The sequence below is a fragment of the Geomobilimonas luticola genome, assembly GCF_018476905.1.
GTDB classification, from domain to species: Bacteria; Desulfobacterota; Desulfuromonadia; order Geobacterales; family Geobacteraceae; genus Geomobilimonas; species Geomobilimonas luticola.
Genome location: NZ_JAHCVK010000007.1, coordinates 1 through 57,053 on the forward strand (window position 1 = coordinate 1; position 57,053 = coordinate 57,053).

A 57,053-nucleotide genomic window follows, 5' to 3' on the forward strand; every position below is an offset into this window, starting at 1 on the left:
CAGATCCGCGTCCATACCCATGTCCAGGTCGAGCATCTCGACGGGATAGCCGGTCTTCTCGCTCACCACCGCCAGCAAGGTCTCGGCAACATTGTTGGCGGCAGGCTGTGCAGGAACGGCCACGGCTGAAGGTGCGGCACCGGCGCCCAGGTGCCGGGCGATCTCACCGAGGGTGCGGAGGGTCCCGAGGTGTTCGGGTCCGATGGCTGGCGAGCCGGGGAGGCGCTCCTGGAGAGTGGAAAGAATCTCGACCCGCTTGATGGAATCGATCCCCAGATCCGCGTCCATACCCATGTCCAGGTCGAGCATCTCGACGGGATAGCCGGTCTTCTCGCTCACCACCGCCAGCAGGGTCTCGGCAACGCGGTCCGAACTGTCTGCCGTGCCACTATGGGACACATGGGGCGTATAAGACCTATGAGTCGTAGTCGTATTGTTAGTTCCTTGGACAGTTTCTACGGTAGCTGCCGGTTCGAGCGGCGTCTCCACGTGAGGCGGGGTTGCCGTGGCGGTCAGCTGGACGGAGGCGAATGGTGCAGGCGGAGCAACGGCCCCACCTCCCATGAGGATCTGGCGCTGACTTTCCAGAAGTGCCTGGAAGGTTCTGCTCGCTGTTTCCTGCCCTTCCAGGAACCGGCGGTGCAGCATGGCAGTCTCCTCCTGCATCTTCTGCAGCAATGCCATGCTTTCCCGCGTTACCCGGAGCGATTCGGCGAGCATGCCCGAGGTAGCGGCCGGAGTGGAAGACGGAACTGCACCGATAGAGGTGTTCGTGTTTGCCGTGGGTGCAGCGGCAGGCTGGGGTGCGGGTGAAACGGTTGCGACGGCCGGCTTGGGTGCCACCGGTGGCCGGACAGGTTTGGGCTGCACGTAGTTGGCTCCGCAGAGCGGGATGGTCATGGCGGGCTTCTTTGTCGTGGATGATACCGGGGGGTGGTACGATTCATCCCACGCGGCAAGACGGACGTTGTGACCGAGGACGGCCAACTGGGCAAGGGTGCGCGCCAGGTCGGCTATGCCGGCGCGTCTGCCGGAGGAGGCATCGACGGCGACAGTGGCATGGTCGCGCTCGCCGAGGATAGCGTCGATCAGACCGGAAAGGCGGGCGCCGGGACCGACTTCGACGAAGGTGCGGATGCCGGCGGCGTACATCGCCTCGATTTCCGCGACGAACTCAACCGGTTTGGCCAGTTGGCCTGCGAGGAGCTCTTTCGCGGCAGCCGGATCAGTGGGGTAGGTGGCAGCCGTAGTGTTGGCGTAGACCGGCAGCGTCCCCGGAGAGAGCTCGATGTCGGCCAGCGCGGCCAGAAATGGTGCGGCGGCATCGGCAACCAGGGCGCTGTGGAAGGCAGCCGCAACCGGCAGTCGTTTGCACGTGAGTTTGCGGCTGGCAAAAATGGTCGCGGCCCGGTCGATTTCGGCGCTGTTGCCGGACAGGACGGCCTGGGCAGGGGCATTCCGGTTGGCAATGACGAGATCGATCTTTTCCTCGGCCAGTATCTGCTCCACCGTTGCCAGGGGTGCAGGAACGGCCAGCATTCCTCCCTTGTCGCCCGCACCGGAGCCCATGAGGCGGCCGCGGAGGCGGGAAAGGCAGTGCAGGGCAGCTTCGTCAAAATGACCGCCGGCGCTGAGGGCGGTCAGCTCGCCGTAACTGTGCCCGGCAACCGCATCCGGGTTGACACCGAATGATTCCAGTATCCGCAGGGCACCGAGGCTCACCGCGCCGATGGCGGGCTGGGCCGCCTCGGTGGCGCGCAGGAGTTCCTCCTGCCGTTCCCGTGTCGCGGAATCGAATGCCGGAACGGGGTAGATCCTGTCCGACAGGCGCATGTTGTCGGGAAACACCAGCCCGTCATCCGCGGCGGTCAGGCTGTCGATCATCTGGGGGAAACGGCAGGCGAGGTCGCGGAGCATCCCGGTATACTGGGAACCCTGGCCGGGGAACACCATCCCCAGTTTCCCCGGACTGGTCCGGGAAAAACAGGCACCATCGGGCGTATTCCAGCGGTCGGCGGCATTTTTGCGGAGCATGGCTTGGGCGTTTGCCAGGAGCCCGGCAAGGTTCGTCCTGTCACGCTCGACGACCAGTGCCAGGCGACAGGGGGCATTGCCGTCGAAGACGGCGCGTGCAGCGGCACCCCTGCCACGGAGTTCCTTCCAGGATATGTCGGCCGGAATCGTACCGAGAGCGGCTTCCAGGGTAGACACATCGGCCCCGGAAAAAGGGATGATCTGGGTGTCGCCGTCCCAGTCGACGGTCTCTTTTTTTGGGCGGTACTCTTCCAGAACCGTATGGAAGTTGGAGCCGCCGAAGCCGAAGGCGCTTACCGCCGCCCGGCGGGGACCTCCGGCCCGGGGAATCCAGGGGCGCTTTTCTGTGGGGATGTAGAAGGGGGTTGGTCCCGCGGTCACTTCGTCCAGCGGTTTCTCGACCTTGATGGTCGGAGGGATGACCTTGTGGTGCAGAGCAAGCGCCGCCTTGATGAGTCCCGCCGCACCGGCAGCCGCCTTGGTGTGGCCGATCTGGGATTTGACCGAGCCGAGCGCACACCAGGGGGTGTCCGCTTCGCCGTAGACCTGGCGCAGTGCGGAGACTTCAACGGCATCTCCCACCTTGGTGCCGGTTCCGTGTGCCTCGATCAGTTCGATGCTCTCCGGTGCGACGCCGGCCTGCCGGTATGCGTTCAGGAGCGCTTTCTTCTGGCCAGCGGCGCTGGGGGCGTAGATTGCATCGCCTTTGCCGTCGCTGGAAGAGCCGATGCCGCGAATCACGGCGTAGATCCTGTCGCCGTCACGTTCCGCATCGGCCAGCCGCTTGATGACAACGATTCCCAGTCCTTCGCCGAGAATGGTGCCGTCGCCGCTCGCGTCGAACGGCTTGGCGTTGCCGGTCGGGGAGAGAGCAGGGGTCTTGCTGAAGCACATATACATGAAAATGTCGTTGAAGGTGTCAACTCCGCCGGTGACCACCATGTCGACCTTGCCGGAGTCCAGTTCCATGGATGCGAGATGGAGAGCGCTCAACGAACTGGCGCAGGCCGCATCCACGACGCAGTTGGTTCCCCCCAGATCGAACTGTTTACTGATCCTTCCCGCAACCACGTTGCCGAGGAGGCCGGGGAAGGAATTCTCCTGCCAGGAAACGTAGGAGTCTGAAATGCGCTGCACCGCGTCTTCGGCAGCGGCATCGTCCACCCCTGCTTCTTTCATGGCCTTTTTCCAGATGGGATGTCCCAGCCGGGCCCCCAGGGGGATCACCAGTTCGAGGGTGCCGGTGACACCGAGGATGACGCTGACCCTGTTCCGGTCGAACTCCTTTTCCGGTCCGTAGCCGGCGTCTTTCAGCGCCTGGCCGGTGGCCACCAGACCGAGAAGCTGGGAGGTGTCGATCGCCTCCATGGTGTTGGGGGGGATGTTGAATTCAATAGGGTTGAACGGAAAGGGAGAGAGGAAGCCCCCCCGTTTCCCGTAGGTGTGGTCTGCGGTCTTGGGGTCGGGGTCGTGGTAATCCGCCGTGCGCCAATGGGTCGAAGGGATGTCGGTGACGGCATCGATCCCTTCACGAATGTTTGCCCAGTAGGTATTCTGGTCCTCGGCCCCGGGAAAGAGGCAGCCGATGCCGATAATGGCCAGCGGTGATCCGCCGGTAGTGATTTCCGGTTTTCCTTCTTCCTTGTTCACCTTAGGTACTCCTTGATCTGTGCAAGTTCGAGCGGTTCCATCCGCAAGGCCTCGGGGGGTAGTTGCATGCCTTGACTCCGAAGAAAATTCACACGGGTGAAAACTGCGGCACCGTAAAGAATGTTGAGAGCGACGGAGACGGTGGTGCGGCGCTCAGGATTTTCCAGGTACGTTCCGGCTACCCACTCGTTGAAGGCTCCCATGGCGGGTCCGCACCACACCTGGTAATCGATTTTGCGGGACGGCTCGCCGTCTTTGGCCCAGTGAGCCGCCTGACCCAGGTACCAGCGGAAGACCAGGGCCATCCGATGTTTCGGGTCACGGTCTCCCCGTTCGGCCTGGCGTGGGTCACGCTGCTGGAAATAGGCCCGGGTGTCGCGCCATATGTCGGTCAGCGGGGCGAGGAAAAGAGTCTTTTCCAGCTTTTCCCGTTCGGGTGCGGGAATATCCTCCATGCAGCCGTAACTTCGGTACAGTTCATACAGTTTGGCTGCCCGCATGGGGAACATGGTTCCCCGCTTGAGAACCTGTACCGTCACTCCCATTTCGAACATGTCGGCTGCGGGGGCCATGGTCACGTCCGCCTGGCGGGTGCCGGCGAGCATTTCCCGTACCTGGTGAGAGGTGCCCGATTCGATGCACGCCTGGTGCACGGAACCGGTCATGATGTAGGCTGCGCCCATGGCAAAGGCTGCCGCCGCTGCCGCCGGCGTGGAAATGCCGCCGGCAAGGCCTACCCGGAGCCGGCAGTCGTAACCGTGCTGTCGTTCGAGACGGGTGGCCAGAGATTGTATGGTGGGGAAAAGAGCGATGGCCGGTCGGTTGTCCGTGTGCCCGCCTGAATCCGCCTCGGCAGTGATTTCCCCGGCCAGGGGAATCCGGGCGGCAAGTTCAGCCTGCTCGCCGGTAAGTTCACCCCCCGCAACCAGTTCGCGGAGAAACGATTCGGGAGCCGGAGAGAAAAATTTGACTGCCAGCTCTTCCCGGGAGACCTTGGCGATGATCCGGTTCGGAGTTACGATGGAGCCGTCGGGGAGGCGATGGATGCCGTGGAGACGGTAACGGACGAGGGGGAGCGTCAGGTCGAGAAAGGCCGACGCTTCCACCAGGCGCACGTTCCTCTGCAGGTAAAGTTCGGCGAGAGCCTTTTCCAGGTCCGGCTCATGGGGCGAATGGATCAGATTGACCCCGTAGGGGACGCCACTGCCGGCGAGTCGGTCGATGGCGGTCTCAACCTCAGCGTAGGGGAGACCAGCGGCGCCGAAGAAGCCGAGCATCCCTGCGCGGCCCAGTTCCTCAACCATGGCGACAGAGCTTATCCCCTTGGCCATGGAGCCGCCAAGGTAGGGGTAACGAATGCCCATATCCGCGCAGAAGCCAGAATCTCCCAGGTTTTCCGGCAGGCAGGGGGGTGCATACCCGAGAAGGGGGAGGGAATCCTGCTGCTCACCGCCGAGTTTGGCAGTTCCGCGGGAGTGCACGGCGACCGATTTCTTGTCGGACACCACGTACACGGGAAGGCCGACCTTGCGAAGCGCAGTTCCAAGCTCTTCCGGCGGTACGAAGGGAAGATCGGGGGCAGGGCGCCACCATCCGAGGCCGGATTGCCCGGACTGACTTGCACTGGTTACCCTTTGCAGAAACTGATCCAACGATAACTCCAGTCTTTGTGACAATTTCGTCGAGAAGGTGGCGTGTTTAATTGATACGGACTTACTGGCGGACAGGGATTAGGGAGTATGGGGCTGCCCGGCATGCGGTTGTTTCGGTGAGGAGACGAGCAGGTAAACGTATCACTGGCACCGGGTTTAACAGATGATTTTTAGCCGAATTTTTCAATAAATGCAAGACAAGAACGCAATGAAGTTTCTCATCTCTGTGAACCATTGAATTCTTGTGATTGCAGAATGACAGGTTCTGGGGCAGGGATGGGGCAGGAAAGGAGTATCCTGAGCCATCGAGGGGACGTGTTTTCTTGCCTAACCCGCTGGCTCGGCATCATGCGGTGTATCCTGTACGACCGGCAGGGAACAAAAGAAGGTGCTCCCTTTCCCCGGGGCGCTTTCCACCCATATGCGGCCGCTGTGGGCTGTCATTATTTCCTTCGACAGCGCAAGTCCAAGCCCTATGCCGCCGAAGGTGCGGGAATCGGAGTTGTCCACACGGTAGAAACGTTCGAATATCCGCTCAAGGGCATGGGACGGAATGCCGATTCCTTCGTCACGAACGGCTATTACCACGGTATCGTCTTCCCTGCTGGTGGTGATGCTGACCTTGCCGCCGTTCGGCGAATATTTTATGGCATTTGATACAAGGTTGTTGAGTACGCGATGGAGATCTTCCGCGTTCCCCCATGCCAGTGGAAGGTCTGGCGGTGAGCTGGTCGTGATGTCATGCGTGGGAAACGATGATCCGAAGAGGGCCACCGTTTCCCTTATGAGCGATGCGATATTGACCGGTCCCTTATGGGGCGTGGAGAGATTGCGGGCATTGAACCGCTGAATGCTCAGGAAGTTGTCGATTATTTCATAGAGCCTTTCAGCTTCGGTGTGTGCGGTGCGGACAAACTGCCTCAACTGGTCGAGGGGGATGTCGCTGTTGATCACCAGCTCAAGGTACCCCAGCATTGCCGTTAGGGGAGTGCGCATCTCGTGACTCACTGCCGAGATCATCTCGTCTTTGGTCCGTTCCAGCTCTTTATGGTCGGAAATATCAAAGGCGATGATGAGGCGTACCAGTTGCCCATCGCTCCATGTAATCGCGCGATCTGTGCACTGGTACCATCTGCTGGAAACCGGATCCCAGAATTCCCATTCACAAGGGGGCTGGGGGATGCCGTCCTTTATGAGCCTTTCTTTCGCGGATAACGGAAAGGCATCCGTCTGTTCTGCCCGAAATAACTGATAACAGGTCTTACCCTGCCAGTCTTCGCCAAAGATGAGTCTGCCCTGTTTGTTCAGGTAGAGAAGCTTGTTGTCCTCCAGGCTGGCGACGTATACCACTGCATTGATGGAATCGAAGATCGTGCGGGTTTTGAGGAACTGGGCCTGGAGGGCTTCTTCCGCCAGTTTGCGTTCATATATCTCCTGTTCGAGGTGGTGTGTGCGCGATCTGACCTGTTTGCGCAGAAGAAGGTTGAATGCACCCATGGTGAGAAGAATGCCGAGCGCAGCTGCGAGCGTGGCTTTAACCCACCCGGGAATGATTCCCCGTTTGCCTGTCACCCCGAGCCATCTGTCCAGAGCCTGGTAATACACGGATTGACGGTCATTTTTCATTAGTTCCAGGTGCGAGTCCAACGTGTCGATGAGTGCCCTGTTTTTCCCTTGGGCGACCGCGTAGTGAACTTCAATCGGATTGAAAATTACCGGCGTGGGCAGGACCTGGTATTTGTCTTCGTTTTTGAGAGCGTAGAAGCGTCCGACCACTCCGGCGTCCGCTTCTTTCTTTGCGAGGGAATTAAAGACGCCGTCGAAGTTGTCAAAGGAGAGATAGGTAGCCTTAATGCCGAATTTCTCCAGCATGGTTCGCAGGGCCTTGTGATGGGTGTCGCCGGTCATGACCGCTATGCGCTTGTCGTCCAGGTCGAAGTACGACTGGATATTGACCCCTCTGGCCGAATAAAGCTGACCCCAGTTAGCGATGACATTTACCTGGTTGAAATCATACAGTTCGGCCCGTTCCTTTGAATAGGCGATGGTGACCATGAGATCGATGTCACCGTTTTTCAGTTTTTCCAGGCACCGGTCAAAGGTATCGGGTACAAATTCCAGTTGCCAGCCTTCCTTGTCGGCCACGTGATCGAGAAGTTCCACGAGGAGGCCGGAAGCTTTTCCCGTGCTGTCCGTGAAGGAAAGGGGAGGGTTCTGTTCAAGGCCGGCACGGACATGCACCGTGGCCGAAGCGGGTCCCGCAAGAAACAGCAGAGACAGCATTGTCCCGCAGAAAACTTGAAAAATAAATGTCGACGGGCGGCTGAAAATCACAAGTTTCCCTTGAGTTCGGCGAATTGACCCAGCGAAGAATCTGTGCACAGGCACTTTGGGTCTCTTACCTGCCCCGACGGTTCAGTATTTCCATCGATTTCTTAAGGCTTACCCGCATCCGTTCGAAAGAACGGATCAGCATGCCGATTTCGTCGGTACGACTGGTTTCGAGGTTTTTGTCCATATTCCCCATGCTTATGTCGATGGCGGTTTCCGACAGTTCGATGAGGGGGGTGATGATTGCGGTCTTGAGATGGCGGTAGGTAAAAATGAACGATACGGCGAACAGCATGAGTCCGGCGATGAGCAGGATGATGAGGGCCAGTCTCTCGTGGCGGACCTGTTCCTGGATGCTGCTCAGAACCATGACCACACCGACTTTTTTGCCGGTCATGTCGTGCAGGGGGAATGCCCCCTTCATGAGGCTCTTTCCTTCAAGTGCGACGGTACCGAGAAAGGTCGGTCCTTCGACCGTACGCACTTCTTGTTCATTGAACACACTTTTGGCAATGAATGTCCGGTTATCGAAGGTAGTGCTCACCATGGCATATCCCTTCAAATCATCCCAGTCGTCCTTCTGCCCCATGGTCAGTCGGGTTTGCCGGTAGCTCTTTTCGTCAAGGAGCGTCTTGTCGATGAGCACCGCCACGTCACTCCCCGTTTCCTTCTTGACGATCTGGTCAAAGTGGTCAATCTCCTCGCCGAATTCCACGTACCCGATGCGCATGCCGTTGTGGAGGTAGGGTGCCACGACCCGCAGGGCAAAGGCCGTTTTCCCCAGTTCCAGTCCGCTCGCCACGGTTCCGGTCTCTTTTGCCTTGAGAAACGTGAGGCGGTCGATGGGATCCCCGAAGAGCTCCGGTTTATGGACGCGAAGAAAGCAGGTGCCGTCGTTATCGATGAAGTAGAAATGGGTTATGCCGTAATTGTCGTGATTGGTCTTGTAGAGATTTTCCGCGGCTGTGGCCAGAGCGCCCCTGTCATGTCGTTCGTAGAGCAGTTTGTAGGATTGGTCGTTCACGAATGTGTTGAGCGCCGCCGAGAGCATCTTCGTGTCGTTCGCCAGGATGCTGTTATAGATCCCCTGGGTGTTCCGGATTGCCTGATGTGCGTTTATGCGCAGGTTCTGCTGGAAGAAGTAGACAACGATGGCGGCGAAGACGACGACGATGAGCACCTGGGTTCCCAGGATTTTCCCCCGTATGCTGGTGCGCAACTGTTGTTTCAAGAGGGTTTTCGGCAATTCGGTGCCGGTCGGGGTCAGTTTCTTTCCTGTCACGATGGTAAACCCTCCCTTACGAAAGAATCGTTATGGATTCATTGATGAATTCAGTTTTGCCGACGATGCTCTCGATTTCGTCTTTCAGGAGGTCAACCAGGTCGACAAGATCATCGTCATCCTGAAACGCGGCGGTTCCCAGCTTTTTAATACTTTCTTCGAAAAGGTATTCGCCCACCGGTCCAACCTGGCGGATAAAAGCGACTTTCAGCTTGTTCATGCGCTCCGCCAGGTTTCTGGACACATCGGGATTCGGGGAGATGGTGGCGGATTCGGCCAGGAGGATTTCCAGTTTTGGTTTGGCAACGTTCAGGGATATGTTAAGGAGCGACATGTTCACGTCGTTTGTACACAGAAGGGTGAGGAATCCTCCCCGCAGCTTTCTGGTGACGATCTTCCCGTCCTGGTAGCGCATCTCCAGCAGTTCGAGCGTGCTGGCCACGGGTAACTGGCGGATGGTGTCGGCCATGGTTGTCGATAGTTTCCGTATGTGCTCTCCATCGAAGAGAGGCGGAAACGCATGGACCGTTTTTTCGCCATCGGCCGTGCTGATCAGGCTGCCGATAACACCTTCGACCTTGTTTATATTCTGCAGCATATCCCGCATGATGCTTCTAGCTCCCTGTCGCGAGTACTTTGCTGATTGCGGCTTCCACCAGTGCCAGCTTGACGTCTTTGGTGACGGAAATGTGCAGGTATCGGGCGTCCAGGGTATAGACGAGCATGCGTCCGTTGTGGTCATGAACGGCGACGCTCTTGCTTTCGCCCACCCCCATCGTTTTTCCCGCCAGAATCGCTCCCTCCATAAGCACTTTTCCCTGTGCAGCGAGCGATTGGCCACGGTCATCCTGGTCGTCCAGCGGTATGCCGTTTTGGTCGGACATGACAGCCAGGGTTACGCCGGGAACCTTCAGCAGCCTCTCAAGGCTCTGGCGAAGTGCGGCCTGAGGCGCCGGCGCTGCACTTTCCGTGCTTTCGGGGGGATTTGAGTTTTGCTCGGCCATGGTAAGTCCTCGTGGCTGGCTGTGTGTTGATGACGCTAGGGAAAGCAATTCAGAGAAAAGGCAATATTTCAGGTAAATTATCGTTCGAATTCTAGCATCTGCTGAAGTTATGTCAATCCAAATATCGTTCGTAGATAAGGCGTTCATGCGGAATTACAGAGTCTTCAGTAACTTGAACCCAGAAATAAACGTGCTCCCGAAAAGATGCCGTGCCCATTCCTGCACAGGAGCATACGCCGGCTTATCCTTTAGTCGTCTCCGGTCTATCTCCTTTACAAACTGCGGGGGAATACATTATGCTACCCATCAGTTGTAGAGCTCTCCGTCGAGGTTGCCCGTGTCCCCCCGCATCAGAATTCTTCCCGAAAATCTGACCAACAAGATCGCTGCCGGCGAGGTGGTGGAGCGCCCCGCCTCGGTGGTCAAGGAGCTGGTTGAGAATGCCCTCGATGCCGGTTGCGGTGATCTGGTGGTGGAGATCGAACAGGGGGGGAGAAAACTGATTAAGGTGAGCGATGACGGTTGCGGCATGACCCGCGAGGATGCGCTGCTCGCGCTGGAGCGTCATGCCACGAGCAAAATCGCGACGGATGCCGACCTGTTCGGTCTGTCGACACTCGGCTTTCGTGGCGAGGCCCTTCCCTCCATCGCGTCGGTGTCACGCTTTACCTTGGCCACGCGGGAATCGGCGCAGATCGAAGGAACCGAAATCTACGCCGAGGGGGGACGGATCAAGGAAGTCAAGTCATGCGGCATGGCGGTCGGTACCGTCATAACCGTGCGCAACCTGTTCTTCAACACGCCGGCCCGCCTAAAATTCATGAAGAGCAGCGAGACCGAGGCGGGGCACGTGGGTGACCTGTTGACCCGTCTTGCCGTTTCCCGCCCCCAGACCCGTTTCACCTATATTGCCGACGGCCGGACCGTTTTCCGCCTGTTGCCGGGCGACCTGCTCCAGAGGGTGACGTCCCTGTTAGGGGGTACCATCGGCAAGGCGTTGTATCCGGTCGATTTCATCGACGGCCCCCTCTCGGTCTCCGGCTTGGTTGCCAGCCCCGATTGCAACAGATCAGCGGCTTCCCATCTCTATACCTTCATCAACGGCCGCTTCATCCGTGACAAGGTCGTCCAGCACGCAATTCTCCAGTCATACCGGAATTTTCTCGAAAGGGGGCGCTATCCGGTGGTGGTGCTCTTTATCGGGCTTCCTCCGGGCGAAGTGGATGTCAACGTGCACCCCACCAAGCATGAGGTGCGTTTCCGTGAGCAGGCGAGGGTTCACGACGGTATTATGGCGGCAGTGGAGTCAGTCCTGCGCCCGACTCCCTGGCTGGGGAAAGGACGCGATCCGGTCACGCCGTTTAGCGGCACGAGGCCGGACCCGCCCGTGAACTCTGGGAGGATTGAAAGCGTGCGGGAGGCGCTGACCCGCTACCAGCCGCCTCCACTCCGCCAGGGAAGCTTTCCCGCCCCCCCGCCGGTACAGCGCGGGGGGCGGGATTCTGTGCCGCGACCGCCTGCTGTCCCGGACATCATTGACTACAAGCACGCGGCAGCTTCAAAGTCCGGCTATTTTTCATCCCTTGCCATTATCGGCCAGTACCACGGCTCCTACATCGTCTGCCAGGACGCAACTGATCTGGTGCTCATCGATCAGCATGCAGCCCACGAGCGGGTCGCCTTTGAGCGCCTCAAGGCGCAGTTTGCCGCCGGCGGCGTGGAATCACAGGGACTCCTCTTCACCGAGACGCTTGAATTCACTTTTCGGGAAAGGGCCGTGCTGAGTGAATATCGCGCAGATCTGGCCCGGCTCGGCTATGAACTCGAGGAATTTGGCGGAACGACCTGGCTGCTCAAAGGGGTGCCGCGTCTCTTGATCGGCGGCGACTACCAGCGGATACTCCGGGATGTCGTGGAGGAACTTCAGAGCCTCGGCAAGAGCCGTCCCTTTGCCGACTCTCTGGAGGATATCCTCGCCAGGCTGGCATGCCATAGCGTAGTGCGGGGCGTCCATCCACTGGGCCACGACGAAATAGCGGCTCTTTTTGCCCAGATGGACGCCACCGATTTTTCCAGCAACTGTCCCCATGGCCGTCCGGTCAGCCGCACCCTGACCCTTGCCGAGATCGAGCGACTCTTCAAGAGGGGATGACGTGTCTGGAGCAAGTGACAAACCAAGACTCGTGATCATCCTCGGACCGACCGCTTCCGGAAAAAGCGAGATGGCGGTGGAGCTGGCCAGGAAATTTGACGGCGAAATCGTCAATGCCGATTCCCTGCAGGTATACCGCGGTCTGGACATCGGCACTGCCAAGCCTTCACGAGAAATTCGCCGGCAGGTTCCCCATCACCTCATCGACCTTGTCGAACCGGACGAACCTTTTTCGGCGGCGGATTTCCAGGGAGCTGCACGGCAGGCCATCGACGACATAGTCCGTCGCGGTAGAAAGGTCTTCGTGGTGGGGGGTACCGGTCTCTACATCAAGGCGCTGGTGCAGGGATTGGTCGATTCACCGAGCGGTGCGGGGGAAGTCCGACAGGAACTTGAAGCGATGGCGCGCAGAGTGGGGAAGGAGGAGATGTTGCGGCGTCTGGCGGAAGTAGACCCGGCCTCGGCGGCACGTCTTCATCCCAATGACCAGGTGCGTATCATCCGGGCACTGGAGTCCCATCGGCTGACCGGCCGCCCCATCTCGGTGGACCGCTCCGCCCATGGTTTCTCCGAATCCGTCTATCATGCCCTGAAGCTCGGTATCAAGGTGGAGCGGGAGGAATTGTACCGGCGCATCGATCTCCGGGTGGAGAAGATGCTCGGGGAAGGCCTGGTGGAGGAAGTGCAATCCCTTCTGGCCCGCGGCTTGACCCCTGATCTCAAAGCTCTCAGGTCCATCGGATACAAGGAGGTTTGTGCCTTTCTCGCAGGAGATTGCGACCTCACGGAGGCCACTCGTCTCATGAAGCGCGATACGCGGCACTATGCAAAACGTCAGTTGACCTGGTTCAAGCGGGACAATGAAATTAATTGGGTTGATTATCCCGACAGTTTTGCTACTATTTGTAACCATGTGATGGAATTTTATGGATAAAGGAGAGGGAGATGGCAAAAGCACCGTTCAACATTCAGGACCAGTATCTCAACCAGTCCCGCAAGGAGCGGGTGAAAGTGGTTGTGCAGCTCATGTCCGGCGACAGGATGGAAGGGTACATCAAATCATTCGACAATTTCTCCGTACTGATGGAAATCCACGGCGACATTCTCATCTACAAGCATGCGATTTCGACCATTACCTCGGCGGACGGCACGTTCAAGCTCCATCAGTAAATTCAGCTCATTTCAGCTGCAGAATCAATAGGGGCGTTCCCGCAAGGGCGCCCCTATCGGCATTTTAAGCCGGGACATTTTCCCATGAAAAACACGAACTCTTCCCCCACGCATACCGGCCTGACCATCGAGTGCGTGCTTCCCGACAGCATTGCTGCCGAGCTGGAGATCAAAGCCGGCGACCGTCTGCTTGCCATAAGCGGCAAACCGGTACGGGATATCATCGATTACACCTACCTCTCCACGGAGACCGAACTGACCCTGGAAATCGTCAAGATGAACGGCGAGGAGTGGGAAATGGCGGTGGAGCGCGGGGAGGGGGAGCCGCTGGGGCTTATCTTGCCGACACCCGTTCCGAAACGGTGCGGCAATACATGCGTTTTCTGTTTCGTCCACCAGTTGCCCCGCGGCATGCGTTCTCCCCTCTACGTGAAAGACGAGGATTACCGCCTTTCCTTTCTGTACGGGAACTACGTCACCCTTGCCAACATAACGTCATCCGACCTTGCGCGTATCAAGGAGCAACGCCTCTCCCCCCTCTACGTTTCGGTGCATGCCACCGAAACGGCCGTGCGGGAGACCCTGCTCGGCAACACTGCAATCAAGCCCCTTCTGCCGATCATGGAAGAGCTGGCATCTGCCGGCATCAGCATGCATACCCAGGTGGTCCTCTGCCCGGGACTCAATGACGGTGCCGTGCTCGAACGGACGGTGGCGGACATGGTAGCGCTCCATCCACGGGTTGCGTCTCTGGCGGTGGTGCCTGTTGGACTGACACGGCACCGGAAGGGGCTTCCCCTGATCGAACCGGTAACGTCCGCGTATGCTGATGAATTCATCACCCACTGGCAGGCTCGTGCCCTGGATATTGCCGATCGGCTCGGAGAGCCGTTCCTGTATCTCGCCGATGAGTTCTACATCAAGGCCGGACGGGAATTCCCCCCCCTGGAGACGTATGGCGACCTGCCCCAGCTTGAAAACGGCGTCGGCATGGTGCCCCTCTTCTTGGAAGAAGGGAAAGAAGTGCTGGCTGCAGCAGAATCCTCCTCTCCCCTTACCGTGACCGTGGTGACGGGGGAGTCGGCCTATTCCTGTCTTTCACTTTTTCTCGTTGAGTTGGGGAAGATAACGGGGGTCACGTTCCGGACCATTGCGGTAGCGAACCGGCTGTTTGGCGAGAGTGTGACAGTTGCCGGACTGGTGGCAGGACGCGACATCCTGGCCGCCCTGGCAGATCTTGATCTGGGGGATCTTGTGCTCATTCCCGACGTGATGATCAAGGAAGGGGAGGGGGTATTTCTCGATGATCTCACGATTGACGAACTGGAAGAGTCACTCCAGGTGCGGACCGTCGTGGTGGAATCGACTCCTGCCGGAATCTACGGAGCTTTAGCGGGGAGATAGGGCATTGTTGCCCCGACGCACAGAATGGAAAAAGGCGGGGCTCTGTGGCCCCGCCTTTCTTGTACTGATCAACAACTGCCCTCACATTTTGTGGCACTTTTCGCAGTTTTCCTTGACGGTGAAGGCGTCCTTGTTATTGTGGCAGGCGCCGCAGGATGCGCCACCTTCCATCTGGACCATGGTGGTGGGTTTGATGCCGGCCTTGAAGGGGAATACCTTGGTGTGACAGTCGGCACACTTGTACATGTTGGTGTGGATTTCGTGGCTGAACTTTGCTTCGCCCGCATCGGTCTTGAAGGTCACCGTGCCGGGCTTGAAGTTGTTGTGGCATTTCTCGCAGCTGCCGGCTGAGGTGAAGGCGTCCTTGCCGTTGTGGCAGGCGCCGCATGATTTACCCTTGTCCATGTCTGCCATGGTGTTGTGAACGGCGCCCGCCTTGTAGGGGAATACTTTGGTGTGGCAATCCTTGCAGCTGTACATGCCGGTATGGATTTCGTGGCTGAAGGTTACGTCGGAGATTCCCTTCACCTTGAAATTGACGTTCTGCGGCTTCATGCCGCGATGACAGTTGCCGCAGTTGCCGGCCACGGTGAAGGCTTTTTTCCCGTCATGGCAGGCACCGCAGGTCTTTCCCTTTTCCATCTGCGCCATGGTGACGTTCTTTTCCTTGCCGGTGATCACCTTGCCGTTGTGGCAACTCTTGCACTTGCCGCCGGTCTTGGCGATATGCGTATCGTGGCTGAAGACCACCTCACTCAAACCCTTGACCTTGAAGTTGACGTTCCGGGGCTTGCCTTTGTGGCAACGGGTGCAATCCTTTTCGGAGGCAACACTGAAGGCCTTGATGCCGGAATGGCAGGCACCGCACGACTTGGTTTTTTCCATTTCCGCCATGGTGAAGCTCTTGCGCTGCTTCAAATTGTAAATGGCATTGTGACAAATCCGGCAATTGTTGTTATATTTATTGAGGTGTACATCATGGCTGAATACCACCGGGTCAGCGTTGTTGAAACGGAACTGGATGTCCTTGGTTTCCTTGGCGTACGTCACGACGGTCAGGAGGAGGGTAGCAAGCACTGCAAGCATAGTGAAACGCGACTTCATGGCATTCTCCTTGGCAGGTCGAATTGTTTTCCGGGTAAATACAACCGCAGTACTATACACACGCGGTGTTGAGACGTCAATTCAAATATTGCAGTGAAGCTAACAGTGGAGCGGGGTTAGAAGAAACACCTTCACATCGGACGAGAGGAATCACTTATGCTCAGGATTAGCTTGGTTCTCATAATTGCTGCTATGGGGGTGGCGGGACCATCGTGGGGTGAAACCTATGAATGGACTGACAGCAAGGGAGTGGTGAACTTTACGGATGACCTTGACAAGGTTCCTGCCAAGTATCGCACTAAGGTCAGGGAGCGGGAGTCGATCCGGAGCGAGGAGGGGGCGGTTCCATCCTCCGGAGGCTTAGAACCGTTGATACAGCAGACCGGCAAAACTCCCCCCCCCTCATCACCGTCCGTGATGGTGTATGGTGGCCACGGCCAGGGGTGGTGGCGCGGACAGTATGCCTCCCTTCGCCAAGGGATCAAGGCGATCGAGAGCTCCCTTGCCGAAAAGCGGGACAAGCTCGCGGAATTGAAACGCAAGCGCATAATCTATCAGCGGACGCGGGATAGGGTCGCTTACAACCAACTCGAGGCAGAAATCAAGAGTGACGAGGCTCAGCTGAAAGAGGTGCAGGACAGACTCAGCGCCCTCGACGACGAAGCCGGGAAGGCCGGGGTGCCACAGGATTGGCGGCAGTAAAGGCGGGGGAGGGTCAGGGCTTGGTTTTCTGTTCCAGTTGAAGGTCAAGGTGCTTCAACTGCTCCAGGTTCTGGCGCAGTTCCTTGTTTTCCTTGTTCAGCAGCTGATTGTTGGTTCTCAGGCTCCGGTTCTGGCGACGCTGTTCGTTGGCGGCGTTGACCAGGTCCAGGAGCTGGACGGACTGCATGGTCCACGGGCTTTTCGGATACTCCTTGTGGAGGCGTTCAAGGGTCTGCTGACCCTGCAGGTAATCCTTTTCCCCCGCTGGTTTCAGTTGCAGAAGGCTCAATCGAAACAGTGCCTCGTCGGTAACACCCGCCACACCTTTTTCCGCACAGAGTGCTGTCAGTATATCCGCGGCTGCCGTGCCATTGCCGCTTTCCATCTGATCGACAGCAGCAGCCAGTTTGCGTTGCTGGCTGAAATAGTTGATGAACCCGAAGTTGCCGTTTTGTAACGTGGCGCAACCGGTTGTCGCCAGGGCGAGCAGGAGTGCAAGAGCGAGTTTTCTCATCGATTGTGTCTGCGCCGGTTCATCAGGTAGTTGCTTCCCGGCTGTCCCTTCACGTAATCCTTCATTTCTGCCGCGGCCCTGGCTATTTCCACCGCCGATTCATATTCCCCTTGTCCGCAGATGACAACCGCAATGGAGATGGTCATGATCGGGAATACGCGCGGTACGCCGTAGCGGTCCACTGCCTCGATCGCCCCTCTCTCCAGGTCCACCGGATCGTAATAGCTGACGATCGCCCTGCCGAACTGGCCGATGATCGCTTCACAGACGTCAGCGGCCTCTTCGACGGACACCACCATCACGAAATCGTCCCCTCCCACATGGCCTACGAACGCATCTTCTCCCGCATGTTTCCGGACCACTTCATGGATGATTTCACCCGTGGTCTTAATCAGGTCACTGGCCCGTATGTAGCCGTAGTGATCGTTATAGGCCTTGAGGTTGTCCAGGTCTGCATAGCAGACGGCAAACGGCTCAGGCCCTTGCAGTCTGCGGGTAAGGACACGTTCGATGGCGATGTTTCCCGGCAGCCTGGTGAGGGGGCTGGCATCGAGATTCATCTGCTCCGATATCTTGAGCCGGGAGGCCATTCTGACAAAATCGCCGGCCAGTTCGCCGATTTCATCGCCGGCCGGGATTCGGGGGTCGAAGTCGAAATCCCCTTCGGCAATGCGGTGCGTGGCTTTCTTCAGCTTGGTGAACGCCTTGGAAATCTTGTAGGTGACGAGAGTCGCCACGATGATTGCAAGCAGAAAGCCGGTAAAGGAGAGGATCAGGGTCCATTGCACCGTCCGCCCCTGTTTCTGGTCTGCAGCCTTCAGTTTGCTGCTGAGCTGAGCCTGCCGGTTGGCGGCACTGGCGTCGATGGCATCGACAACCCGGTCAGCAGCGCTGTTGAGTTGTACCGCGCTGTTTTTGTCCCCCCCGAGCAGTTGTTCTGCTGACCGTTTGAACCCCACATAACTTCCAACTATCGGCTTCAATTCGTCCGGATTCTGGGTTGCCGTCAGATTAAGGAGCAGGTGCTGAAATTCATCTGCCCGTTCCTGGTAAAGCGTTTTGAATTCGGGGCTGTTCAGTACCGCTCCCTTTACCGCTGCCCGTTGCTGCGCAAGAACCGATTCCCGCAGTTTTATGGCGGTGTTGATAAAGACCAGATCATTGTTGGCAATGTCACGGGCGGTCGTATTGAGCGAATAGAGTCCCATTACCGAATAAACCAGCGCCGCCATGGTGAAAAATGCTATGGCGGCATATCCGGCAACGAGCTTCTGTACCAGGGTAAGTCTCATTGGTTGCGGCCTTAAGGTAATCCCGGAAGAGGTGATATGCGGGTAAACGTCATGCAAGGCATTGTAGTTCAGCCCCGGAGTTTAGTCAACCTTCAGAAAACCCTCCCTGTTTTCCCTGTGAAAACGTTCGTTCTTCGCACGTGGAGCCTTGATTAGCGGTTGCTACCGTTCCAAAGCTGTGTTATAAACAGGTGCGATTCAGGAGAGTTGGAGTTTTCTTATGACGGGTCTGGACAGAATAATTGAAAATGCGCTTTTGGAGGACATCCACACCGGCGACATCACGACGCTTGCCGTTGTCCCCGAGCCTCGGGCCGCCAGTGCCCGGCTCATCGCCAAGGAGGCGATGGTCCTGGCAGGGATAGACGTGGCGGCGCGGGTGTTTCACCTGCTCGACAACGCCGTGGTTTTTACGCCGGTATTCAGGGATGGTGACCATCTCGAACCGGGGGATGTGCTTGCCGAAATAGCCGGTAAGGCTGCCGTGCTTCTCCAGGGGGAACGGGTAGCGCTCAACCTGTTACAGCGAATGTGCGGAGTTGCCACCCTCACCGCACGTTATGTTGCTGCTGTCGAAGGGACAGGGGCACGGGTGGTCGATACACGCAAGACCACACCAGGTCTCCGGGTGCTCGACAAGTATGCCGTTCGGGTCGGAGGAGGAATCAACCACCGGACCGGCCTCTACGACGGGGTGCTCATCAAGGAAAACCACATTGCCGCGGCCGGGGGTATCGCCGAAGCTGTCCGCAGGGCACGGGCCTACATCCCCCATACCATGAAAATAGAGGTAGAGACGGAGTCCCTTGCCGAGGTGGGTGAAGCACTGGCCGCGGCTGCGGATATCATCATGCTCGACAATATGGACCTGCCCACCATGGCAGAAGCGGTGCGCCTCATTGATGGCCGGGCGCTGGTGGAAGCTTCCGGCGGTGTCAACCTCGACACCATCCGTTCCATCGCCGGAACTGGCGTCGATATCATATCCGTGGGCGCCCTGACCCATTCGGCACGGGCAATGGACATTTCCATGCTGCTGGAGGGGGCGTGAAAGAGGATTTTCTCCGGCATGACGCCAGGGACGAGAAGGCCATTGACCAGCGCATTCTGGAGATAGTTCGGGCGACCCCCGGCGGTATCGTGTCGGGCGAAGAGTTGAGCAGCAGGCTCAAGGTCTCCCGCACAGCGGTATGGAAGCATATCAAGAGCCTGAAGGATCTGGGGTACCGTATCGAGGCGGTGCCGTCCGTCGGGTACCGGCTCGTTGCCGTGCCCGATCTCCTTCTGCCGGCGGAGATCGCGGTAGGCCTCATGACGGAGAGGATCGGCCGGCAGATCATTTCCTTTCGCGAGACTGACTCCACCAACGAAACCGCATTCAAACTGGCCGAAGAAGGGGCACCGGAAGGAACGGTGGTCCTCGCCGAGTCCCAACGCAGGGGGAAGGGACGGATGGGCCGGCGCTGGGAATCGCCGCCGGGGATGAATCTTTACTGTTCCATCATTCTCCGTCCCGCCATCCTGCCGTTGCAGGCCGTCCAGATGACGTTTCTTTCCGCCGTTGCCGTGGCAAGGGCCGTCGAGGAGACCACCCGGCTCGTCCCCACCATCAAATGGCCCAACGACGTGCTGTTGTCGGGACGCAAGGTTGCAGGGCTTCTCAACGAAATGGGGGCCGAAACAGAGAAGGTCAATTTCATCATTCTCGGTATAGGGGTCAACATCAACATGGATGCAGGTCAGTTCCCCGCTGACCTGCGGTCCCCTGCGACGTCCCTTCGCATGGAAACCGGCGGAGCCGTCGATCGCAAGGAATTCACCCGCGCCCTTATCCGAGCTCTGGACAGCCTGTATGCGGCTTTTCTGGTCGGCGACTATGGGGTCGTGAGGGACGAGTGGCTTGCTCGCTGTGGGATGATCGGTCGGCGGGTGCACGTTTCCTATCGCGACAGCGTCGTTGCGGGGGTTGCGACCGGTATAGACGACTACGGAGCGCTTCTCCTCACCCTCGATGACGGCTGCGTGGAGAGGGTTCTGGCCGGTGACGTGACACTTGTCTGAGCGAGGACGGTGCTTGATTGATGAGTAAGGAGAGCTAGGTGCTTCTGGTAATCGACGTCGGCAACAGCAATATCGTGCTCGGTATCTATGATGGGGAAAGACTCCTCAAGGACTGGCGCGTATCCACCGAAAAATCGAAAACCGCCGATGAATACGGTATCCTAGTCCACGACCTGTTCCGGCTGGCCGGCATTTCCTTTGGCGATATCCGGGATATCATAATCTCGTCGGTTGTGCCGACTCTTACCGGCGTACTGGAGCGGCTGGCAGTCGAATATTTCGGGTTTCGCCCCTATGTCGTCGGCCCCGGCATCAAAACGGGAATGCCGATCCATTACGACAATCCGAAGGAAGTTGGTGCTGACCGCATCGTCAACGCGGTGGCCGGGTTCGAGAAGCACAGGACCGCGTTGATCATTGTCGATTTCGGTACGGCAACCACCTTCGACTACGTGAACAGGAAGGGGGAGTACTGTGGCGGTGCCATCGCTCCCGGTCTCGTAATCTCCATGGAGGCATTGTTTCAGAAGGCGAGTAAACTGCCGCGGGTGGAGATTCTCAAGCCGCCGTCCATCATCGCCAAAAATACGGTCAATTCCATGCAGGCTGGCATTTTTTACGGCTATGTCGGACTGGTGGACGAAATCGTCGGGAGAATCAAGACCGAGAGCCGCGATAATCCCCGGGTTCTGGCGACAGGCGGGCTCGCCGGTCTGATTGCCCCCGAATCGAAAACAATAAACGAGGTAGACGAATATCTGACGCTTGAAGGTCTGCGTATCCTGTATCAGCGTAACCATGAAAATTAACGGCAGGCTGAAACCTGACCTGCTTTCTATTCAAGGGGGGCACAATGGGAAAGTATGACACGTCAAAGCTTAGAAATCTTGGCATTATCGCCCACGGCGGTGCCGGCAAGACCTCGCTGGCCGAGGCAATCCTGTATGACACGGGGATGATCGACCGGCTCGGCCGGGTCGACGACGGCACGTCCACCATGGATTTCGAGCCGGAAGAAATCAAGCGGAAGATTTCCATTACCTCCTCCCTCGACCATTGCGAATGGAATGGTCATTCCATCCATCTGGTGGATACCCCCGGTTACGGCAATTTCATCGCCGACACCCGGGCCTGCATGCGCGCCCTCGACTGCGCGGTGGTCATCCTCTCGGCCATCTCCGGGGTCAAGGCCCAGACCGAAGAGATCTGGCAGTGGGCAAACGAGTTCGAAATCCCCCGCATCGCCTTCGTCAATAAAATGGACCGGGAACGGGCCAGCTTCCTGCGCGCCATCGACGACATGGAAAAGGCGCTCGGCGCTCGCGGCGTGGCCATACAGATTCCTCTCGGGGCCGAAGAGAATTTCGAGGGGGTCATCGACCTGGTGAAGATGAAGGCCTATCGTTATGCAAAGGACCAGTCGGGGAAATACACCGAAGAGGCGATCCCCCCCGAGTATCAGGCCGATGCACAACGGTTGCGCGAGCAGATGGTGGAGACGGTTGCCGAAGCCTACGATGCACTGACCGAAAAATTCCTGGAAACCGGCGAACTGACGGAAGAGGAGATACTCGACGGTCTGCGGGTAGGAACCATGCGTAATACGTTTACGGCAGTGCTGTGCGGTTCGGCTGCCATGAATGTCGGTGTTCCCCACCTGCTCGATGCCATCTGCGCCTACCTTCCGTCACCCCTCGATCGCACCAAGGCGGTCGGCATCCATCCCAAGAGCGGCGACATCATCGAACGCGCACCCGACGAGTCCGAGCCGTTTTCCGCCCTGGTGTTCAAGACCACGTCCGACCCCTATACGGGAAAAATTACCATCTTCCGGGTCTATTCCGGTGTGCTCAACTCGGATTCCACGGTCTATAATTCTTCAAAGGACGTACAGGAACGGATCGGCCAGATTTACGAACTGGAGGGTAAGAAGCAGAAGCCGATCAAGCAGGCGGTGGCAGGGGATATCGTTGCGGTGGCCAAGCTCAAGGAGACCGTTACCGGCGATACCCTGTGCGATGAGGCGAAATCCATCGTCTACGAGCCGGCCAAGCTTCTGCAGCCGGTCATTTCCTATGCCATCGAACCGAAAACCAAGAACGACGAGGACAAGATTCATTCGGCTCTCCACAAGATGATCGAGGAGGAGCCGACCCTCGAATCCCACCGCGACACCCAGACCAAGGAACTGATCATTTCCGGCATGGGTCAGGTGCATCTTGAAGTTATCGTGGAAAAAATGAAGCGGAAGTTCGGCGTTGAGGTCCTCCTCAAGACGCCGAAGGTTCCCTACCTCGAAACCATCCGCGGTACGGCCAAGGTGCAGGGAAAATACAAGAAACAGTCGGGTGGCCGCGGTCAGTACGGCGACTGCTGGATCGAGATGTCTCCCCAGCCGCGTGGCGAGGGGTACTTTTTCGACGACAAGATCGTCGGCGGCGTCATCCCCCGCCAGTACATCCCGGCCGTTGACAAGGGAATCCAGGAGGCATCCCAGGAGGGTTTCCTGGCCGGATACCCGGTCGTCGACTTCAAGGTTGCCCTCTATGACGGTTCGTTCCATACCGTGGACTCGTCGGAAATGGCTTTCAAGGTCGCGGGGTCCATGGCCTTCAAAAAAGCGATGGAACTCTGCAAGCCGGTACTTCTCGAACCCATCGTGAACATGAAGATCACGGTTCCCGACGAGAACATGGGCGACGTCATCGGCGATCTGAACTCGCGGCGTGGCAAGGTTGTGGGGGTCGAGCCGAAGGCCAACTCACAGATCATCAAGGCGGTCGTTCCCATGTCCGAGGTGCTTGCCTATTCCAACGACCTCAAATCCATGACAAGTGACCGTGGGCTTTTCACCACGGAATTTTCCCATTACGAGGAAGTGCCGAGCCATCTGGCCCAGAAGGTCATTGCGGAAGCAGCGGCTAGTAAAAACAACCATCAGTAGGATTATATTGTCAGGAGGATGTATCTATGTTTGGTTTCAGGAAGTCATCGACGGACGAGAAAGCTACCGACGGCGAGAAGGGGAGTTCCCAGCAGATACTGCTTCTGGTGCTGGTACTGCTGCTGGCGGTGTTCGGTTACCTCTATTTCTTCACCGGTATCATCAAACCACGGGTGGAGGCGCCTGCGCCGCCACCGCCAGCTCAGGTAAAACAGCCGATCCCGGCGAGACCGGATGCTGGCGGAGCCGGCCCTGCAGCTGGTAATGCGGCAGCACCCGCAGCCCCCGATGCCAAAGCAGCCGCGGTAACACCTGCTGGCGCACCGGCAACGGCTCCTTCGACTCCCGCCGCAGGAACTCCTGCAGCGAAGCCCGTTGCCGTGCCTCCAGCACCGGCAGCTGCTCCGTCTGCCAAACCGGCGGCCGCTACGCCTGCCAAGCCGGCAGCCGTTGCTGCAGCCAAACCGGCAGCCGTTGCTGCAGCCAAACCGGCAGCCGTTGCTGCAGCCAAACCGGCAGCAAAACAGCCTGCACCCCCGGCCAAGTCAGCAAAGGCTGAACCGTCTGCAGCTAAGAAACCTGCCCCCGCTGCGGCTCCCCAGAAAGCTGCAACCACAAAACCCGCGAAGGCAACCAAGGATGTGGTCAAACCGGCGACTGGCGCTTATACCCTGGCAATCGGTGAGTATGTCGTAGGCAAATCAGCCGACATGGTACAGGCAAAGCTTAAAAAGCTCGGCATAGGACCGGTTGTCAGAACGAAAGCAAAACGGTCCGAGCCGATGAACAGGTTGTATCTTGCGTCGTACGACAGCCACCAGGCGGCTGACACGGCGTTGGCGAATCTTAAAAACGCCACGCCGGACGGTTTTATCCTCCCGGAAAATGGCAAATATGCGGTCTATGCCGGTTCCTACTACAACGAGGGGAAGGCTGCCGTCGAGCAGGACCGTCTCTATGAAAAAGGGTACAAGCTGGTGATGAAGAAGACTACGGCACCCGTGCCGGTTGCGCGCCTCACCGCAGGCAGATATGCCAGCAAGGATGAGGCTGTCAAGGATATTGCCCGTTTGAAGAAACAGGGTATCGCGGCTCATGTCGTCAAGGCAGGGAAGTAGGAGGGGAGTATCCTTGATGTGCAGAGTGGTTCTGAACGTTTCCGCGGCCGCTGCAGGGTATGCTGCAGCGGCCACTCCCCGCGAGGAACGGCTACGGGCGGCACGATGGGAAGTACCCTTTGCTGCTGACGATCTGGTCAACCTTCTTCTTTTTCTGAGTTACGATCAGGATGACGAAGTCAGCAGCGAGGCCATCAAGAGTCTGCGACAGATGCCCGAATCGGTCGCTTTACAGGTAGCCGATTCCCCCGAAACACCGGCGAAGGTGATAGAGCTGCTGGCGCGGCTCCACTATGACAGACCGGACCTGGCGACACGTCTTGTTTCCCATCCCATGACTGACAGGCAGACTATGGCCTTTCTCGCGGAAAAGGGGATTGCCGGTGCAGCCGTGACTCTCCAGGAAATGCCGGAAGACGAAGCGGTCTTTGATGAGGACGAAGAAGACCTTGACGCAGAAACCGATACGATTGATGAGGAAGAGGAGCCCGAGAGCGAGGAGTACGCCTCCAAGTACAAGATGGCACAGTCGATGGGGGTTTCCGAAAAGATCAAGATGGCACTGACCGGAGACAAGGAGTGGCGTTCCATACTGGTCAAGGAACCGAACAAGCTTGTGTGCGGCTCTGTGATCAAGAATCCCCGCATTACCGAGGCGGAGATATTGACCCTTGTCAAGACCGGCGTTCAAAGCGATGAGATCATGCGCCTCATCTGTGCCAACAGGGAATGGGTGAAGAACTACCAGATTCGCAAGGCTCTGGCGACAAACAATAAAACACCCCTCCCCAATGCCCTTCGCTACATTTCGACTCTCACCGAGAAGGACGTGGCTGCCATTGCCAAGAGCAAGAACGTTTCCAGCGTGATCTCGACACAGGCCCGCCGTATCCTGCTTCAGAAGCAAAAACACAAATAGGGGGAAGAGCCCATGGCACTGGTTAATCACGCCAAAAAGGAAATCAACGCAAAGATCGTCTACTTCGGAGCCGGCCATGCGGGGAAGGCGACAAACCTCAACTTTATCTACAAAAAGCTTAAACCCGACTTTCGAGGACAGTTCAAGAGCATGAACGTGCAGGGAAACAAGATGCTCTTTTTCGACTTTCTCCCCTCGGGGCAGGGGAAACTCAACGACTATGCTGTCAGATTTCACATCTACACCATTCAGGGGGATGTCAAGCAGGACTCCAGCTGGAAAATGGTGCTCAAAGGGGTTGACGGTGTAGTATTCGTTGCCGATGCCTCCTCGACGCGCCAGGCTGAGAACCGTGCGGGTCTCGAAAGGTTGCAGGCTTGTCTGCGCGGGCATGGTTTGTCCACCGATACACTGCCCGTTATCGTTCAGTGCAACAAGAGCGACCTGAGTGACGCCGTTACGACCGCAGAATTGCAGCAATCCCTTGGCCTTGGCGGAGTGACCTTCATGAAAGGGGTAGCCGGCACGGGCGAAGGGGTGCTGGAAAGCCTTTTTACCCTGGTAAAAATGGTTCTGAAGCGATTGCGGGAGAGTGGCCTGGAGCTGGGCGGGGAGCCGGTGGAAGGCCAGGCGTCCACCGGGGCTGAGGCGGTTGCGGCGGTAGAACAATCCAGTTCTTTGCCGGCTGCCGACTCTTTTGCAGCCGCGCCGGAACAAGCACCGGCCGAAAATCAGGCTCCCATCGTTGAGGTTCTTGAGGGGGTACGCCTCGGGGACGATGGCAGACTGCAGATTCCCCTGTCCATCAGTTGTGGCGGAATGTCCCGGCGCGCGGTCCTCAGTCTCGCCGTTACGCTGCAACCCGAGTAGGCGCCATGTCGATGGGAGAGGACTCCGATGCATTTTGACTTCAGTCTGGAACTCCTGCTCAGACTCGTATTGGCCTGCCTGTTTGGAGGAGTCATCGGCCTGGAACGGGAAGTGCACGGCCGTCCGGCCGGTTTTCGTACCCACCTGCTTGTTTCACTCGGTGCCTGCCTGTTTGTTCTCACGTCAATCCAGTTTTACTATCAGTACGGGAGTCTGGGGAGCGGGGGGCCGTCGGGGGTTGACCCGGGCAGGGTTGCTGCCCAGGTGGTGACGGGGATCGGTTTTCTCGGTGCGGGAGCAATCATCAGGGACAGGGCCTCCATCCGGGGGCTTACGACGGCTGCCTGTCTCTGGGTAGCGGCTGCCCTCGGCGTTGCCTGTGGTGTGGGCCTGTACGCCATGGCGACGGTGGTGACCCTGATAGCGCTCATGAGCCTTCTCCTCCTGAAAAAAGTGGAGAGCCGGTTACAGCGGGATACCTATGTATCGCTCAAGGTCTGGAGCAATGACCTGAAGGGGCAGCAGAAAAAATTCGAAGAGTTGATCGCTGCGAACCAGATGCAGGTAGTGACCGTGAATCTGGAGAAGGACGTTGACAAACAGCAGGCCACTTATGAATTTTACATAAAGTTCAGTACACGGGAACTTGCCAGCAGCCTGGTGGATGACCTGGCCGCCGTAGCTGGTGTCAGAAAAGTGCGTGTCGAATAACATGCCTGTCAGCGTGGTCTGGGCAGCCCGCCGTTACCCCGTGCACCGGGAACGAACATGGGTACACTGCGTTGATATCTGCGGTACTGTTCTCCGAACAACTCAACGAGTCTCCTTTCTTCAATAATCGATCCGGCAAGAAAATACAGTGCGGAGAGCAGAGTCAAGGCCAGCCAGCGTACGGTCATAGTCGGCGCGAAGAGCAGGAACAGGAGGGCCAGCAGATACTGGGGGTGCCTGACTTTTCCGTAGCACCCGGTCGTTATCAGTACAGGGGTGACGGTCTGGCGGCGCAGTTGACGGACGCCGAGGAAATCCCCGACGCCGGTTTGCGCCGCACAGATACAGAGCAGGATACATATCCCCCCCTGGGCGAGATATCCGGCTGACCTGAGGTTGCCGGGAAGTTGGTAGAGCACCGGAGAGTCGCGGTAGGCCTGCATCGTCCAGCCAAAGGCAGCCAGTGCCAGAATGTTATACATGAGCCGGTACCAGCCTGCCGCACGCCCCATCCGGATTTTCAGGAAATCCTGAACGCGCTGCATGGCAAAAAGCGAGTGCAGTGCGGCAAAAACAGCGAAGCGGAACATGAACACCAGCAGATCGTGCATATCGTCCTCGGGGAAGCGAGTGGGATCACCGCTGGCAAGGAGAGAGCAGGTGACCATGGAATTAGCCCCTTGTGTGCGGAAAGATTACATGCTACCATCCTGCGACTCAAGGTAGAAGGAGGAAGTAGATGGCGATAATCACCATGTCCCGGGAAATGGGAACCGGCGCCTACCAGATTGCCAAAGATGTTGCCAAGAAACTCAAGTATATGCTGGTTGACGGGGCGAAAATTGCCGAAGTAGCTCCAAAGTACGGCTTGACTCCCGAAATCGTTGACAGGGTCGATGAAAAGCCCCCCTCATACATCACGGCAGAAGACCGTCTCCAGGCGGCCCGCCTCAAAGCCGTCGAGCTCATTTTACTGGAAAAGGCCAAAAAAGGTAATGTCATTCTCTACGGTCGGGGGGGGCAGGATCTCCTCAAGGAGATGCGAAACATACTGAGAATACGGTTCATCGCCCCCTTTGACGAGAGGGTGGAAATGTTCGCTGAACGGGAATGGATCGATCCGGATCTGGCAAGCGACCTGATCAGGAAAAGCGACCATCAGCGTGGTGGTTTTCTCCACTTCTACTTTAACCGGGACTGGCATGATCCTCTGGGCTACGATCTGATATTCAATACCTCCCGCCTTTCCCATGCCTCCATTGTCGAAAGCATCGTTGCAGCTGCGAAGGACCCTCGGTTCAAAGCCACTGAAGGGGAAGCGATGGACCTGCTGGAGGATATCATCCTCAGCAAGCGGGTTGAAATGGAGCTTCTCAAGTCGGATAAGGTGCAAAACCTCCACTTCAAAATCACTTCGCAGGACGGGATGATCGCCCTTACCGGCCACGTGCATGATGAGGCGGAAAAAAGCCAGGTCATCAGGATCGCTGGCAAGATCAAAGGGGTTCAGAAGGTGGTTGATAACCTGCAGGTAATGGGGTTCAAAGCCTACAAAGAGTGATATTTCTGGATCAAACCGAGGTGAAAAGGCCCCCGCAGGGGCCTTTTTTTGTTTTTCCGCCGGCGGGTTTTCACCGCATTGAGTAAGGCCTGCCCGCACTGCGTTCCTTCAACCCGGCTGCAAGCCGGTAGGCTACTGCCAGCCCCCCCCGTCCGCTTCCCATGCAGACGTCGCTCTCGAAGCCGTGGAAGTCCGACCCGCCGGTCATCACAAGGCCCAGTTCGTGGGCAAGGGACTCGAGAAATATCATGTCGTCGTCGAAGCAGCTGTTGCTGAATACTTCGAGACCATCCAGACCCATTGTCGCCAGTTCGCGCACCAGTCCGCCAAGGCGCATGCGGTCCGGGGTTATGGTCGGCGGATGGGCAAGAACCGCAACGCCTCCAATGCGGTGTATTTCCGTCAGTGCTTCGGCCATGGGAAAATACCGCTTGGGTACGTTGCACGGGATGAGGTACTGGACGAAGGCATCCTGCATGTCGTGGGCGTAACCCTTTGCAAGGAGTGCCCCGGCGATATGGGGCCGCCCGAGGGCACCGGTCACCTGCTGCTGTATCTCTTCGTAGGAGATTTCTCCCCGGCCTTGGCGGGCGAGTCGCTTGTTGATGCGTGTTACGATTGCCCGGCCCCGGTCATCCCGGCGATGGCGGAATTCCCCGAGCCTGTCCCGGAAGACCGGATCCCGGTGGTCTATGCAGAATCCGAGCAGGTGTATGTCCTGAAACCGCTTGTGCTCCACGGAAAGTTCAACGGCCGAAATCACTTCCACTCCCCGGGAAGCTGCTGCGGCACGTGCTTCATCGATGCCGTCCACGCTGTCGTGATCGGCGATGGCAATGGCCTTGAGCCCCAGTCGAGCCGCCATCTCGACAAGTTCTGTCGGGGTATGGACGCCATCAGAGTGTATCGAATGGAGGTGCAGGTCTACGTACTGTTTCACGGAGGTCTCCTGCGGCATGGGATGACAATGCTTGAATACGCCATTATAGGGGAGCAAGCGCGTTCGTGCAACCGGCAACTGCGGCACGAATGCTGTTGCCTTGCCATGTCGGATTCTGTAGAATGCCGGACAGGGCGAAATGAATACGGACCGGGGAGTCAATCATGGAGAGGAATCAGGGGATCGGGCTGGCTGTCGTGGCTTTTGCCATATATATACTCGGGGGGATAGGGACGTTCGGTGGCCTGGCGCTCATTGCCTTCATGGATGGCAGGGACCTGTTCGGCCTGGGGGACGGGCGGAGCATAGGCTATGTCTTTCTCTGCGTCGGCCTGGTCTTTTCGGTGCTTGGCGTCCTCTGCATGCGCATATTCCGCAACCGTAAACTGGTATGAGAGATGAGGATATCCATGCTGCCATTGCTCTTCTTGTCGAGGCGGTCAAGAAATGGCAGACGCCGGCGGTCACCATCGTATCCCAGCGGGAAGGTGATCCCTTCAAGGTGCTCATTTCCTGCATCCTGTCCCTCAGGACCCAGGACCGAACCACCGGCCCCGCAGCGGAGAGACTCTTCGCTCTCGCTGACACACCGGCAAGGATGGTCGAACTGCCCGCTGAAGTTATAGAGCAGGCCATCTATCCGGTCGGTTTCTACCGCCAGAAGACACTCCAGATACGGGAAATCTGTCACCTCCTTATCGATCGTTACCACGGGCACGTGCCGGATGACCTGGACGAACTTCTGAAATTCAAGGGAGTGGGGCGCAAGACCGCCAATCTGACCATTACCCTCGGGTTCGGCAAGCCGGGCATCTGTGTCGATACCCATGTCCACAGGATCTGCAACCGCTGGGGGTACGTATGTACCAGAACCCCGGAAGAAACCGAGTTTGCCCTGCGGGCCAAACTGCCGGAGCAGTACTGGTTGGTAATAAACGACCTGCTGGTCACCTTTGGGCAGAACCACTGCCATCCCGTCTCTCCCCGCTGTTCTTCCTGCCCCCTCGCACACTTGTGCGAACGGCGCGGCGTTGTACGTTATCGCTGACGTAGTGCTTCGCTGTAACGTGAATGGTGCTGATGCGAATCGACCCTGCGCCACTTCCGCCCCTCACCGGTTGCATACAACATTAAATTCATTATAGTCTTGTTTCACGGGCAAAGAGGTTGTACTATTAACCAAACATATGCCATGACGTGGTGTTATTTCATACGGGAGGACGAATATGCTGAAAAATATCGGTTTTTTGGGTTTGGGGACGGTTGGTCGGCACATGGCCGCCAACCTCACGAAAGGGCACTACCGGTTGACGGTCTACGATTCGGACCCGGACGTTGTCAACGAGCTGGTCAAGCTCGGTGCCGTCGGAGCATCTACTCCCAAAGATGCCGCCAAGGGGAATGACCTGGTCATTCTCATCCGGCCCGAGAAAGAACGCCTGCGCCCGGACATCTACGGTCCTGACGGGATTTTTGCCGGTATCGATGCGGGTACCATCCTGGTGGACATGGGAACCCACTCCCTCGAAAGCACGCTGGAGATGGCGGACGAGGCGGCAAAACATCGGGTCATGTTTCTCGACGCACCGGTCTGGGGGACCAAGGAGCATGCCGCCAACGGCCTGCTGACCATCCTCACCGGTGGCGACCAGTCCCTGGTAGGGCGCTGCCGGGAGCTTTTCTCTTATTTCGGTCTCAACATCATCCATGTGGGTGGGGTTGGCGATGCCACCAGGATGAAATTCGTCGTCAACCTTGTCCAGGCGGAACTGATGCAGGCCCTGGCCGAGGGGCTCGTCTTCGGTGAAAAGATGGGGTTCAATCCCGACAAAATCCTCGAAGTGCTCGATTCGGGAGGGGTCGCATCGCCACTGTTCCACTCAAAGGGGCGTTCCATTGCCCGCGGTGACTTTACCCGCAACCTTGCCCTTGTCTATGTGCACGAGCACCTGCAACTGGTCATGGAGGCGGCCAAGAAACTCGACCTTGATCTCCCCGCCGCCGAGGTGGCGTGCAAGACTTACGAACAGGGTGTCAAGGACGGTCGTGGCGAAGAGGATTACTCGGCAGTTATCAAGGTGCTGCGGAAGTAGCACGGATGTAGCAGAAAACACGAGGGCGTCCCATTCGGGACGCCCTTTTTTAGTCGACTCTCACTGTACGTCAAAGGATCGCCAATGTCGCCTTCATTTCGCCCCCGCAAGCCCCAGCCGGGAAAAGTCAAAACCCAGGAAGAACTGGACGCTCTGGTCCGCAGGATGAAATCGGAACAGGCAGCTCCCGACAACTATCGGCAGCGCTCCCTCAAGCTGCATGGCTGGATCTGTGCAAAATGCGGACGGGAGTTCGAACTCGACAACCTTCATCTCCTCACCGTGCATCACCGGGACGGCAATCACCACAACAACCCCCCGGACGGGAGCAATTGGGAAAACCTCTGCGTCTACTGCCATGACGACGAGCACAGCCGGACGATCCTCGCCGATTATCTGCGGGGGAGCGAAAAAGAGACGTGAGGCTGGCGGTCAGTCCCTGGCGAGCAGGGCCACGTTTTCCACGTGGGGGGTCTGGGGAAACATGTCCACCGGCTGGACCCGGACGGTCCGATAGCCAAGGTTGGCGAGAATGTCAAGATCTCGGGCCAGGGTAGCAGGTGAGCAGGAGACATAGATCATACGGGTCGGGCCGAGGTCGGCCGCAACCCGCAACACCTGTTCGTCGCACCCCTTGCGGGGAGGGTTGAGGACGAGAAGATCGACCCGTTCCTGATTCTGCCGCAACTCCGTCAGCAACGTGCCCGCGTCACCCGCCTCGAATGTACAGTTGTCGATGCCGTTCAGCCGGGCGTTAAGTTCGGCGTCGGCGACAGCTGCCTCCACAACCTCTATCCCCAGCACTTTCTTGGCTGACGGGGCCAGATAGAGAGATATCCCCCCGATCCCGCAGTAAAGGTCCACCACGAATTCCCTGCCGGTCAGATCTGCCCATTCCCGAACTTTCCCATAGATTATCTCTGCACTGCCGCTGTTTACCTGGAAGAAGGAGCGAGGAGAAATAGTGAACCTCGTTTCACCGATGCTGGCATGCAGGGTCCGCTCCTGGGTGATGAAATGGTCGCGGTCGCCAAGAATTGCGTTTCCCGAAGACGCGTTGACGTTCTGGGCCACCACGGCTACCTGGGGTACGACAGCCTGAAGGTGCTTGGCAAGATGATGAATTTCGTTGAAGCTGCGCTCGGCGGTGACGAAAACCACCATGGCGCGGTTCTCGGCTTCCGCCACCCGGATGACCAGATAGCGCAAAAGACCTCGACCGTTGCGAGGCGAGTAGACGGGAACCTTCCCCTTTCTGATTCCTTCTTTCACTGCGGCAACGATGCTGTTTATGAGCGGGTGATGGAGTGGACAGTCTCCTATTTCCAGCACCTCATGGGAGTTGCGGCGGTAGATGCCGATGACGGGTGCGACAGATTTGCCGGAGACAACGAGTTTGGCTGAATTGCGGTAATGAAGTGGGCGGGGAGAGGGGAGGACATCATGCAGCATCAGCTCCTGAAGGGAACGGAAACGGGCAAGCGTTTTTTCCACCAGTTCCCGTTTCCATGCCAGCTGGGCGGGGTATTTCATGAACATAAGAGGGCAGCCGTCGCAGTGGCCGAGTTTTTCGCAGGGTGTCGACATGAGTCTCTGGGGGGCGTGGCGAAGAATTCTGACTACCGTGGCGAAGCACTCCCGCCGGCCGACGAACGTGACCCGGACCTGTGCCTGTTCACCTGGCAGTACACCGGAGACGAGGAGCGGCTTTGTGCCGGTCGTCGCCATGCCGAATCCGTCTTCATTGAGCGTGGCGATGGTGACGTCGATGAGTTGACCAGCCTTGATATCGTCTTTTCTGGCCGGTTTTGTCGTGGTTGCTGGATTTTTTTTCATGCCTGCAACTAAACAGGAAAATGGTCTGCATGTCAACGGTCCTTTTTATTACCGCATAATCTCCAGAGTAAAATTTATCATTAACTGTGTAGATTTTATAGTCACAACCGTAGACCGCAGTGGTACGTCAATTATGGTGAAGCACAAAAAATATGCTTGTATACGGATAGTTGCGTAAAAAATGTGCTGCAGTGATGAGAAATGGTGCATGTTGTGCAACGTTTGTGCGCACGCGATTGGGATGGTTGCTTAAGGTGCGTAATTGGTGAACACGTTACTGCACTAATTCATAACAGGGAGGTTGTATGACGACGAAAATTGATGAAAAACTGGAAGGCATCTATCAGGACGTACTGAAAAGAAATCCGGGCGAGGTTGAGTTTCACCAGGCGGTCCTTGAGGTCCTCGAGTCGCTCGGACCGGTTGTGAGCAAGCACCCGGAATATCTCGAGCGTAAGATCATCGAGCGTATCTGCGAGCCCGAGCGCCAGATTATCTTCCGGGTACCCTGGCAGGACGACAATGGCCGGGTTCACATCAACCGCGGCTTCCGGGTCGAGTTCAACAGTTCACTCGGTCCTTACAAGGGGGGGCTCCGCTTCCACCCGTCCGTTTACCTCGGCATTATCAAGTTCCTCGGCTTCGAGCAGATATTCAAGAACTCCCTCACCGGGATGCCGATCGGTGGCGGTAAAGGTGGGTCCGATTTCGATCCCAAAGGGAAGAGCGACGATGAAGTGATGCGTTTCTGCCAGAGCTTCATGACCGAACTCTATCGCCACATTGGCGAGCATACTGACGTTCCGGCTGGTGACATCGGCGTCGGCGGGCGCGAGATAGGTTACATGTTCGGCCAGTACAAACGGATCACCAACCGCTGGGAAGCCGGCGTGCTGACAGGCAAGGGGCTCAAGTGGGGCGGATCGCTGGTCCGGACCGAGGCCACCGGTTATGGAGCCACGTTCTTCATCAATGAGGCACTCAAAGTCCGTAAGGATTCCTTCGATGGCAAGACCTGCCTCGTGTCCGGTTCCGGCAACGTTGCCATCTACACCATCGAGAAGATTCACCAGCTCGGCGGCAAATGCGTGGCCTGTTCCGACTCGAACGGTGTCATTTATCACGAGAAGGGTCTCGACCTCGACCTGATCAAGCAACTCAAGGAAGTCGAGCGGAGCCGCATCGAGGCGTACGCCACGAAGCACAAGGATGCCAAGTACATTCCCAACGGCAATATCTGGGATATCCCCTGCCAGGTGGCCATGCCGTCCGCAACCCAGAACGAGATCAACGGCAAGGATGCCAAGACCCTGGTGAAAAACGGCTGCATTGCCGTCGGCGAGGGAGCCAACATGCCGACCACGCCGGAAGGGGTCAAGGTCTTCCTCGACGCCAAGATTGCCTACGGTCCGGGAAAAGCTGCCAACGCCGGCGGGGTTGCCACCTCGGCCCTCGAAATGCAGCAGAATGCCGGTCGCGATTCCTGGAAGTTCGACTTCACCGAGAAGAAGCTGGAAGACATCATGGTCCGTATTCACAACAACTGCTACACCACCGCAGAAGAGTACGGCGCACCGGGCAACTATGTTCTCGGCGCCAATATCTGCGGATTTATCAAGGTGGCGGACGCCATGGTAGCGCACGGTCTTGTGTAAGGGAAACGCGGCTTTTCCGCAATCTCTGCGTTGATCTTCAGGATTCCTTGTGCGGCGTACTTTCAGTACGCCTCCGCGTCATCCTTTGATCGCCTTGACCTTGCGAAAAATCCACGTTCCTCGCAAGAGTTTACTAAGTAGTGAGAAGCCGCCCGGCGCTAGCCGGACGGCTTTCTTTTTTGCCGGTCCTGCCTTGACTTTTCAACTGTTAATCCGCTATTATTGCCCGCCATGAAAAAGACGACGCGACAGATCCAGATCGGGAATGTGAAGATCGGTGGGGGGGCTCCCTGTTCGGTGCAGTCCATGTGCTCTACCGATACCCGCGATGAGATCGCGACCCTTGCCCAGGTCAGGGCCTTGGCTGACGCGGGGTGTGAACTGGTGCGCTGCGCGGTGCTCGACATGGATGCTGCCGTGGCCCTCGGACGCATCAAGGCGCAGAGTCCGCTGCCGGTCATAGCCGATATCCACTTTGACTACAAGCTGGCCCTCAAGGTGCTGGAGGGGGGGATAGACGGCCTGCGGCTCAATCCCGGCAACATCGGCGAGCGGTGGAAGGTTGCCGAAGTGGTGAAGGCTGCCAAAGAGCGCCTGGTTCCGATCCGGATCGGTGTCAATGCCGGTTCCCTGGAGAAGGAGCTGCTCGCCGCATACGGTCACCCGACGGCGGAGGCGATGGTGGCGTCAGCCCTCGGGCATGTGCGGATACTGGAAGAGCTCGGGTATGACCAGATCAAGATTTCACTGAAGGCCTCGGACGTGGTCAAAACGGTGGAGGCATACCGGCTTCTTTCCCAAAAGGTCGATTATCCACTGCACATCGGCATTACCGAGGCGGGCACGATTTTCTCCGGCACCATCAAATCTGCGGTCGGCCTTGGGATTCTGCTGGCTGACGGCATCGGCGACACCATGCGCGTCTCCCTCACTGGTGATCCGGTGGACGAGATCCGGGTCGGTTTCGAGATTCTCAAGGCGCTGGGGCTGCGCCAGCGCGGCATCAACTTTGTGTCCTGTCCCACCTGCGGGCGCTGCCAGATCGACCTTATTGGTGTTGCCAACGAGGTGGAGGCGCGCCTGAAGTCCGTGGATGCACCGCTTACCGTAGCGGTGATGGGGTGCGTGGTGAACGGACCCGGAGAGGCGCGGGAAGCGGATGTGGGTATTGCCGGGGGACGGGGAGAAGGGCTTCTGTTCCGCCACGGCGAGGTGGTCCGCAAGGTTAAAGAGGTGGAGATGGCCGATGCTCTCGTTGCGCTCGTCGAGGAAATGGCGAAAGACCGGGGACCGGGGACCGGGGACCAGTAACCGCTTCGTATTTCAGACTGACGAGTTGTGATTTGATTTTACCGGTCCCGGGTCCCCGGTCCCGCATCCTATTATTGAGGTTCTAAATGCGTTACTCACAATATTTCATCCCCACCGTGAAAGAAACACCGGCCGATGCCGAGGTGATCTCCCATCAGCTGATGCTGCGGGCAGGAATGATCCGGAAGCTGGCCGCCGGCATCTACAACTATCTTCCCCTCGGACTTCGCTCCATCCGCAAAGTGGAACAGATCGTCCGGGAGGAGATGAACCGTGCCGGTGCCATCGAGCTCCTCATGCCGACGGTCCAGCCGGCAGAGCTCTGGCAGGAATCGGGCAGGTGGGAGCAGTACGGCAAGGAACTCCTTCGCCTCAACGACCGCAAGGATGCGGAATTCTGTCTCGGCCCCACCCATGAGGAAGTGGTTACCGATCTGGTGCGGCGGGAAGTCAAGAGCTACCGCCAGATGCCCCTGAACCTCTACCAGATCCAGGGGAAGTTCCGCGACGAGATCCGCCCCCGCTTCGGCCTCATGCGCGGCCGCGAATTCATCATGAAGGATGCCTACTCCTTCGATGTGGACAGCACTGCCGCCGACCTCTCCTACGACAAGATGTACCAGGCGTACCGCAGCATTTTCAGGCGCTGTGGCCTCAACTTCCGCGCGGTCGAGGCGGACACCGGTTCAATCGGCGGGACCGCATCCCACGAATTCATGGTACTGGCGGAATCGGGAGAGGATGCCATCGTATCGTGCTCTGCCTGCGAGTACGCGGCTAACGTGGAGAAGGCCGAGGCCCGCGTGGTGGAAGCGGCCGAGCATGCCGAACCGCGACCGCTGGAAAAGGTGGCCACCCCCGGCAAAAAAACGATTGACGATGTCTGCGCGTTTCTTGATGCGCCCGCCGCCTCGTCGGTGAAGATGCTGATCCTTCTGGCCGACGGGAAGCCGGTAGCGGCAATCCTGCGGGGCGACCACGAGCTGAACGAGATCAAGCTGAAGAACTATCTGGGGTGCGACACCCTGGAAATGGCTCCCGACGAGATCATTACGAAGGCGACCGGCGCCCCGGTCGGATTTCTCGGCCCCATAGGCGCCACCATCCGCATTGTTGCCGATCTTGCGGTCAAGGGGTTGAAGAACTTCGTCGCCGGCGCCAACGAGGTGGACTACCACTACAAGAACGTCAACCTGGGGCGTGACTGCACCATCGGCGAATTCGTCGATATCCGCAACGTGACCCACGGAGATCCCTGTCCCCGCTGTGCTGGCGGTACGCTGGAGATGTGGCGAGGCATCGAGGTGGGGCACGTCTTCAAGCTCGGCGTCAAGTATTCCAAGGCGCTCAAGGCGACCTTCCTGGATGCGGAAGGGAAAGAGCAGATTATCTTCATGGGGTGTTACGGCATCGGCATCGGCCGTACCGTGGCCGCCTGCATCGAACAGAACCATGACGAAAACGGGATTATCTTCCCGCTCCCCATTGCCCCCTTCCACTGCATCATCTCGGCCCTCAATATCAAGGAGGAACCGGTGCGGGCGGCTTCCGAAGCGATCTACGAAGAGCTTCAGCAGGCAGGTGTCGAGGTGCTCCTGGACGATCGCGACGAACGGCCGGGCTTCAAGTTCAAGGACGCCGATCTGATCGGCATTCCGCTCCGCATCGTGGTGGGAAGCAAGAACCTGGCGGACGGGAACGTTGAGTTGAAGGATCGCAAGACCGGCGTAGTGGAACTCCTTCAGATCGCTGAGGCGGTTGCAAAGGTGCGGACACAGGTGCGCGAGGCTCTGGGCCGGTAATTTTTCAGACAAACCTCCGTGTTTACCTGTTTTCAGGCGATAATGAAGTGTCACCCTGTGCGGTGCCAGAGGAAGCAATATACCATGACCAGAGATGAAGCGCGTTCCAGAATACTATTTGCACTCGACGTGGAGAGCTTTGCCGATGCCAAGCATTGGGTGTCGGTGCTTTCCGGCCACGTGGGAATGTTCAAGGTGGGCAAGCAGCTCTTCACGAGCCATGGACCCGACGTCGTCAGGATGGTGGATAATTTCGGCGGCCAGGTGTTCCTCGACCTGAAATACCACGACATTCCCAACACCGTCGCCATGGCTTCGGTGGAGGCGGCCCGTCTCGGCGTCAAGCTTTTCAATCTCCATGCTCTCGGTGGCTACGAAATGATGGCGCGGACCGTCGAAGCACTCGACAAGGAGTTTTCGGGAAAGGAGCGGGCCAAGGTGCTGGCGGTCACCATCCTCACCTCGTCAAACGAAGAGACCCTGCGGCAGGTGGGGATCGAGTACCCGGTTCGTGAGATGGTGGTGCGGTTGGCACAACTGGCACAGAAGGCCGGTATCGACGGCGTCGTAGCCTCTCCCCAGGAAGTGGAACTGATCCGGGCAGCCTGCGGTAACGACTTTCTGGTGGTGACGCCGGGGGTCCGCCCCGCGTTCGCTTCCACGGACGATCAGAAGCGGATCATGACGCCGGCCGAAGCGGTGCGTGCCGGAGCGGATTATCTGGTCATCGGACGCCCCATCAGCGCGGCGGCAGATCCACTCAAGGCTGCAGAAGCGATTGTCGAGGAGATCATGACCGTTGAAGCCTGAACCTGGGTGAAACGTCATGCGATTTACAGGATATGCAACGACAACTGGTCACTAGGAATTTCCGATGAGCGATGAAATGATCTACGGGATGAACCCCGTTCTGGAGGCTCTCCGCGGTAGCAGGAGGGCCTTCGAACTTTTTGTGGCATCAGGCGCAAACGACCGGCGCCTGGAAAATCTGCTGAAGCTCGCTGCGGAAAAGAGCGTTCCGGTCCGGCAGAGGGAAAAGCGGGATCTTGCCCGCCTCTGTGGCACCGAGCATCACCAGGGAGTTGCGCTTCGGGTCGAAGGGTTCCCCTATGCCGACCTGGCTGATCTGCTCGACAACTGGCGGATTGCCGGCACGAGCGGACTCGTTCTGGTGCTCGATGGCATCCAGGACCCCCATAACCTGGGCGCGCTGATCCGTACCGCAGCCTGTGCGGGGGCTAACGGCGTAATAATCCCCCGGGACCGGGCAGCAGCTGTCACCCCTACGGTGGAGAAGTCGTCTGCCGGCGCGGTAGAGACGATTCCCATCGCCCAGGTTACCAATATCGCCCAGACCCTGGCGGAGTTTAAGGAGGCGGGGTTCTGGATCTACGGAGCATCAGGGGAGTCGGCCGAACCGGTCTATGGCCAGGACCTGACAGGTAACGTGGCGCTGGTCATCGGTTCGGAAGGGGAGGGACTCCGGCCACTGGTGCGCAAGATGTGCGATCTCCTCGTCGCCATACCCCTGCAGGGGGGGGTGTCGTCCCTCAATGCCTCGGTTGCTGGCGGGGTGCTCATGTTCGAGGTGGTGCGTCAGCGTCTGGCAGCGGCACAAAAAAAGGCCTGACGGAGAACCGTCAAGCCTGATTTTGCACGTGGTACCGAAGGCCGGACTCGAACCGGCATGCCCTCGCGGACGGCAGATTTTGAGTCTGCTGCGTCTACCAATTTCGCCACTTCGGCAAGCTCACGGATTATAGCCAAAGCCCCCGTGGGCGTCAAGGAAGAATTCCCCCACGCATAAAAAAGTGTTGACACCCTCAGGCGCTTCTGGTATAAACGGGATTCTTGAATGGGGCTGTAGCTCAGTTGGGAGAGCGCTTGAATGGCATTCAAGAGGTCGTCAGTTCGATCCTGATCAGCTCCACCATAACAATTTAAAAGGCCGGCGATATTCGCCGGCCTTTTTTCATTTCATGCCTTTCCGCGGATTCCATCTGTTCTTTCGGAACAACTAATTCACTTCGGATCACTTCAGTTTAAGCGGCATGATGAGGAGGCGGTGAAGGGTGAGGGCGCGGGGATCGCGGAACTCCCTCAGTCCGATGGTCATTCCTTCGTGCCCCTCATCGGGCTGGTCGCGATAGGTGCCGCAGAGCCGGTCCCACCAGGAGAGGTTGAAGCCATAGTTGGAATTGGTTTCACGGGGGATTATGGAGTGGTGCACGCGGTGCATGTCCGGTGTTACGAGCAGTTGACGGAGCCAGCGGTCCACCGGTTGCGGAATGCGAATATTGCCATGGTTGAACATGGATGTAGCGTTGAGGATGATCTCGAAGGCGAGAACGGCGAGAGCCGGGGCTCCTGTCAGTATGACGGCTCCCAGTTTGATTCCCAGGGAAAGGATGATTTCGAGGGGGTGAAACCGGTTGCCGCTGGTGACGTCCAGGTCGAGATCGGTGTGGTGCATGCGGTGGATGCGCCACAGTACCGGCAGGTTGTGAAAGAGGACATGCTGGAGGTAGATGACGAAATCGAGCATCACCACTCCCGCAATGACCTTGGCGCTTAGGGGGATATCCATGGTGTTGAGGATTCCCCAATCGCGCTGTTCTGCGATAAGGGCGATTCCGACCGGAAGGGTCGGAAAGAGAAGGCGGACAATGGCCGTATCAAGGGCAACCATTGCAAGATTGGCGAACCAGCGCGCTCCTTTGTCGGTGGTCAGCTTCCTGCGGGGAGCCATGAGTTCCCACAGGGCGATGACGGCAAAGACGCCGCAGAAAAAAGAGAGACGTATACCGGTTTCGTTGTTCATAAATATGTCGTAGCTTCCAGAAAAAAAGCCGCCCCAATGGGCGGCTTTATCAGGTTGTGTAACCGTACTGCACGTTAGGCCTTGGCTTTGGGTGCCGCCTTTGTCTTGGCGGTTTTCGTTGCTTTTGGCGCCTTGGTCTTGGGTGCCGCTTTTGCTTTCGGTGCTGCTTTTGCCGGGGGGGACTGCTTGGCCTTCAATTTGGCGGCCCGAACTTCCCGGGCCTTCGCCAGGTTGTCGGCCAGTCCGCGCTCCTGGGCCATTTTCCGCCGTGCCTCCGAAAAGTTCTTGGCGGTCAGGGACTGTCCGCTGGGAATGCCGAACTGCTTCCGGTAGGCGCCCGGTTTCATGTTGTGGACCTGGGCCAGATGGCGGGTCAGGGTTTTCATTCCACCCTTGCCACAGATCATGCAGACAACCTGGTCAGCCTGGAATGCCTTTTTCAGGGTAATGGTCGGTTTGGTTTCCTCTGCAGGCGCCCCTTCCGCGACACCTTCCAGCTTTTGCAGTGCCGCATGCACCTTCTGAAGTTCCAGCAGCAGTTCTTCGCCCGTCATCTCGGTCACGGAAGCGTGTGAAGAGACGATGCTGGCAGTCAGTTCCAGAATCGTTGATGCCATGTTACTCCTCCTTGAATTTAAGCAGAATGTGATAACTGTACATTGAATTCTATTTAACTGTAATATGTTGTAAAATCAAGTGTAAAAATTATTCATACAGTCAAAAAGCATTGACTCTGTTGCGCATTATCTGTTAGGTTATTGCTGTAGAATGCTTCAGTTAAAAGGTTTCATGACAGAAGGGACCCCTTGATGGCAAAAATAGAAATTGATGAGATTCGTTGTAAAGGATGCGGACTCTGTACCCTTGCCTGCCCGGGCAAGCTGCTCTCCCTCAGTGAAAAGATCAACCTTCAAGGGTATACTCCCGCAGCAATATCTTTTCAGGAAAAATGCACCGGCTGTGCTTTGTGTGCAGAGATGTGTCCCGATGTTGCAATCACTGTCTTCAAGTAGTTCCTGTGTCCTGCATGTATACAAACCCCAGGTAATAAGACCAACGTAACTTACCCTGCTCATACCGATTCAACAGCACTGTTGTTTCAGTGAGCCGGGTGACTGTTTTCAGTCAGACTTCATGGAGGATGATGTGAAGCGCTTGTTCGTGAAGGGAAATGAAGCGGTAGCTATGGCTGCAATCGAGGCGGGGTGCCGTTACTATTTCGGTTATCCGATTACCCCCCAGAGCGACATTCCCGAATACCTGTCCCGTGAACTGCCGCATCTCAACGGAGAATTCATCCAGGCGGAAAGCGAGATCGCATCCATAAACATGCTCCTCGGGGCTTCCGCAACCGGCGTGCGCGCCATGACCTCTTCGTCCAGTCCCGGTATCTCCCTCAAGCAGGAGGGGATATCCTATATGGCAGGTTCGGAGCTTCCCGGCGTGATTGTCAACATCTCCCGCTCTGGCCCCGGCCTCGGCGGTATCGATGCCTCCCAGTCCGATTATTTTCAAGCGGTAAAGGGGGGAGGGCACGGGGGATACCATATCGTCGTGCTTGCCCCGTCTTCGGTGCAGGAGATGTATGATCTCACCATGCTGGCCTTTGACCTGGCGGATATCTACCGGATGCCGGCCATGGTGCTGGCTGATTCGGTCGTCGGCCAGATGAAAGAGCCGCTGGTGCCCAACAAGCGTCCCGTTGCCGACCTCCCTGCCAAGAACTGGGTGGTGAGGGGGAAGGGGGACGGGGAACAGCGCGTGGTAAAGTCGCTATTCCTCGGGGATGGCGAACTTGAAGCCCATAACTGGAAGCTCCACCGTAAATACCAGGAGCTGAAGGCGCGCGAGTGCCGCTGGGAAGCCTTCCAGGTCGATGATGCCGACCTTTTGGTCGCGGCTTTCGGTTCCACCGCCCGGATTGCCAAGACCGCCATCACCATGGCGCGGGAAGAGGGATTGAAGGTGGGGCTGCTTCGCCCCATAACCCTCTTCCCCTTTCCGGAGAAGGCGTTTCTGGATGCGACCGCTCGGACCAAGAAGGTACTTGTCATCGAACTCAACACAGGCCAGATGGTCGAGGATGTCCGGCTTTCCGTCGCGCGTGACGCAGAGGTCGGCTTTTACGGCCGTCCTCCCGGGGCAGGCTCCCTCCCCACGCCGGAAGAGCTTCTGGAGCAGATCAAAAGAACTATTGAGGTATAATTGAAGGGAATGTATCGAGGGATTTCGTCCTTATCGGTCCCCGACTCCCGGTCCCCGTTTATGAGGTTTTCCATGCAACAGGTATTCAAGCGACCCATCAGTCTCAAGGACGTTCAGACCCATTTCTGCCCCGGATGTCACCATGGCACCATCCACCGGCTCGTGGCCGAGGCGATGGACGAATTCGGCGTCCAGGGACGGACCATCGGCGTGGCATCGGTCGGGTGTTCCGTCTTCCTCTACGGGTATTTCGATATCGACGTGGTCGAAGCTCCCCACGGTCGCGCAGCGGCCGTCGCCACCGGAGTCAAGCGTGCCAGGCCCGACAGTTTCGTCTTTACCTACCAGGGGGACGGCGACCTGGCGGCCATCGGTACCGCCGAAATCATCCATGCCGCCAATCGCGGCGAAGACATCACCGTGGTTTTCGTCAACAACACGACCTATGGCATGACCGGCGGCCAGATGGCGCCGACCACGCTGGTCGGCCAGAAAACCTCCACCTCCCCCTACGGAAGAAACCAGCACAAGGATGGCGCCCCCATCAGGATGGCGGAGCTGCTTGCCCAGTTGGAAGGGGTGGCGTTTTCCGCCCGGGTCGCCGTCAACAGTCCCAGAAACATCATCGATGCCAAACGTCAGTTCAAGAAAGCGTTCCGCTACCAGGTGGAGGGGAAGGGGTTCTCCTTCATCGAGGCCCTCTCGGCCTGTCCCACCAACTGGGGCATGAATGCCCTCGCCGCCAATGAGCGGGTAGGCACGGAGATGGCGGACTATTTCAGGCTGGGTGTATTCAAGAACACAGACAACTTGTAAAAAGTAAAAAGTGAATAGTGAAAGGATGCTTTTCACTTTTCACCTCTCACTTTCACGGGGTTATCCAATGCGTCACGATCTGTTCATAGCCGGTTTCGGCGGCCAAGGGGTGCTGCTTGCCGGCAATCTCCTGTCCTACGCCGCTATTATCGAGGGGAAAAACGTTTCTTTCTTTCCTGCCTACGGGGTGGAAAAAAGGGGAGGGGCAGCCATGTGCACGGTAGTCATCGCCGATGGCGATGTGGGATCGCCGGTTATCGGCAATCCGTCCGTCACGATTGCCCTTAACCAGACATCCCTCGACAAGTTCGGAGCAAAGGTCAAGCCGGGGGGGATCTGCATCGTCAACACTTCGCTCGTCAACCTGGATGCCTTCGACAGGAGCGACATCGAAATCATCAGGGTGCCGATGAACGACATCGCCATGGGGCTGGGTGATGCCCGCATGGTCAACATGGTGGCGGTGGGTGTGTATGTGGCCAGAACCGGAGCGGTGGGTTCCGCCACCCTTGAAGAAGCCCTGAAGAACGCGCTGCCGGAGCGCAACCATTCGTTCATTCCCGCCAACATGAAGGCCATAACTGCCGGCGCAGAATTTGCCATAGCGAAAACATCTTGACGTAATCTTCCTTTTCTGTTATCTATTTCCGTCTATTGGGGTGTCGCCAAGCGGTAAGGCAACGGACTCTGACTCCGTCATCCCGAGGTTCGAATCCTCGCACCCCAGCCATACAACATTACTTACTGGACAAACGTTGAGTGTCCATTATCGGTTTCTGGTCCCATCGTCTAGCGGTTAGGACACCGGCCTTTCACGTCGGTAACAGGGGTTCAAGTCCCCTTGGGATCACCATTAACCACCTGAACAGTGATTCTTGTCCGCAAGAGTTGCTGTTTTTTTTTGGGTGAGGAGGGGGAGTCGGGTGCCGGCTGACTTGTTGTCCCGCGGTTCCGCGTGGAAGTGGGCTCCATTCCTGGTCTGGGGGATGACGATTCTGGTGCTTTCCCTCATTCCTTCCCCGCCACAGATCAGCAACCGATTGCTCAGCTGGGACAAGCTGCAGCATGCCTCTGCCTATACGGTCTTCACCCTGTTCGGGTACCTGGCTTTTTCCGGTATCGCCGACCATAAACGGCGCATCTCTGTCTCGATGGGTGTTGCAATCGGTTTTGGCGCGCTGGTGGAGCTTTTTCAAGGTGTATGTACCGTCAGCCGGCAGGCTGACTATCGTGATGTTGTGGCCAACGCCATCGGGGCGTTAACGGCCTGGTGCGCGATCACTTTGCTGAAGCGCCATAAACAGGGGTAGGCCAAACCCTCTCGGTCATACAGCAGATACAAATAGTGTAGTGGAGGTGGCAAGCGGATGCTCACAGCAGTCATTTTTGATTTCGATGGCATTATTGTGGATACGGAACCACTGCATTACAAGGCCTTTCAGGAGGTCCTCATCCCCCTTGGAATGGGGTACGGCTGGGATGAATACCTGGGGCACTATATCGGTTTTGACGATCGCGACGCGTTTCGCGAAGCGTTCCGAAGGAGCGGCAGGGAATTGTCGACCGACGACCTTCACCGGTTGATCGAGGAGAAGGCCGCGGCATTCCAGAGGACCATCGCGTCGGGTGTGGAACCGTATGCAGGGGTGGTGGAATTGATTACCACCCTTTCCGGAAAGCTTCCCGTGGGGCTTTGCAGCGGCGCCCTACGCAGCGATATCGATCCGATCCTGTCCCAGCTCGGACTGACCGGTGCTTTCGACTGCATGGTCACCGCCGATGAGGTATCGGCAAGCAAGCCGGACCCGGAAAGCTACGCCCTGGCCGTACGGCGTCTGGCGGCTGCATTTCCTGCCCACTCCCTGACTCCCGGCGGGTGTCTAGCCATCGAGGACACACCGGCCGGCATCGCGTCGGCAACCGGCGCCGGCCTCAAGGTGCTGGCCGTCAGCAACAGCTACCCTGCCGAACGGCTCGCCGGGGCCGTCAAGGTTGTCGATTCGCTCGCCGGAATCGACATACAAAGCCTGTCGAATCTCCTCTAACACCTCCATGTCTCTTCCCGTCGACGAGATCATCCCTTCGTTCCTCACCACCCTGCGGAACAACCCTGCCGTTGTCCTCCAGGCCCCTCCCGGTGCCGGCAAGACCACCCGCATACCCCTGGCACTCCTCGCTGCGGAGTGGCTCGCCGGCCGAAAAATCGTCATGCTCGAACCGCGTCGTCTCGCGGCTACCAATGCCGCCCGCTGGATGGCATCCTGCCTCGGGGAGGAGGTCGGCCGGACGGTCGGCTATCAGATCCGCTTTGACCGGAAGATCGGTGCGACGACCCGCGTTGAGGTGGTCACGGAAGGGATACTGACCCGCCGGCTGCAGCATGATCCCCTGCTGGAAGGCGTGGGGGTAGTGATCCTCGACGAGTTTCACGAGCGAAGCCTCCAGGCCGATCTGGCCCTCGCCCTTTGCCGGGATATCCAGACGGGTCTGCGGGACGATCTCAAGCTGGTGGTGATGTCGGCGACCCTGGATACGGAACCGGTTGCCGCCCTGCTGGGGAACGCGCCGGTGCTGGCCTGCGCGGGGAGGAGCTTTCCGGTCGACATCCGGTATGGGGAACGGGATGAAGGGGGGGAGAGCGCCGAAGCTGCCGCCCGCACCGTGCACCGCGCCCTTCGCGAGACGACGGGAGACCTGCTGATATTTCTTCCGGGCACGCGGGAGATCAGGCGCTGCGAGAGACTGCTGGAACAGTCGCTGCCGGGCTCAGGTTCGCCGCTGATCGTCCCCCTCTATGGCGATCTTCCGTTCTCCGCCCAGGAACGGGCCATACTTCCTGCCGACAGGCGCAAGGTCGTACTTGCCACCAACATAGCCGAGACCAGCCTGACCATAGAAGGGGTCACCGTGGTCATCGACAGCGGCTGGAGCCGGCAGCTCCGTTTCGACCCCGCGTCGGGGATCGAGCGTCTGGTTACCGCCCGCGTTTCGGCGGCGTCGGCCGATCAGCGTGCCGGGCGTGCCGGCCGGCTCGGACCGGGAACCTGTTATCGCCTCTGGACCGAGCATCAGCAGCGCTCCCTCCTGCCGGCGACGGCACCGGAAATCCTGGCCACCGATCTTGCCCCGCTGGTTCTGGAACTGGCGGCCTGGGGAATTTCCGACCCCGCCCAGCTCCCCTGGCTCGATCCCCCCCCAGTGTCGGCCATGGCCGAAGGGGGCCGGCTCCTGCAGCTTCTGGAGGCGCTTGACGAAAAAGGCCGGCTCACTCCCCACGGGAAAGAGATGGCGACATTCCCGCTCCACCCCCGTCTCGCCCACCTGCTCCTGAAGGCCCGGGAACGCAACCTCGGCTCCCCGGCCTGTGATCTGGCGGCCATTCTCTCGGAACGGGACATTCTCCGCCGTGCCTCTCCCGCCGGGGGGCGGGAGAAGAGCCCGAGCGACCTCCTGGACCGCTGCCAGCTCCTCGCCGGCTGGCGTGCCGGTAACCGCCATGTCGGCCAGGTGGACGTGCAGAGTTGCCAGGTTGTCGAGCGGGTGGCCCGCCAGCAGCGGAAACTGTTGAACGCCGAACCCCCCACCGGCAGCTTCGATGCTGAATCGGTCGGGCTCATGCTGGCCTGGGCCTTCCCCGACCGTATCGCCCGGCAGCGTGCCCCCGGTTCGGACCGCTATCTTCTCGTCAACGGCAAGGGTGCCCGGCTTTCGGACCGGAGCGCGGTGCACGACGAACCGCTCCTGGTGGCGGTCAACTGCGAGGGGGGGGACGGCGGTGACGGTGTCATTCACCTGGCGAGCGCGTTGAGGATGGAAGTCGTGCAGAGGGAGTTTCCGTCCATGCTCAGCCGGAAACGGGTGGTGGAGTGGGATGACCGACAGGGGCGGGTGATTGCGGTGGAGGAGGAGCGGTTCGGCGCTCTGTGCCTGGAGAGCCGTCCCGTAAAGCCCGCTCCGGATGAGGTGCAGTCTGCCTTCGTTCGGGGGCTTCTCCGCAAAGGGGGCGTGTCCGCACTCCCCTGGACACCCGCCGCCCGGGAATTCCAGTCACGTGTCATGTTCCTGGCGAGGGAATATGACGGCGAAGGGTGGCCCGACCTCTCCGATGACGCCCTGCGTGACTCCCTGCCGGAATGGCTGGAGAGGTGGCTCGGGGGGATAAAAAGCATGGGGGACCTGGCACGCCTCGATCTCCTCTCCCCCCTGCGGGGACTTCTTGACAGGGAACAGGCGCGCCGGCTCGACGTGGAGGCTCCTCCCGACATCATCGTGCCGAGCGGCTCCCGGATCCGGCTCCATTACCCGGCCGACGGCCCGCCTGTTCTGGCGGTGAAGCTGCAGGAGCTGTTCGGGCTCGCGGCAACGCCGCTCGTGGCGCGGGGGAGGGTGCCGGTGGTCCTCCACCTCCTTTCGCCGGCGGGGCGCCCCATTCAGGTCACCCGCGACCTCCGCAATTTCTGGGACGTTGTCTACCCCGAGGTAAAAAAAGAGTTGAAGGGGCGGTATCCGAAACACCCGTGGCCCGATGACCCCTGGAATGCCGCACCGACCAGGCATACGAAAAAGCGGCTCGAAGGGAAGCGGTAGCGGGTCAGGGTCAGGCGTACGCGTTCACGGCAGGTTGGTGAAGAGGATGGAGCCGTCGGCCTGGATGGCGGTGCGGATCCGGTCATGCTGGGATGGAGCGTAGGCGCGTCCCTCGGCTGCGGCAACCACGAAGGTATCGGTAAGGTTCGTGCCGTCTTTCCACGCTTCGAAGTGCAGGTGGGGGCCGGTGGAACGTCCGGTGGAGCCGGACAGGGCGATGGTGGTGCCGTCGGTCACCTGCTCACCGACGCTGCTCAGATTGGTGGAGTTGTGGGCGTAGAGGGTGAGCATGCCGTCCCCGTGCTCCACGATGACCAGCTTGCCGTAACCGCCCCGGTCACCGCTGAAGACGACGGTTCCCGGGGCGACCGGACGGACCGGCGTTCCCGTGGGGACGGCGATGTCGACCCCCTGGTGGTTGCGCATGGTGCCGTCGATGGGATCACGGCGCAGACCGGCGGGGGAGGTTATCCGCCCTTGCACGGGAAGGACTGACGCCTTGGCCGGCGCGCTTCCGGCGGGGGGTGCCGGGTTGTTGCCCGTTTTTTCGGCAATGCCGGTGGCCTGGAGGTGGCCCGGTACGTTCCGCTTCGTCACCCGCGCAGGTTTCGGCCTGTCCGCCATGATGCGGGTAGCTCCACTCTGCAGGGGGGCGTCGGTGAAGCATTCGATCCCCTCGTCGTTCGTGTAGCGATATATGTCGGCGCGGGCTGCCTGGCAGTCCAAGTGCAGAAGAGACGTGCAGAGCAGCGAGAGTGCCGCGCAGGTCATGATGTGGGGCGTGCCGGACATGGCGACTACTATAGCGGGTAACGTGGTATTTTACAAGGTAAACTCCTGTTCGCAGTCCGCGCGTGGGAGTGTGATGTACGCCGTGGCGGAGAGTGGCCGGTCCTGATCATTCGCCCGTTCGCCCGGTGCCTAAAGTATGGGCAGGCTTGTTTGAACTGTTTAAATATTGTGCTACCATTCATAGGGTTCCTGCAGATTCTATTGTGTCGCCGCACGCAATATCCTGATATCGTTGGATAAAAAATTTTCAGTTTTTTGGTAAGCAACTTGCAAACATAATGTCGTCCCGTCGATAGTGGTGCACTATCCAAGGGTGGGCAGTCGCAGCCAGCTCGGATCGATTGCTTTCGTCAGTTCCAGACAGCCGCATATACATTCGGCGTTAAATCCAGGGCGGGGGGTGAATATTCTTGAAAAAAGTCGAAGCGATTATTAAACCGTTCAAGCTTGACGAAGTCAAAGAGGCTCTCAACGAAATCGGCATCCAGGGGATCACGGTGGCCGAGGTCAAGGGGTTCGGCCGGCAGAAGGGGCATACGGAGCTGTACCGTGGCGCCGAATATGTGGTCGATTTCATTCCCAAGATCAAGATGGAGATCATCGTCAGCGACGATGTGGTCAGCAAGGTGGTGGACACCATCGAGCAGGCGGCCAAGACGGGTCGCATCGGTGACGGCAAGATTTTTGTCACCACGGTGGAGGAAGTGGTCAGGATCAGAACCGGCGAGCGGGGCGAAGACGCCCTTTGATTTTCTTGAGCAGTTATTCTGAAAGGAGACAGTTTAATGACACCGAAACAAGTAGTTGAATTTGCCAAAGAAAATGGCGCCCTGATGGTAGATTTCAAGTTCATGGATTTTATCGGCACCTGGCAGCACGTTTCCGTACCCATTACCGAATTTGACGAGGATACCTTCGAAGAGGGGCAGGGTTTCGACGGTTCCTCCATCCGTGGCTGGCAGCCGATTCACGCCTCCGACATGATCCTCCTGCCGGACCCCGCGTCGGCCAAGATGGACCCGTTCATCGCCGTGCCGACCCTGTCGCTCATCTGCAATATCTTCGACCCGATCACCAAGGAAGACTACAGCCGCGACCCGCGCAATATCGCCCGCAAGGCCGAAGCGTACCTGAAGTCCACCGGTCTCGGCGACACGGCGTTCTTCGGTCCGGAAGCCGAGTTCTTCATCTTCGACGACGTCCGCTACGACTCCACCTCCAACCAGTCGTTCTTCGTGGTCGACTCGGTGGAAGGGGCCTGGAACACCGGCCGTGAAGAGTTCCCCAACCTCGGCTACAAACCGCGCCACAAGGAAGGCTACTTCCCCTGTTCGCCGGTCGATTCCCAGAACGATCTGCGCAACGAAATGGTCATGGAACTCCAGAAAGTGGGGATCCGGGTCGAGTGTCAGCACCACGAAGTCGCCACCGGCGGCCAGGCCGAGATCGACATGCGCTTCTCCTCCCTGGTGGACATGGCCGACCAGCTGCAGTGGTTCAAGTATGTCATCAAGAACGTCGCCTATCGCAACGGCAAGACCGTAACCTTCATGCCGAAGCCGCTCTACGGGGACAACGGTTCCGGCATGCACTGCCACCAGTCCATCTGGAAAGACGGCCAGAACCTGTTCGCCGGCGACAAATACGGCGGGCTCTCCCAGATGGCCCTCTGGTACATCGGCGGCATCATCAAGCACGCCAAGGCTCTCTGCGCCATCACCAACCCGACCACCAACAGCTACAAGCGTCTGGTGCCGGGCTTCGAGGCACCGGTCAACATGGCGTACTCCAGCCGTAACCGTTCCGCCTCCCTGCGGATTCCGATGATGTCCTCCAATCCGAAGGCCAAGCGGATCGAATACCGTACGCCCGACCCCTCCTGTAACGGTTACCTGGCCTTTGCCGCCATGCTCATGGCCGGCCTCGACGGCGTCGAGAACAAGATCGATCCGGGCCAGCCGCTGGACAAGGACATCTACGGTCTTTCCCCCGAGGAACTCAAGGACATCCCGTCCGCGCCGGGGAGCCTGGAGGAGGCACTGGTCGCGCTCAAGAACGACCACGAGTTCCTGCTCAAGGGGGATGTCTTCACCCCCGACGTCATCGAGAAATGGATCGAGTACAAGATGGAGGCCGAGGTCAACGTGGTGCGGATGCGCCCGGTACCCCTCGAGTTCAACCTGTACTACGACATCTAAGAGCGGCTGGATAAATATTGGGCAGTACGGAAAGGCGGGAGCTATCTCCCGCCTTTTCTATTAGAGAAAGAAAGGCGCAGCGGCCATTGCGGTACAGGCGACGACAAGCAGGATTGTGCTGCCTATGAAGTAGGGAATGATGCAGAGGGCCAGTCCGCTGAACAGCATCTTGACGTTGCAGGTTTTCTTGCCGTAGATGAAATACGCAGAACCGACCAGCCCCGCCACGATGTTGACGAAAAGGGCCGTCGCGCTCATACCGCCGATCAATGAGCCAAGCCCCAGGGTAGACGGTTCCGCACCAGCCGAACCTGACTGTATCTTCGTCACCAAATCGTTTATTCCCGCTATGCTTTGTGTCATGTCCGACATGTCGGTCTCCGTTTGAATTGTGAAGTATATGGTTTTTACGTTACATCTTTTGCGTGTCAACATGCCATGCAATTTTCTTTTAACAAGATTGGCTAATGCAGCATCCAGCCTCTCCCAGGAGAGGTTGAGGGGGCATTTTCTCCTGTACTATGACATCTAAGAGCGGTTGGATAAATATTAGGTAGTACGGAAAAGCGGGAGCTGTCTCCCGTCTTTCCTTTTTTTGCGGCGGGGGATGGTGGGGTGCGTGCTGATGTTGTTGACAGGATGGGGCTCATGGGGATAGTTTAAGGGCTGTTAATGGTCGTCCTCGATATCCTCAAGTCGTTCCTGATCCACGGCTGCGTGGTGCAGGGGCTCACCGGGGCCGGCCACTTCGGCCCAGTGGCCATCGGGAAGCCCGACGAGCGGATCAAGAAGGAGGTCCTCCAGTTGGGGGAGAACTTCTGCGCGCTCCTCAACAGGCTGTGACCCAAGGCCGTGACTGAATCTATTCACCCCCATAGGGAGATTTCCCGTAATGGATATTCCACGGATCTTCAATATCACCGAAAGAGCTCACCGCATCCATAACCCGTTCACACCCGAAAAGCTCGCCACTCTCGGCGCGGCGTTGCGTCTGGAGGCGGGGGCCCGCGTGCTCGATCTCGGCAGCGGTTCAGGGGAGATGCTGTGCACCTGGGCACGCGATCACGGCGTCATCGGCACCGGTATCGATATGAGCCGGTTGTTCACCGAGCAGGCGAAACTCCGTGCTCTGGAACTCGGTGTCGCCAATCACGTCGAGTTCATCCATGGCGATGCTGCCGGCTATGTCTCTGACGAGAAGGTCAGCGTGGCGGCCTGTGTCGGTGCCACCTGGATCGGCGAGGGTGTCGCCGGCACCATCGAACTGCTGGCGCGGAGCCTGCGCACCGGAGGGATCATCCTCATCGGCGAGCCCTACTGGCGGCAGCTGCCGCCGACGGAAGATGTTGCCAGGGGATGTCTTGCCAACTCGATCTCCGACTTTCTCATGCTTCCGGAACTTCTCGCGTCTTTCGGCAACCTTGGCTACGATGTCGTTGAAATGGTCCTGGCTGATCAGGACAGCTGGGACAGATATGAGGCGGCCAAATGGCTCACCATGCGTCGATGGCTCGAAGCCAATCCCGACGACGAGCTCGCGAAAGAGGTCCGGGGCCAGCTGACCTCGGAACCCGGGCGCTACGCCGCTTACACGCGTGAATACCTGGGCTGGGGTGTGTTCGCGCTGATGCCGCGGAGATGAGCTCTTGGGTTTGCAACCGGCAACGCACCGGTAAACGGTGCAGTATGGAAAAGGCGGGAATTGGCTCCCGCCTTTTTTGCGTGCGCCCAGCCAGGTCCGGATCCGGACGTGGCGAACGTGACGTCAGGGCGATTTGAAATACCGGTTGGAATAGTTATACTTTCATCTCCGTGTTGCGTGCGCAGGTCGAGCGCAGCCCCGTTGGCTACAAATCCTACCCTGCAAGGAAAGGAGCGCCGAGATGAGTAACGATGAAAAGTGCCCGGTAACCGGCGAAGTTGACAGACCCACTGCCAGCAGTGGCAGGTCGAACCGTGACTGGTGGCCGAACCAGTTGAACCTCAGGATACTTCACCAGAACCCTCCCGCAGGCAATCCGCTGGGAGGGGAGTTCAACTATGCTGAGGAATTCAGGAAGCTCGACCTGGAGGCGCTGAAGAAGGACCTCCAGGCGCTGATGAACGACTCGCAGGAGTGGTGGCCGGCCGACTACGGCCACTACGGGGGGCTCTTCATCCGGATGGCGTGGCACAGCGCCGGCACCTACCGCACCGGCGACGGCCGCGGGGGCGCCTCCTCGGGCTCCCAGCGTTTCGCACCGCTCAACAGCTGGCCAGACAACGTCAACCTCGACAAGGCGCGCCGCCTGCTCTGGCCGGTCAAGCAGAAATACGGCAGGAAGATCTCCTGGGCCGACCTGATGGTCCTCGCCGGCAACTGTGCCCTGGAGTCCATGGGGTTCAGGACGTTCGGCTTCGGCGGCGGGCGCGAAGACGTCTGGGAGCCCGAAGAGGATATCTACTGGGGGGCCGAGGAGACGTGGCTGGGGGACAAGCGCTACAGCGGCGACCGGAAACTGGAGAGCCCTCTCGCCGCCGTGCAGATGGGGCTGATCTACGTCAACCCGGAAGGGCCGAACGGCAATCCGGACCCGGTTGCTTCGGGCCGCGACGTGCGCGAGACCTTCGCCCGCATGGCGATGAACGACGAAGAGACCGTCGCCCTCGTCGCCGGCGGGCACACCTTCGGCAAATGCCACGGCGCCGGCCCGGCGACCCATGTGGGGCCTGAACCGGAGGCCGCGCCCATGGAGGAGCAGGGACTCGGCTGGAAGAACAGCTTCGGCAGCGGAAAGGGGGGGGATACGATCGGCAGTGGCATCGAGGGGGCCTGGAAACCGCACCCGACCCGATGGGACATGGGATATCTGAACACGCTGTTCAAATACGAGTGGGAGCTGGTCAAGAGCCCGGCCGGCGCGCACCAGTGGCTGGCCATTGACGTGGCCGAGGAGGACATGGTGGTTGACGCCCACGACCCGTCGAAGAAGCACCGGCCGATGATGACCACGGCGGACCTCTCCCTGCGCTTTGACCCGATCTATGAGCCGATCGCGCGGAACTACCGGCAGAACCCCGGGAAATTCGCCGACGCCTTCGCCCGGGCGTGGTTCAAGCTGACCCACCGTGACATGGGGCCGCGCTCCCGCTATCTCGGCCCGGAGGTCCCCGGGGAAGAACTCCTGTGGCAGGACCCCGTCCCCGCGGTCATGCACGAACTGGTGGACGGGGAGGATGTCGCCCTTCTCAAGGGGAGGATTCTCGCTTCGGGACTGTCCGTTTCCCAGTTGGTCTCCACGGCCTGGGCATCGGCGTCCACGTTCCGCGGCTCCGACAAGCGCGGCGGGGCGAACGGCGCGCGCATCCGTCTCGCGCCGCAGAAGGATTGGGACGTCAACCAGCCGACCCAACTGCAAACGGTGCTGCAGGCCCTTGAGGGAATCCGGCACGAGTTCAACAGTGGCCAGTCGAGGGGGAAGAAGGTTTCGCTCGCCGACCTGATTGTCCTGGGGGGATGCGCGGCTGTGGAGCAGGCGGCGAAGAATGCCGGTTTCGAGGTGACCGTTCCCTTCGCGCCGGGACGCACGGATGCTTCCCAGGAGCAGACCGACGTGGCGTCGTTCGCCGTGCTGGAGCCGGCTGCGGACGGGTTCCGCAACTACCTCAAAATCAGATTCACCGTACCGGCGGAGGAACTGCTGGTCGACCGGGCGCAACTGCTGACGCTGACCGCCCCGGAGATGACGGTTCTCGTTGGCGGGATGCGCGTCCTTAACGCCAACTTCGGACAGTCCCCGCACGGCGTCTTCACCCGGCGGCCGGAGACGCTCACCAATGACTTCTTCGTGAATCTGCTGGACATGGGGACGGTCTGGAGTCCGGCCCCGGAAGCGGACGGCCTGTTCGAGGGGCGTGATCGCAATAGCGGCGAACTGAAGTGGACCGGCACCCGTGTCGACCTCGTCTTCGGTTCGAACTCCCAACTCCGGGCCTTGGCGGAGGTCTACGGAAGCGGGGACTCCCGGGAGAAATTCCTGCACGACTTTGTGGCGGCGTGGAGTAAAGTGATGAACCTTGACCGTTTCGATCTTGCCTGAACCGGCTGAAGGCCGTCGAGGAATTCCCCCCGAGCGATAGAATGACGAACCGGTTCAGCGGTGTGCGTACCGCGCCGCTGAACCGGTTCGTTCAGCCCTGAGTCCCCTCAAGCCATACCCTCATTGACTTTCCCCCTTCAATCTGTTAGAAAAAGAAGATTTTATCGCGCGTCTCCCCGGGAGTTCCATGGAACAATTTTTTCTCAAGCTGTCGATCATGCTGGTCCCCGCCCTCATGGCCATTACCTGCCACGAGGTCTCCCACGGCTACATCGCGGACAAGTTCGGCGACAATACCGCCCGTTACATGGGGCGGCTCACCCTGAATCCCCTCAAGCACCTGGATATCTTCGGCACCCTCATGGTCTTCATTGTCGGCATCGGCTGGGCCAAGCCGGTACCGGTGAACTTCAACAACCTGCGCCATCCCAAGCGGGACATGATATGGGTGGCCGCGGCGGGGCCGATCACCAACTTCACCCTCGCCGCGCTGTCGGCCTTTGCCATGCGCGGGGTGGCAGCCTTTGCCGAACGGGTTCCCGATGCCTCTGCTGCCCAGATGTTCCTCGATCCCATAACCCTGATGCTCGCCTTTTCCGTTTACATCAATCTGCTTCTCGCCATCTTCAACCTGATCCCGGTTCCTCCCCTGGACGGTGGCCGGGTGGCCGTGGGGCTGCTGCCGTACCGCCAGGCGGAAGCGTATTCGCGCATCGAGCCCTACGGCATGATCATCATTATCGTGCTGGTTTTCTTCACGAACCTTTTCAGCTATATCATCACCCCCGCTCTCAACCTCGGGGTTCATCTGCTGGCCGGCCCCCAGAGCACCCTGGTGTTCAGCGTCACCCAGCTGTTGATGCGTTGAGGCGGATACTCTGCGGGGACAAGTCAAAAGGAGTATCACCATGAGCAACAATCGTATCGTCAGCGGCATGCGCCCCACCGGCAAACTGCACCTGGGGCATTTCCACGGCGTGCTGGCCAACTGGCGCGAGCTGCAGGAAAACTTCGAGTGCTTCTTTTTCGCCGCCGACTGGCACTCTCTCACCACGGAGTACGACAATACGGAGGCGATCCGGGACAACGTGGCGGAGATGGTGCTCGACTGGCTCGCCTTCGGCATCGATCCGGAGAAGAGCACGATCTTCGTCCAGAGCCGGGTTCCCCAGCATGCCGAACTCAGCCTGATCCTGTCCATGATCACCCCCGTTTCGTGGCTGGAACGGAACCCGACCTACAAGGAGATGCAGGAAAACCTCTCCGCCAAGGACCTTTCCACGTTCGGCTTCCTCGGTTATCCGGTCCTGATGGCTTCCGACATCATCGTCTACAAGGCGGGAAGGGTGCCGGTGGGTCATGACCAGCTTCCCCACCTGGAAATCACCCGCGAGATCGCCCGCCGCTTCAACTACCTCTACGGCGAGGTCTTTCCCGAACCGG

General features: G+C 58.6%; 52 protein-coding genes, 4 tRNA genes and 2 pseudogenes (1 of these 58 running past the window's edge). 41 read left to right on the top strand and 17 right to left on the bottom strand.

What is annotated here, in order from left to right; all coding sequences use genetic code 11:
- The 6 genes from KI810_RS13215 to KI810_RS13240 form a co-directional block, all read right to left on the bottom strand.
- Positions 1–3,684, bottom strand: a 3,684-nt coding sequence (locus tag KI810_RS13215; protein WP_214176039.1) for a type I polyketide synthase, incomplete at its 3' end; no start/stop codon positions are given.
- Positions 3,681–5,336: a PfaD family polyunsaturated fatty acid/polyketide biosynthesis protein gene (locus KI810_RS13220; protein ID WP_214176040.1), complete on the bottom strand. Its 1,656-nt coding sequence runs from the start codon at positions 5,334–5,336 to the stop codon at positions 3,681–3,683. The genes KI810_RS13215 and KI810_RS13220, both read right to left, overlap by 4 nt.
- Positions 5,337–5,663: 327 nt before the next feature.
- Complete coding sequence (locus KI810_RS13225; protein WP_214176041.1) at positions 5,664–7,619, bottom strand: ATP-binding protein; 1,956 nt, start codon at positions 7,617–7,619, stop codon at positions 5,664–5,666.
- A 115-nt stretch (positions 7,620–7,734) separates the two neighbouring features.
- Positions 7,735–8,949 (bottom strand): cache domain-containing protein, encoded by a 1,215-nt coding sequence (locus KI810_RS13230; RefSeq protein WP_214176042.1) that lies wholly within the window; start codon positions 8,947–8,949, stop codon positions 7,735–7,737.
- A 16-nt stretch (positions 8,950–8,965) separates the two neighbouring features.
- The gene (locus tag KI810_RS13235) at positions 8,966–9,556 is read right to left on the bottom strand and encodes a DUF8082 domain-containing protein (protein ID WP_214176043.1); all 591 of its coding nucleotides are present in this window, start codon (positions 9,554–9,556) and stop codon (positions 8,966–8,968) included.
- 7 nt (positions 9,557–9,563) lie between these two features.
- Positions 9,564–9,953 carry a roadblock/LC7 domain-containing protein gene (locus tag KI810_RS13240; RefSeq protein WP_214176044.1) on the bottom strand — a complete coding sequence of 130 codons (390 nt, stop codon included), beginning with the start codon at positions 9,951–9,953 and terminating at the stop codon, positions 9,564–9,566.
- Positions 9,954–10,290: 337 nt separating this feature from the next.
- Between KI810_RS13240 and mutL the strand changes: the two are divergent.
- From mutL to KI810_RS13260, 5 genes and pseudogenes are all read left to right on the top strand, one after another.
- A pseudogene (gene mutL, locus KI810_RS17680) lies at positions 10,291–11,287 on the top strand (DNA mismatch repair endonuclease MutL); the annotation flags it as partial.
- Positions 11,288–11,517: 230 nt separating this feature from the next.
- A pseudogene (locus tag KI810_RS17685) lies at positions 11,518–12,105 on the top strand (DNA mismatch repair MutL family protein); the annotation flags it as partial.
- Positions 12,106–12,175: 70 nt separating this feature from the next.
- Entirely contained in the window at positions 12,176–13,039 is an 864-nt protein-coding gene (gene miaA, locus KI810_RS13250; RefSeq protein WP_246525661.1) for a tRNA (adenosine(37)-N6)-dimethylallyltransferase MiaA, read from the top strand.
- An 11-nt stretch (positions 13,040–13,050) separates the two neighbouring features.
- Positions 13,051–13,275, top strand: coding sequence for an RNA chaperone Hfq (gene hfq, locus KI810_RS13255; RefSeq protein WP_214176047.1), 225 nt, complete (start codon positions 13,051–13,053; stop codon positions 13,273–13,275).
- Between the two features lie 84 nt (positions 13,276–13,359).
- Positions 13,360–14,679, top strand: a complete 1,320-nt coding sequence (locus tag KI810_RS13260; protein ID WP_214176048.1) for a DUF512 domain-containing protein — start codon at positions 13,360–13,362, stop codon at positions 14,677–14,679.
- Between the two features lie 81 nt (positions 14,680–14,760).
- Here KI810_RS13260 and KI810_RS13265 read toward each other — a convergent pair whose 3' ends face one another.
- Complete coding sequence (locus KI810_RS13265; protein ID WP_214176049.1) at positions 14,761–15,783, bottom strand: cytochrome c3 family protein; 1,023 nt, start codon at positions 15,781–15,783, stop codon at positions 14,761–14,763.
- A gap of 156 nt (positions 15,784–15,939) precedes the next feature.
- Here KI810_RS13265 and KI810_RS13270 point away from each other — a divergent pair, with 156 nt between their 5' ends.
- Positions 15,940–16,485 (top strand): DUF4124 domain-containing protein, encoded by a 546-nt coding sequence (locus KI810_RS13270; RefSeq protein ID WP_214176050.1) that lies wholly within the window; start codon positions 15,940–15,942, stop codon positions 16,483–16,485.
- Between the two features lie 13 nt (positions 16,486–16,498).
- Here the strand turns inward: KI810_RS13270 and KI810_RS13275 are convergent, their stop codons facing one another.
- Together KI810_RS13275 and KI810_RS13280 are read right to left on the bottom strand one after the other, a co-directional pair.
- On the bottom strand, positions 16,499–16,999 hold the full coding sequence (locus tag KI810_RS13275) for a hypothetical protein (RefSeq protein ID WP_214176051.1): 501 nt from the start codon (positions 16,997–16,999) through the stop codon (positions 16,499–16,501).
- Positions 16,996–18,291 (bottom strand): GGDEF domain-containing protein, encoded by a 1,296-nt coding sequence (locus KI810_RS13280; RefSeq protein WP_214176052.1) that lies wholly within the window; start codon positions 18,289–18,291, stop codon positions 16,996–16,998. The genes KI810_RS13275 and KI810_RS13280 overlap by 4 nt, the downstream gene beginning before the upstream one ends.
- A 220-nt stretch (positions 18,292–18,511) precedes the next feature.
- Here KI810_RS13280 and nadC point away from each other — a divergent pair, with 220 nt between their 5' ends.
- The 8 genes from nadC to KI810_RS13320 are packed head-to-tail and all read left to right on the top strand — an operon-like array spanning position 18,512 to position 26,914.
- Entirely contained in the window at positions 18,512–19,342 is an 831-nt protein-coding gene (gene nadC, locus KI810_RS13285; RefSeq protein ID WP_214176053.1) for a carboxylating nicotinate-nucleotide diphosphorylase, read from the top strand.
- Complete coding sequence (locus KI810_RS13290) at positions 19,339–20,352, top strand: biotin--[acetyl-CoA-carboxylase] ligase (RefSeq protein ID WP_214176054.1); 1,014 nt, start codon at positions 19,339–19,341, stop codon at positions 20,350–20,352. The genes nadC and KI810_RS13290 overlap by 4 nt, the downstream gene beginning before the upstream one ends.
- A gap of 38 nt (positions 20,353–20,390) precedes the next feature.
- Complete coding sequence (locus tag KI810_RS13295) at positions 20,391–21,161, top strand: type III pantothenate kinase (RefSeq protein WP_214176055.1); 771 nt, start codon at positions 20,391–20,393, stop codon at positions 21,159–21,161.
- Positions 21,162–21,205: 44 nt separating this feature from the next.
- Positions 21,206–23,296, top strand: coding sequence for an elongation factor G (gene fusA / locus KI810_RS13300; RefSeq protein WP_214176056.1), 2,091 nt, complete (start codon positions 21,206–21,208; stop codon positions 23,294–23,296).
- Positions 23,297–23,322: 26 nt separating this feature from the next.
- Complete coding sequence (locus KI810_RS13305) at positions 23,323–24,414, top strand: SPOR domain-containing protein (RefSeq protein WP_214176057.1); 1,092 nt, start codon at positions 23,323–23,325, stop codon at positions 24,412–24,414.
- Between the two features lie 16 nt (positions 24,415–24,430).
- Positions 24,431–25,333 (top strand): hypothetical protein, encoded by a 903-nt coding sequence (locus KI810_RS13310; protein WP_214176058.1) that lies wholly within the window; start codon positions 24,431–24,433, stop codon positions 25,331–25,333.
- A gap of 12 nt (positions 25,334–25,345) precedes the next feature.
- Positions 25,346–26,203 (top strand): GTP-binding protein, encoded by an 858-nt coding sequence (locus KI810_RS13315; RefSeq protein WP_214176059.1) that lies wholly within the window; start codon positions 25,346–25,348, stop codon positions 26,201–26,203.
- A 27-nt stretch (positions 26,204–26,230) separates the two neighbouring features.
- On the top strand, positions 26,231–26,914 hold the full coding sequence (locus KI810_RS13320) for an MgtC/SapB family protein (RefSeq protein WP_214176060.1): 684 nt from the start codon (positions 26,231–26,233) through the stop codon (positions 26,912–26,914).
- A gap of 8 nt (positions 26,915–26,922) precedes the next feature.
- Here KI810_RS13320 and KI810_RS13325 read toward each other — a convergent pair whose 3' ends face one another.
- The gene (locus KI810_RS13325; protein WP_214176061.1) at positions 26,923–27,582 is read right to left on the bottom strand and encodes an isoprenylcysteine carboxylmethyltransferase family protein; all 660 of its coding nucleotides are present in this window, start codon (positions 27,580–27,582) and stop codon (positions 26,923–26,925) included.
- Positions 27,583–27,653: 71 nt separating this feature from the next.
- Between KI810_RS13325 and KI810_RS13330 the strand changes: the two genes are divergently transcribed.
- Positions 27,654–28,475, top strand: coding sequence for a cytidylate kinase family protein (locus KI810_RS13330; protein WP_214176062.1), 822 nt, complete (start codon positions 27,654–27,656; stop codon positions 28,473–28,475).
- Between the two features lie 70 nt (positions 28,476–28,545).
- Here KI810_RS13330 and KI810_RS13335 read toward each other — a convergent pair whose 3' ends face one another.
- On the bottom strand, positions 28,546–29,415 hold the full coding sequence (locus KI810_RS13335) for a PHP domain-containing protein (protein ID WP_214176063.1): 870 nt from the start codon (positions 29,413–29,415) through the stop codon (positions 28,546–28,548).
- A gap of 164 nt (positions 29,416–29,579) precedes the next feature.
- On the opposite strand from KI810_RS13335, the gene KI810_RS13340 reads away from it, so the two are divergent.
- From KI810_RS13340 to KI810_RS13355, 4 genes are all read left to right on the top strand, one after another.
- Positions 29,580–29,810 (top strand): hypothetical protein, encoded by a 231-nt coding sequence (locus KI810_RS13340; RefSeq protein WP_214176064.1) that lies wholly within the window; start codon positions 29,580–29,582, stop codon positions 29,808–29,810.
- Positions 29,807–30,463 (top strand): endonuclease III domain-containing protein, encoded by a 657-nt coding sequence (locus KI810_RS13345; protein ID WP_214176065.1) that lies wholly within the window; start codon positions 29,807–29,809, stop codon positions 30,461–30,463. Before KI810_RS13340 ends, KI810_RS13345 begins: the two co-directional genes overlap by 4 nt.
- 178 nt (positions 30,464–30,641) lie before the next feature.
- On the top strand, positions 30,642–31,508 hold the full coding sequence (locus KI810_RS13350) for an NAD(P)-dependent oxidoreductase (protein WP_214176066.1): 867 nt from the start codon (positions 30,642–30,644) through the stop codon (positions 31,506–31,508).
- An 84-nt stretch (positions 31,509–31,592) separates the two neighbouring features.
- Complete coding sequence (locus KI810_RS13355) at positions 31,593–31,931, top strand: YajD family HNH nuclease (protein ID WP_214176067.1); 339 nt, start codon at positions 31,593–31,595, stop codon at positions 31,929–31,931.
- A gap of 9 nt (positions 31,932–31,940) precedes the next feature.
- Here KI810_RS13355 and rlmD read toward each other — a convergent pair whose 3' ends face one another.
- Positions 31,941–33,344, bottom strand: coding sequence for a 23S rRNA (uracil(1939)-C(5))-methyltransferase RlmD (rlmD, locus tag KI810_RS13360; protein ID WP_214176068.1), 1,404 nt, complete (start codon positions 33,342–33,344; stop codon positions 31,941–31,943).
- A gap of 305 nt (positions 33,345–33,649) precedes the next feature.
- Between rlmD and gdhA the strand changes: the two genes are divergently transcribed.
- The 5 genes from gdhA to rlmB all read left to right on the top strand — a co-directional run bounded on the left by gdhA (position 33,650) and on the right by rlmB (position 39,742).
- On the top strand, positions 33,650–34,999 hold the full coding sequence (gene gdhA / locus KI810_RS13365) for an NADP-specific glutamate dehydrogenase (protein WP_214176069.1): 1,350 nt from the start codon (positions 33,650–33,652) through the stop codon (positions 34,997–34,999).
- A gap of 231 nt (positions 35,000–35,230) precedes the next feature.
- The gene (ispG, locus tag KI810_RS13370) at positions 35,231–36,310 is read left to right on the top strand and encodes a flavodoxin-dependent (E)-4-hydroxy-3-methylbut-2-enyl-diphosphate synthase (protein ID WP_214176070.1); all 1,080 of its coding nucleotides are present in this window, start codon (positions 35,231–35,233) and stop codon (positions 36,308–36,310) included.
- Positions 36,311–36,396: 86 nt separating this feature from the next.
- Positions 36,397–38,112: a proline--tRNA ligase gene (locus tag KI810_RS13375; RefSeq protein ID WP_214176071.1), complete on the top strand. Its 1,716-nt coding sequence runs from the start codon at positions 36,397–36,399 to the stop codon at positions 38,110–38,112.
- Positions 38,113–38,196: 84 nt separating this feature from the next.
- Positions 38,197–38,922 (top strand): orotidine-5'-phosphate decarboxylase, encoded by a 726-nt coding sequence (gene pyrF / locus KI810_RS13380; RefSeq protein ID WP_214176072.1) that lies wholly within the window; start codon positions 38,197–38,199, stop codon positions 38,920–38,922.
- Positions 38,923–38,986: 64 nt separating this feature from the next.
- Positions 38,987–39,742 carry a 23S rRNA (guanosine(2251)-2'-O)-methyltransferase RlmB gene (gene rlmB, locus KI810_RS13385; protein WP_214176073.1) on the top strand — a complete coding sequence of 252 codons (756 nt, stop codon included), beginning with the start codon at positions 38,987–38,989 and terminating at the stop codon, positions 39,740–39,742.
- 29 nt (positions 39,743–39,771) lie between these two features.
- Here rlmB and KI810_RS13390 read toward each other — a convergent pair.
- A tRNA-Leu gene (locus tag KI810_RS13390) sits at positions 39,772–39,858 on the bottom strand.
- A 111-nt stretch (positions 39,859–39,969) separates the two neighbouring features.
- Here KI810_RS13390 and KI810_RS13395 point away from each other — a divergent pair.
- Positions 39,970–40,045 (top strand) — tRNA-Ala (locus KI810_RS13395).
- Between the two features lie 99 nt (positions 40,046–40,144).
- Here the strand turns inward: KI810_RS13395 and KI810_RS13400 are convergent.
- Both KI810_RS13400 and KI810_RS13405 read right to left on the bottom strand, forming a co-directional pair.
- Positions 40,145–40,933, bottom strand: coding sequence for a sterol desaturase family protein (locus KI810_RS13400; RefSeq protein WP_214176074.1), 789 nt, complete (start codon positions 40,931–40,933; stop codon positions 40,145–40,147).
- 74 nt (positions 40,934–41,007) lie between these two features.
- Positions 41,008–41,550, bottom strand: a complete 543-nt coding sequence (locus KI810_RS13405; protein ID WP_214176075.1) for a Ros/MucR family transcriptional regulator — start codon at positions 41,548–41,550, stop codon at positions 41,008–41,010.
- A 192-nt stretch (positions 41,551–41,742) separates the two neighbouring features.
- Here KI810_RS13405 and KI810_RS13410 point away from each other — a divergent pair, with 192 nt between their 5' ends.
- The 9 genes from KI810_RS13410 to hrpB all read left to right on the top strand — a co-directional run bounded on the left by KI810_RS13410 (position 41,743) and on the right by hrpB (position 48,541).
- Positions 41,743–41,946 (top strand): ferredoxin family protein, encoded by a 204-nt coding sequence (locus KI810_RS13410; protein ID WP_214176076.1) that lies wholly within the window; start codon positions 41,743–41,745, stop codon positions 41,944–41,946.
- A 133-nt stretch (positions 41,947–42,079) separates the two neighbouring features.
- Positions 42,080–43,138: a 3-methyl-2-oxobutanoate dehydrogenase subunit VorB gene (locus KI810_RS13415; RefSeq protein WP_343213504.1), complete on the top strand. Its 1,059-nt coding sequence runs from the start codon at positions 42,080–42,082 to the stop codon at positions 43,136–43,138.
- Between the two features lie 72 nt (positions 43,139–43,210).
- Positions 43,211–43,954: a thiamine pyrophosphate-dependent enzyme gene (locus KI810_RS13420; protein WP_214176078.1), complete on the top strand. Its 744-nt coding sequence runs from the start codon at positions 43,211–43,213 to the stop codon at positions 43,952–43,954.
- A gap of 67 nt (positions 43,955–44,021) precedes the next feature.
- Positions 44,022–44,573 carry a 2-oxoacid:ferredoxin oxidoreductase subunit gamma family protein gene (locus KI810_RS13425; protein ID WP_214176079.1) on the top strand — a complete coding sequence of 184 codons (552 nt, stop codon included), beginning with the start codon at positions 44,022–44,024 and terminating at the stop codon, positions 44,571–44,573.
- Positions 44,574–44,609: 36 nt separating this feature from the next.
- Positions 44,610–44,684: transfer RNA gene (locus tag KI810_RS13430), tRNA-Gln, on the top strand.
- A gap of 48 nt (positions 44,685–44,732) precedes the next feature.
- Positions 44,733–44,807 (top strand) — tRNA-Glu (locus tag KI810_RS13435).
- A 133-nt stretch (positions 44,808–44,940) separates the two neighbouring features.
- Positions 44,941–45,264 (top strand): VanZ family protein, encoded by a 324-nt coding sequence (locus tag KI810_RS13440; protein ID WP_214176080.1) that lies wholly within the window; start codon positions 44,941–44,943, stop codon positions 45,262–45,264.
- 57 nt (positions 45,265–45,321) lie between these two features.
- A complete protein-coding gene (locus KI810_RS13445; RefSeq protein WP_214176081.1) occupies positions 45,322–45,999 on the top strand; it encodes an HAD family hydrolase in 678 nt (225 codons plus the stop codon).
- Positions 46,000–46,006: 7 nt separating this feature from the next.
- The gene (gene hrpB / locus KI810_RS13450) at positions 46,007–48,541 is read left to right on the top strand and encodes an ATP-dependent helicase HrpB (RefSeq protein WP_214176082.1); all 2,535 of its coding nucleotides are present in this window, start codon (positions 46,007–46,009) and stop codon (positions 48,539–48,541) included.
- Between the two features lie 24 nt (positions 48,542–48,565).
- On the opposite strand, the gene KI810_RS13455 is transcribed toward hrpB, so the two are convergent.
- Positions 48,566–49,333: a M23 family metallopeptidase gene (locus KI810_RS13455; protein WP_246525643.1), complete on the bottom strand. Its 768-nt coding sequence runs from the start codon at positions 49,331–49,333 to the stop codon at positions 48,566–48,568.
- 410 nt (positions 49,334–49,743) lie between these two features.
- Here KI810_RS13455 and KI810_RS13460 point away from each other — a divergent pair, with 410 nt between their 5' ends.
- Together KI810_RS13460 and glnA are read left to right on the top strand one after the other, a co-directional pair.
- Positions 49,744–50,082 (top strand): P-II family nitrogen regulator, encoded by a 339-nt coding sequence (locus KI810_RS13460; RefSeq protein ID WP_214176083.1) that lies wholly within the window; start codon positions 49,744–49,746, stop codon positions 50,080–50,082.
- A 36-nt stretch (positions 50,083–50,118) separates the two neighbouring features.
- On the top strand, positions 50,119–51,531 hold the full coding sequence (glnA, locus tag KI810_RS13465) for a type I glutamate--ammonia ligase (protein WP_214176084.1): 1,413 nt from the start codon (positions 50,119–50,121) through the stop codon (positions 51,529–51,531).
- Between the two features lie 60 nt (positions 51,532–51,591).
- Here the strand turns inward: glnA and KI810_RS13470 are convergent, their stop codons facing one another.
- Entirely contained in the window at positions 51,592–51,903 is a 312-nt protein-coding gene (locus KI810_RS13470) for a hypothetical protein (protein WP_214176085.1), read from the bottom strand.
- 300 nt (positions 51,904–52,203) lie between these two features.
- Here KI810_RS13470 and KI810_RS13475 point away from each other — a divergent pair, with 300 nt between their 5' ends.
- The 5 genes from KI810_RS13475 to trpS all read left to right on the top strand — a co-directional run.
- Complete coding sequence (locus KI810_RS13475; RefSeq protein WP_214176086.1) at positions 52,204–52,374, top strand: hypothetical protein; 171 nt, start codon at positions 52,204–52,206, stop codon at positions 52,372–52,374.
- Positions 52,375–52,423: 49 nt separating this feature from the next.
- Positions 52,424–53,173 (top strand): SAM-dependent methyltransferase, encoded by a 750-nt coding sequence (locus KI810_RS13480; protein WP_214176087.1) that lies wholly within the window; start codon positions 52,424–52,426, stop codon positions 53,171–53,173.
- 241 nt (positions 53,174–53,414) lie between these two features.
- Entirely contained in the window at positions 53,415–55,610 is a 2,196-nt protein-coding gene (gene katG / locus KI810_RS13485; protein ID WP_214176088.1) for a catalase/peroxidase HPI, read from the top strand.
- A 187-nt stretch (positions 55,611–55,797) separates the two neighbouring features.
- The gene (locus KI810_RS13490; protein ID WP_214176089.1) at positions 55,798–56,478 is read left to right on the top strand and encodes a site-2 protease family protein; all 681 of its coding nucleotides are present in this window, start codon (positions 55,798–55,800) and stop codon (positions 56,476–56,478) included.
- A gap of 40 nt (positions 56,479–56,518) precedes the next feature.
- Positions 56,519–57,053, top strand: partial view of a tryptophan--tRNA ligase gene (gene trpS, locus KI810_RS13495; protein WP_214176090.1) — the 5' portion only. It continues 449 nt past the right edge of the window; the window shows 535 of its 984 coding nt (coding positions 1–535); it begins with the start codon at positions 56,519–56,521; its stop codon lies off the right edge, out of view.

Coding starts and splice junctions, on each gene's coding strand:
- KI810_RS13405 (WP_214176075.1), bottom strand. CDS start 41,550: ATGGCATCAACGATTCTGGAACTGACTGCCAGCATCGTCTCTTCACAC.
- KI810_RS13265 (WP_214176049.1), bottom strand. CDS start 15,783: ATGAAGTCGCGTTTCACTATGCTTGCAGTGCTTGCTACCCTCCTCCTG.
- gdhA (WP_214176069.1), top strand. CDS start 33,650: ATGACGACGAAAATTGATGAAAAACTGGAAGGCATCTATCAGGACGTA.
- KI810_RS13315 (WP_214176059.1), top strand. CDS start 25,346: ATGGCACTGGTTAATCACGCCAAAAAGGAAATCAACGCAAAGATCGTC.
- KI810_RS13240 (WP_214176044.1), bottom strand. CDS start 9,953: ATGGCCGAGCAAAACTCAAATCCCCCCGAAAGCACGGAAAGTGCAGCG.
- miaA (WP_246525661.1), top strand. CDS start 12,176: ATGGCGGTGGAGCTGGCCAGGAAATTTGACGGCGAAATCGTCAATGCC.
- KI810_RS13425 (WP_214176079.1), top strand. CDS start 44,022: ATGCGTCACGATCTGTTCATAGCCGGTTTCGGCGGCCAAGGGGTGCTG.
- KI810_RS13490 (WP_214176089.1), top strand. CDS start 55,798: ATGGAACAATTTTTTCTCAAGCTGTCGATCATGCTGGTCCCCGCCCTC.
- KI810_RS13330 (WP_214176062.1), top strand. CDS start 27,654: ATGGCGATAATCACCATGTCCCGGGAAATGGGAACCGGCGCCTACCAG.
- ispG (WP_214176070.1), top strand. CDS start 35,231: ATGAAAAAGACGACGCGACAGATCCAGATCGGGAATGTGAAGATCGGT.
- KI810_RS13280 (WP_214176052.1), bottom strand. CDS start 18,291: ATGAGACTTACCCTGGTACAGAAGCTCGTTGCCGGATATGCCGCCATA.
- hfq (WP_214176047.1), top strand. CDS start 13,051: ATGGCAAAAGCACCGTTCAACATTCAGGACCAGTATCTCAACCAGTCC.
- rlmB (WP_214176073.1), top strand. CDS start 38,987: ATGAGCGATGAAATGATCTACGGGATGAACCCCGTTCTGGAGGCTCTC.
- KI810_RS13325 (WP_214176061.1), bottom strand. CDS start 27,582: ATGGTCACCTGCTCTCTCCTTGCCAGCGGTGATCCCACTCGCTTCCCC.
- katG (WP_214176088.1), top strand. CDS start 53,415: ATGAGTAACGATGAAAAGTGCCCGGTAACCGGCGAAGTTGACAGACCC.
- fusA (WP_214176056.1), top strand. CDS start 21,206: ATGGGAAAGTATGACACGTCAAAGCTTAGAAATCTTGGCATTATCGCC.
- KI810_RS13455 (WP_246525643.1), bottom strand. CDS start 49,333: ATGTCCGGCACGCCCCACATCATGACCTGCGCGGCACTCTCGCTGCTC.
- KI810_RS13480 (WP_214176087.1), top strand. CDS start 52,424: ATGGATATTCCACGGATCTTCAATATCACCGAAAGAGCTCACCGCATC.
- KI810_RS13310 (WP_214176058.1), top strand. CDS start 24,431: ATGTGCAGAGTGGTTCTGAACGTTTCCGCGGCCGCTGCAGGGTATGCT.
- KI810_RS13275 (WP_214176051.1), bottom strand. CDS start 16,999: ATGAGAAAACTCGCTCTTGCACTCCTGCTCGCCCTGGCGACAACCGGT.
- KI810_RS13470 (WP_214176085.1), bottom strand. CDS start 51,903: ATGTCGGACATGACACAAAGCATAGCGGGAATAAACGATTTGGTGACG.
- KI810_RS13445 (WP_214176081.1), top strand. CDS start 45,322: ATGCTCACAGCAGTCATTTTTGATTTCGATGGCATTATTGTGGATACG.
- nadC (WP_214176053.1), top strand. CDS start 18,512: ATGACGGGTCTGGACAGAATAATTGAAAATGCGCTTTTGGAGGACATC.
- KI810_RS13270 (WP_214176050.1), top strand. CDS start 15,940: ATGCTCAGGATTAGCTTGGTTCTCATAATTGCTGCTATGGGGGTGGCG.
- KI810_RS13355 (WP_214176067.1), top strand. CDS start 31,593: ATGTCGCCTTCATTTCGCCCCCGCAAGCCCCAGCCGGGAAAAGTCAAA.
- KI810_RS13350 (WP_214176066.1), top strand. CDS start 30,642: ATGCTGAAAAATATCGGTTTTTTGGGTTTGGGGACGGTTGGTCGGCAC.
- KI810_RS13305 (WP_214176057.1), top strand. CDS start 23,323: ATGTTTGGTTTCAGGAAGTCATCGACGGACGAGAAAGCTACCGACGGC.
- KI810_RS13410 (WP_214176076.1), top strand. CDS start 41,743: ATGGCAAAAATAGAAATTGATGAGATTCGTTGTAAAGGATGCGGACTC.
- KI810_RS13345 (WP_214176065.1), top strand. CDS start 29,807: ATGAGAGATGAGGATATCCATGCTGCCATTGCTCTTCTTGTCGAGGCG.
- KI810_RS13225 (WP_214176041.1), bottom strand. CDS start 7,619: ATGCTGTCTCTGCTGTTTCTTGCGGGACCCGCTTCGGCCACGGTGCAT.
- KI810_RS13420 (WP_214176078.1), top strand. CDS start 43,211: ATGCAACAGGTATTCAAGCGACCCATCAGTCTCAAGGACGTTCAGACC.
- KI810_RS13475 (WP_214176086.1), top strand. CDS start 52,204: ATGGTCGTCCTCGATATCCTCAAGTCGTTCCTGATCCACGGCTGCGTG.
- KI810_RS13340 (WP_214176064.1), top strand. CDS start 29,580: ATGGAGAGGAATCAGGGGATCGGGCTGGCTGTCGTGGCTTTTGCCATA.
- KI810_RS13320 (WP_214176060.1), top strand. CDS start 26,231: ATGCATTTTGACTTCAGTCTGGAACTCCTGCTCAGACTCGTATTGGCC.
- glnA (WP_214176084.1), top strand. CDS start 50,119: ATGACACCGAAACAAGTAGTTGAATTTGCCAAAGAAAATGGCGCCCTG.
- KI810_RS13235 (WP_214176043.1), bottom strand. CDS start 9,556: ATGCGGGATATGCTGCAGAATATAAACAAGGTCGAAGGTGTTATCGGC.
- rlmD (WP_214176068.1), bottom strand. CDS start 33,344: ATGAAAAAAAATCCAGCAACCACGACAAAACCGGCCAGAAAAGACGAT.
- KI810_RS13375 (WP_214176071.1), top strand. CDS start 36,397: ATGCGTTACTCACAATATTTCATCCCCACCGTGAAAGAAACACCGGCC.
- KI810_RS13260 (WP_214176048.1), top strand. CDS start 13,360: ATGAAAAACACGAACTCTTCCCCCACGCATACCGGCCTGACCATCGAG.
- hrpB (WP_214176082.1), top strand. CDS start 46,007: ATGTCTCTTCCCGTCGACGAGATCATCCCTTCGTTCCTCACCACCCTG.
- pyrF (WP_214176072.1), top strand. CDS start 38,197: ATGACCAGAGATGAAGCGCGTTCCAGAATACTATTTGCACTCGACGTG.
- KI810_RS13400 (WP_214176074.1), bottom strand. CDS start 40,933: ATGAACAACGAAACCGGTATACGTCTCTCTTTTTTCTGCGGCGTCTTT.
- KI810_RS13440 (WP_214176080.1), top strand. CDS start 44,941: ATGACGATTCTGGTGCTTTCCCTCATTCCTTCCCCGCCACAGATCAGC.